Origin of the sequence: Endozoicomonas sp. Mp262 (assembly GCF_025643335.1) — a bacterium.
In the GTDB taxonomy this organism is placed as follows: domain Bacteria; phylum Pseudomonadota; class Gammaproteobacteria; order Pseudomonadales; family Endozoicomonadaceae; genus Endonucleibacter.
Genome location: NZ_CP092489.1, coordinates 3,684,288 through 3,741,958 on the forward strand (window position 1 = coordinate 3,684,288; position 57,671 = coordinate 3,741,958).

The 57,671-nt window shown below is 46.8% G+C and carries 45 protein-coding genes and 1 pseudogene (2 of these 46 cut by a window edge); 24 read left to right on the plus strand and 22 right to left on the minus strand.

The genetic code is table 11. From position 1 onward, the window contains the following. Positions 1-537, minus strand: the 5' portion of a protein-coding gene (locus MJ595_RS16030; protein WP_263078981.1) for a TVP38/TMEM64 family protein. It extends 189 nt beyond the left edge of the window; the window shows 537 of its 726 coding nt (coding positions 1-537); the start codon lies at positions 535-537; its stop codon lies beyond the left edge, outside the window. A 439-nt stretch (positions 538-976) separates the two neighbouring features. Between MJ595_RS16030 and MJ595_RS16035 the strand changes: the two genes are divergently transcribed. Together MJ595_RS16035 and MJ595_RS16040 are read left to right on the plus strand one after the other, a co-directional pair. After that, positions 977-2,044, plus strand: a complete 1,068-nt coding sequence (locus MJ595_RS16035; RefSeq protein ID WP_263078982.1) for a hypothetical protein — start codon at positions 977-979, stop codon at positions 2,042-2,044. Between the two features lie 165 nt (positions 2,045-2,209). Next, complete coding sequence (locus MJ595_RS16040; RefSeq protein ID WP_263078983.1) at positions 2,210-3,325, plus strand: DSD1 family PLP-dependent enzyme; 1,116 nt, start codon at positions 2,210-2,212, stop codon at positions 3,323-3,325. A 243-nt stretch (positions 3,326-3,568) separates the two neighbouring features. Here MJ595_RS16040 and MJ595_RS16045 read toward each other — a convergent pair whose 3' ends face one another. Then, entirely contained in the window at positions 3,569-4,975 is a 1,407-nt protein-coding gene (locus tag MJ595_RS16045) for an L-serine ammonia-lyase (RefSeq protein WP_263078984.1), read from the minus strand. A 100-nt stretch (positions 4,976-5,075) separates the two neighbouring features. After that, positions 5,076-6,356, minus strand: coding sequence for an HAAAP family serine/threonine permease (locus MJ595_RS16050; RefSeq protein WP_263078985.1), 1,281 nt, complete (start codon positions 6,354-6,356; stop codon positions 5,076-5,078). 420 nt (positions 6,357-6,776) lie between these two features. Here MJ595_RS16050 and MJ595_RS16055 point away from each other — a divergent pair, with 420 nt between their 5' ends. After that, positions 6,777-8,525 (plus strand): hypothetical protein, encoded by a 1,749-nt coding sequence (locus MJ595_RS16055; RefSeq protein WP_263078986.1) that lies wholly within the window; start codon positions 6,777-6,779, stop codon positions 8,523-8,525. Between the two features lie 154 nt (positions 8,526-8,679). On the opposite strand, the gene fabB is transcribed toward MJ595_RS16055, so the two are convergent. After that, positions 8,680-9,897: a beta-ketoacyl-ACP synthase I gene (gene fabB, locus MJ595_RS16060; RefSeq protein WP_263078987.1), complete on the minus strand. Its 1,218-nt coding sequence runs from the start codon at positions 9,895-9,897 to the stop codon at positions 8,680-8,682. 30 nt (positions 9,898-9,927) lie between these two features. Beyond that, entirely contained in the window at positions 9,928-10,440 is a 513-nt protein-coding gene (gene fabA / locus MJ595_RS16065; RefSeq protein WP_263078988.1) for a 3-hydroxyacyl-[acyl-carrier-protein] dehydratase FabA, read from the minus strand. Between the two features lie 298 nt (positions 10,441-10,738). On the opposite strand from fabA, the gene MJ595_RS16070 reads away from it, so the two are divergent. From MJ595_RS16070 to MJ595_RS16090, 5 genes are all read left to right on the plus strand, one after another. Continuing rightward, positions 10,739-11,779: an NAD(P)H-dependent glycerol-3-phosphate dehydrogenase gene (locus MJ595_RS16070; RefSeq protein WP_263078990.1), complete on the plus strand. Its 1,041-nt coding sequence runs from the start codon at positions 10,739-10,741 to the stop codon at positions 11,777-11,779. A 100-nt stretch (positions 11,780-11,879) separates the two neighbouring features. Next, complete coding sequence (locus MJ595_RS16075; RefSeq protein WP_263078991.1) at positions 11,880-12,200, plus strand: DUF4389 domain-containing protein; 321 nt, start codon at positions 11,880-11,882, stop codon at positions 12,198-12,200. Then, entirely contained in the window at positions 12,197-12,637 is a 441-nt protein-coding gene (gene sixA, locus MJ595_RS16080) for a phosphohistidine phosphatase SixA (RefSeq protein WP_263078992.1), read from the plus strand. The genes MJ595_RS16075 and sixA overlap by 4 nt, the downstream gene beginning before the upstream one ends. 222 nt (positions 12,638-12,859) lie before the next feature. Beyond that, a complete protein-coding gene (locus MJ595_RS16085; RefSeq protein WP_263078993.1) occupies positions 12,860-14,098 on the plus strand; it encodes an MFS transporter in 1,239 nt (412 codons plus the stop codon). 384 nt (positions 14,099-14,482) lie between these two features. Continuing rightward, positions 14,483-16,378, plus strand: a complete 1,896-nt coding sequence (locus tag MJ595_RS16090; protein WP_263078994.1) for an ATP-binding cassette domain-containing protein — start codon at positions 14,483-14,485, stop codon at positions 16,376-16,378. 83 nt (positions 16,379-16,461) lie between these two features. Here MJ595_RS16090 and MJ595_RS16095 read toward each other — a convergent pair whose 3' ends face one another. Next, positions 16,462-16,902: a universal stress protein gene (locus MJ595_RS16095; RefSeq protein ID WP_263078996.1), complete on the minus strand. Its 441-nt coding sequence runs from the start codon at positions 16,900-16,902 to the stop codon at positions 16,462-16,464. Between the two features lie 247 nt (positions 16,903-17,149). Here MJ595_RS16095 and fadB point away from each other — a divergent pair, with 247 nt between their 5' ends. Both fadB and fadA read left to right on the plus strand, forming a co-directional pair. Next, entirely contained in the window at positions 17,150-19,300 is a 2,151-nt protein-coding gene (gene fadB / locus MJ595_RS16100) for a fatty acid oxidation complex subunit alpha FadB (protein ID WP_263078997.1), read from the plus strand. Positions 19,301-19,372: 72 nt separating this feature from the next. Beyond that, complete coding sequence (gene fadA, locus MJ595_RS16105) at positions 19,373-20,548, plus strand: acetyl-CoA C-acyltransferase FadA (protein WP_263078998.1); 1,176 nt, start codon at positions 19,373-19,375, stop codon at positions 20,546-20,548. A 78-nt stretch (positions 20,549-20,626) separates the two neighbouring features. Here fadA and MJ595_RS16110 read toward each other — a convergent pair whose 3' ends face one another. From MJ595_RS16110 to MJ595_RS16120, 3 genes are all read right to left on the minus strand, one after another. Next, entirely contained in the window at positions 20,627-20,923 is a 297-nt protein-coding gene (locus MJ595_RS16110; RefSeq protein WP_263078999.1) for a type II toxin-antitoxin system RelE/ParE family toxin, read from the minus strand. Next, a complete protein-coding gene (locus MJ595_RS16115; RefSeq protein ID WP_263079000.1) occupies positions 20,916-21,137 on the minus strand; it encodes a ParD-like family protein in 222 nt (73 codons plus the stop codon). Before MJ595_RS16115 ends, MJ595_RS16110 begins: the two co-directional genes overlap by 8 nt. Positions 21,138-21,321: 184 nt before the next feature. Next, entirely contained in the window at positions 21,322-21,456 is a 135-nt protein-coding gene (locus MJ595_RS16120; protein WP_263079001.1) for a hypothetical protein, read from the minus strand. Positions 21,457-21,600: 144 nt separating this feature from the next. Between MJ595_RS16120 and MJ595_RS16125 the strand changes: the two genes are divergently transcribed. Together MJ595_RS16125 and MJ595_RS16130 are read left to right on the plus strand one after the other, a co-directional pair. Next, positions 21,601-22,968 (plus strand): transposase, encoded by a 1,368-nt coding sequence (locus tag MJ595_RS16125; protein WP_263078002.1) that lies wholly within the window; start codon positions 21,601-21,603, stop codon positions 22,966-22,968. A 1,076-nt stretch (positions 22,969-24,044) separates the two neighbouring features. Continuing rightward, the gene (locus tag MJ595_RS16130) at positions 24,045-25,382 is read left to right on the plus strand and encodes an IS1380 family transposase (RefSeq protein ID WP_263078015.1); all 1,338 of its coding nucleotides are present in this window, start codon (positions 24,045-24,047) and stop codon (positions 25,380-25,382) included. Positions 25,383-25,787: 405 nt separating this feature from the next. Here the strand turns inward: MJ595_RS16130 and MJ595_RS16135 are convergent, their stop codons facing one another. The 9 genes from MJ595_RS16135 to MJ595_RS16175 all read right to left on the minus strand — a co-directional run bounded on the left by MJ595_RS16135 (position 25,788) and on the right by MJ595_RS16175 (position 37,122). Further along, positions 25,788-26,804 carry a response regulator gene (locus MJ595_RS16135; protein ID WP_263079002.1) on the minus strand — a complete coding sequence of 339 codons (1,017 nt, stop codon included), beginning with the start codon at positions 26,802-26,804 and terminating at the stop codon, positions 25,788-25,790. 28 nt (positions 26,805-26,832) lie between these two features. Then, on the minus strand, positions 26,833-27,858 hold the full coding sequence (gene cheB / locus MJ595_RS16140) for a chemotaxis-specific protein-glutamate methyltransferase CheB (protein WP_263079003.1): 1,026 nt from the start codon (positions 27,856-27,858) through the stop codon (positions 26,833-26,835). Between the two features lie 23 nt (positions 27,859-27,881). Further along, positions 27,882-30,302 (minus strand): hybrid sensor histidine kinase/response regulator, encoded by a 2,421-nt coding sequence (locus MJ595_RS16145; RefSeq protein ID WP_263079004.1) that lies wholly within the window; start codon positions 30,300-30,302, stop codon positions 27,882-27,884. A 15-nt stretch (positions 30,303-30,317) separates the two neighbouring features. Next, a complete protein-coding gene (locus MJ595_RS16150) occupies positions 30,318-31,853 on the minus strand; it encodes a methyl-accepting chemotaxis protein (RefSeq protein WP_263079005.1) in 1,536 nt (511 codons plus the stop codon). A 30-nt stretch (positions 31,854-31,883) separates the two neighbouring features. After that, positions 31,884-32,501 (minus strand): chemotaxis protein CheW, encoded by a 618-nt coding sequence (locus MJ595_RS16155; RefSeq protein ID WP_263079007.1) that lies wholly within the window; start codon positions 32,499-32,501, stop codon positions 31,884-31,886. A 160-nt stretch (positions 32,502-32,661) separates the two neighbouring features. Further along, entirely contained in the window at positions 32,662-34,068 is a 1,407-nt protein-coding gene (locus MJ595_RS16160; RefSeq protein ID WP_263079008.1) for a hypothetical protein, read from the minus strand. Then, positions 34,058-34,549, minus strand: coding sequence for a chemotaxis protein CheW (locus MJ595_RS16165; protein WP_263079009.1), 492 nt, complete (start codon positions 34,547-34,549; stop codon positions 34,058-34,060). Before MJ595_RS16165 ends, MJ595_RS16160 begins: the two co-directional genes overlap by 11 nt. Before the next feature lie 120 nt (positions 34,550-34,669). Beyond that, a complete protein-coding gene (locus MJ595_RS16170; protein ID WP_263079010.1) occupies positions 34,670-35,665 on the minus strand; it encodes a TIGR01620 family protein in 996 nt (331 codons plus the stop codon). Beyond that, on the minus strand, positions 35,662-37,122 hold the full coding sequence (locus MJ595_RS16175) for a YcjX family protein (RefSeq protein ID WP_263079011.1): 1,461 nt from the start codon (positions 37,120-37,122) through the stop codon (positions 35,662-35,664). Before MJ595_RS16175 ends, MJ595_RS16170 begins: the two co-directional genes overlap by 4 nt. 443 nt (positions 37,123-37,565) lie before the next feature. On the opposite strand from MJ595_RS16175, the gene phrB reads away from it, so the two are divergent. From phrB to MJ595_RS16235, 12 genes are all read left to right on the plus strand, one after another. Next, entirely contained in the window at positions 37,566-38,987 is a 1,422-nt protein-coding gene (gene phrB / locus MJ595_RS16180) for a deoxyribodipyrimidine photo-lyase (RefSeq protein ID WP_263322530.1), read from the plus strand. A gap of 84 nt (positions 38,988-39,071) precedes the next feature. Further along, positions 39,072-40,046, plus strand: a complete 975-nt coding sequence (locus MJ595_RS16185) for a DUF523 and DUF1722 domain-containing protein (RefSeq protein ID WP_263079012.1) — start codon at positions 39,072-39,074, stop codon at positions 40,044-40,046. 210 nt (positions 40,047-40,256) lie between these two features. Further along, positions 40,257-40,523 (plus strand): hypothetical protein, encoded by a 267-nt coding sequence (locus tag MJ595_RS16190; RefSeq protein WP_263079013.1) that lies wholly within the window; start codon positions 40,257-40,259, stop codon positions 40,521-40,523. Positions 40,524-40,607: 84 nt separating this feature from the next. After that, entirely contained in the window at positions 40,608-41,030 is a 423-nt protein-coding gene (locus MJ595_RS16195) for a DUF393 domain-containing protein (RefSeq protein ID WP_263079015.1), read from the plus strand. Positions 41,031-41,073: 43 nt separating this feature from the next. Beyond that, a complete protein-coding gene (locus tag MJ595_RS16200) occupies positions 41,074-41,610 on the plus strand; it encodes a hypothetical protein (RefSeq protein ID WP_263079016.1) in 537 nt (178 codons plus the stop codon). Positions 41,611-42,059: 449 nt separating this feature from the next. After that, positions 42,060-45,170, plus strand: coding sequence for a putative selenate reductase subunit YgfK (gene ygfK, locus MJ595_RS16205; RefSeq protein WP_263079017.1), 3,111 nt, complete (start codon positions 42,060-42,062; stop codon positions 45,168-45,170). 76 nt (positions 45,171-45,246) lie between these two features. Continuing rightward, entirely contained in the window at positions 45,247-46,572 is a 1,326-nt protein-coding gene (gene ssnA, locus MJ595_RS16210; protein ID WP_263079018.1) for a putative aminohydrolase SsnA, read from the plus strand. 59 nt (positions 46,573-46,631) lie between these two features. Continuing rightward, on the plus strand, positions 46,632-47,978 hold the full coding sequence (locus MJ595_RS16215; RefSeq protein WP_263079019.1) for an NCS2 family permease: 1,347 nt from the start codon (positions 46,632-46,634) through the stop codon (positions 47,976-47,978). A gap of 279 nt (positions 47,979-48,257) precedes the next feature. Continuing rightward, on the plus strand, positions 48,258-49,049 hold the full coding sequence (ygfM, locus tag MJ595_RS16220) for a molybdopterin-dependent oxidoreductase FAD-binding subunit (RefSeq protein WP_263079020.1): 792 nt from the start codon (positions 48,258-48,260) through the stop codon (positions 49,047-49,049). A 2-nt stretch (positions 49,050-49,051) separates the two neighbouring features. Beyond that, the gene (locus MJ595_RS16225) at positions 49,052-51,934 is read left to right on the plus strand and encodes a molybdopterin-dependent oxidoreductase Mo/Fe-S-binding subunit (protein ID WP_263079022.1); all 2,883 of its coding nucleotides are present in this window, start codon (positions 49,052-49,054) and stop codon (positions 51,932-51,934) included. Positions 51,935-52,050: 116 nt separating this feature from the next. Beyond that, entirely contained in the window at positions 52,051-53,367 is a 1,317-nt protein-coding gene (guaD, locus tag MJ595_RS16230) for a guanine deaminase (protein ID WP_263079023.1), read from the plus strand. Positions 53,368-53,532: 165 nt separating this feature from the next. After that, positions 53,533-54,960: a hypothetical protein gene (locus tag MJ595_RS16235; protein WP_263079024.1), complete on the plus strand. Its 1,428-nt coding sequence runs from the start codon at positions 53,533-53,535 to the stop codon at positions 54,958-54,960. 89 nt (positions 54,961-55,049) lie between these two features. Here MJ595_RS16235 and MJ595_RS16240 read toward each other — a convergent pair. The 4 genes and pseudogenes from MJ595_RS16240 to MJ595_RS16255 all read right to left on the minus strand — a co-directional run. After that, positions 55,050-55,481: pseudogene (locus MJ595_RS16240) on the minus strand (integrase core domain-containing protein); the annotation flags it as partial. A gap of 75 nt (positions 55,482-55,556) precedes the next feature. Continuing rightward, entirely contained in the window at positions 55,557-55,829 is a 273-nt protein-coding gene (locus MJ595_RS16245; RefSeq protein ID WP_263079025.1) for a hypothetical protein, read from the minus strand. A gap of 266 nt (positions 55,830-56,095) precedes the next feature. Next, positions 56,096-57,244, minus strand: coding sequence for an IS4 family transposase (locus MJ595_RS16250; protein ID WP_263079026.1), 1,149 nt, complete (start codon positions 57,242-57,244; stop codon positions 56,096-56,098). Positions 57,245-57,282: 38 nt separating this feature from the next. Next, positions 57,283-57,671: the 3' portion of a hypothetical protein gene (locus tag MJ595_RS16255; protein ID WP_263079027.1), read on the minus strand. Its footprint extends 586 nt past the window's final position; the window shows 389 of its 975 coding nt (coding positions 587-975); its start codon lies off the right edge, out of view — the gene reads right to left on this strand; the stop codon is at positions 57,283-57,285.

The window sequence follows — 57,671 nt, forward strand, 5'->3', positions numbered from 1 at the left end:
AAGCCAGGATGCAGTAATATATTGGTGGAATCGAATACTGGTAACCCCGAAGGCATAACTTTGCAGCATGTAGGGAAAAGCGGGTATCAGTCGGGTGATGATTAAAATTTTCCATCCGTTTTTTTGGATACCGGCTTCAATAAGGTTAAATTTCCTGTTATTTTTTGCCCAACGTAAAACAAGGCCCCTTGCTGCATATCGAGCGATAAGAAATGCGAGTGAGTCAGCAATGCCTGCTGCAACGATTGTCCAGACGGTACCCATTACTATGCCAAACAGTGCTCCGGCAAAAGCGACAAAAGGGGGGGCGGGGCATAATAAAAGACAGCCCATGACAAATGTCAGGATGTAGGCAATGGGCGCAAGTCCCTGGAGTTGTCTGATGGTGTTAAGAAATTGTTGAATTTCAGCCATACTCAGTTTCTGGTAAAGGCCGGTTCTGTATGCAGAGATAAGCGTAATACTCAAAATGGTAATCACCAGAATGAGCTTGCCATGGCTTTTGATAGGGGCTATTAATCCATTGTTTTTTAGCATCAGTATACCCTTTCCTTAATTCCGGGAGAAATCACCAGCTATGCAAAAAATCCGTAACGGGGCTTGGGGAGTGATAAGGCCTGCAAAAGCTATCAGGTCTTTTGGGGAGAAGGTCTGCATTATTCATGGCTGGCCGGTTCAATAGCGTCCAAACGTTTAAGTAGCCGCCAGACGATAAAACGATCCATAAAAAAATACCACACCGTATATCCATAATAATGATGTAAATCAATTAATGCTCTGATGGTCTATGGGGTCAGATAAACATAAGTAGGGCGTTAATACCTGTTTTTTTATTGCCTGTAATACTTTGGTGGTATCTGTTTTTCTTTAAGATATTGAATTTTAATATTTTTTGCTGATTGCTGCGGAAAAGCAAGGGAACGAATTGCTGTTTTAGTAGTCTTAATTAGAAATAACAAGTTAACAGGGAATTGTAATGAATAAAAAAACACTATTTTTATGTATTTATATTTTGTTTTTGCTGTTGTCAGGTAATTCTTTTGCCAGACCTGTTAATTATTATGAAAGATCACCACTGTTAGATAGTATGTCTGATAGTCATTATAACAGTACTGCTATCGTTTCTTTTGATGTAGATTTCCCTAAGATTGATAATTCAATAACCCTGGCAGAAAATTCTTTAAATTGGGAACCACTATCAGATTACCCTTACGTACTAATGAGTTATTTTTCAGAAATGTATAAATTAGATAGTAGTGATGAAGGAAAGAGAGAGGCTATCTTCAAAAGATTGCATATTTTGAAGAAAAAATATGGTTTTAATCAGATGGTGGTTGATGAGGTTCCAGTATCCATTCGGAATCTTTACAAGGAAAAAAACAAACAAAATCGAATCTATGACCGGGAGAGTGGCCTCAAGGCACGTCTATTCATTAATAAGAAAGAAAATACCATTGTCCTTGCTATTGCAGGTACAGACCTTGGGTTATTATCAATGGAAAGCCTTAATAGTATTGGCTCAGCCGTATATTTAGGGAATGGTGGCGTTTCTGCTCCGGCAGCAAAGGCCCTGCAATTGATCAAGGCACTGGAACGTGATTATCAGGGGTATTCCTTAAAGATGACCGGGGCTTCTCAGGGTGGGGCCATTGCCCAATATGTTGCTATTAATTCCACAGCCGAGGCCTTTGTATTTAATTCCCAGGGATTGCCAGCCTATCTAACGGGGAAACTCTCCCGTGAACAGCTTGGTCGCCTCCACCATACTTATGTTGAAGGGGAAATATTAAATAGTAAAAGTGCTATTCCCAAACTTGCCTCATTCCTTGTTCAGAACCCGGTTCCTGTGGAGGGCTATGCTATTCCTGTTGATGATGTACTGGATATAAGAATGACAGAGGCCTTTTTTAAGAAGGCGAATGCTCTATCCTATTATGTGACATACTATATAACACCTGAATCCTTTATTCGTCACTGGACAGGTTCAATTCTTGAAGCTGTTGAGTATTATGCAGGTTTTGATGAACTGCCAAGCCTTCAGTGAATAGATGATTTCATATGGATAGATGCTTATAGCCCATTGATAGAAAAAATTCTGATTTTGTGTTTATGGTCGCCTGAAAATCATTACTATTAATAAAATCTGCACAATATTGTTGTTGCTCTAAACTGCTATCACTGATCGTTTTAATGAGAAAATGAGAATGCTATGGTAGCCCTTAAGGTCAATAAACAATTAATTGATACGCCAGCCTTAGTCATTGATCGTAGCCAGTTAATAGAAAATATCTGTAATATGCAGGCATATGCCAATGCTGCGGGGGTGGCTGTACGTCCCCATATCAAAACCCATAAATGTGCGAATATTGCCAGATTGCAGAAAGAGCATGGTGCGATTGGTGTTTGTGTCACTAAAGTCAGTGAGGCAGAGCAGTTAGTCAAGTCCGGGGTTGGTGGTATTTTAATTACCTCACCGGTTGTCACTGAACTAAAAATCACAAGGTTACTGAGTCTATTGCCGCAGGCCCATGATTTAATGGTGGTTGTTGATAGTGCTGTTAATGCTGGACAGTTAAACGAGGCTTGCAAGCATTTAGGAATGTCCTTGAACTGCCTGGTGGATATTGATCCCGGAGTTCACCGTACAGGGGTGAGTTACAAAGAGGCTCTAACGCTTGCAAGAGTGATTCATGGACATGATTACCTGAAGCTGGCCGGTATTCAGTGTTATGCGGGAAACCTGCAACACGTTCATCACTTTTCAGACCGTCGACGGGTTTCCCAGGCTGCTATGGAGAAGGCTGCCGGGGTTAAGAAAAAGCTGATTTCAGATGGATTACCATGCCCGATACTGACGGGTACAGGAACGGGAACATTCGATATTGATAGCTCGGTTGAAGGTGTCACTGAAATACAGCCCGGTTCCTATACGGTGATGGATCAGGAATATGCGGCTATTGAGGGGAGCGAAGGAGGAGGGTTCCGGCACTTTCAGCATGCCATGACTCAGTTAACCACGGTAATCAGTGGCAATCACGGCAGTCATATTACCGTTGATGCAGGATTGAAGGCATTGTATACGGATAATACCCGGCCAAGGATTATCAGTCACCCCGGGCTTGAATATGACTGGGCAGGTTTTGGTGATGAGCATGGGCGGGTTACTGCTTTACCTGGTTTTTCCCTTCCAATAGTTGGAGAGGTTCTGGAATTGGTGGTACCTCACTGTGACCCGACGATTAATTTATTCGATTATTTTTATATTGTGGAAAATGGGCAGGTGATTGATAAATGGCCCATTAATTTGCGTGGCTGCTCACAATAACAATAACCGCAGCTGAGTTCTTGTTCACAAAGGGGATGAATATTGAGTCAAGACTGATAAGAGCCTTCTCATGTAATGGTTCGAGCATTTTTTAACGTGATGTTATCCAATCATATTTCGATATTATGAAACATCTGCACCTCCTAACTTATTATATGGCGGGTTGTTTTTAAGCAGCCCCTAATAAAAAGGAAAGAGGTGTTTAAACCTCTTTCCTTTTTTGATTGCTATCTGACTTTTGTCTTAAACCATTTCAGAGACATACTCTTTTGCATAGATTGCCAGTCCACCCAAGGAGGTTTCGCGGTATTTGCTTTGCAGGTCAAGGCCGGTACGGTACATGGTTTCAATACAGCTATCCAGGGATACCACATGATTGCCATCACCGCGCATGGCGAGACGTGAAGCATTGATAGCCTTAATAGCAGCCATGCCGTTACGCTCAATACAGGGTACCTGAACCAGGCCTGCAATGGGGTCGCAGGTCATGCCCAGATGATGTTCCATGCCGATTTCAGCCGCATTTTCCACCTGGTCAATGGAGGCACCCTGAACGGCAGCAAGTCCAGCTGCCGCCATTGCGCAAGCGGAGCCTACTTCTGCCTGGCAGCCAGCTTCAGCACCAGAAATAGATGCATTCATCTTGATCAGGGAGCCGATGGCGGCTGCCGTAGCAATAAAGTTGCGAATGCCCTGGGTATTATTTCTGGAAATAAAGCGTGTATAGTAAGCCAGAACCGCTGGAATTACACCGGCAGCCCCGTTGGTCGGGGCTGTGACAACACGGCCCCCGCAGGCATTTTCTTCATTAACGGCCATGGCAAACAGGGTGACCCAGTCCATGATGGCAAAGTGATCGCTTAACATGGCTTCCGGACTGGACATCAATGTTTGATGCATGCTGGCTGAACGGCGCTTGATACCACTCATGGGTAATTCCCCTTCCATGCGCAGCCCGCGTTCGATACAGCTATGCATAACATCCCAGATAGCATCTATCTTTTTGTATACCAGATCCAGGTCCCCATTATGGCGAGCCTTTTCATTTTCAATCGTCAACTGGGCAATGGTGAGCTGGTGCTTCTTGCACAGTGCAACAAGTTCTTCGGCATTTTTGAAAGGGTAGGGGATAGCTTCCGGCTCTTTCTTGCTTTCACCGGCATTATCTGTGGTGTTAAATTCATCTGCACAGACGACGAAACCCCCACCAATGGAAAGATAGGATTTATAGTAGACGACAATGCCATTAGCATCTGCAGCAAATATCCGCATGCCATTGGGATGTTCTGGCAATGTCTCTCCGTTATGAAAGATGAGCTGGCTGTCATAGTCAAAATCGATGGTATGTTCACCGGCCAGCTTTAATTTTTTTTGTTGCTTGATCTCTTCAAAAATTCGATCGGCATCATCAGGGTCGATGGTATCAGGACGGTGACCGGCAAGACCTAACAGCGTTGCCTTGTCAGTGCCGTGGCCAATGCCTGTCAATGCAAGAGAACCGTATAGACCAACGCGAACCGACTTAATGGTGGATAGAATTCCTTTTTCCCGCAGTTCGTTCAGAAAACGATGACCAGCCCACATTGGACCCACGGTATGGGAACTGGATGGGCCAATGCCCGTTTTGAAGATATCAAAAATGCTAAGCATGAAGAGAGTCGTCTTCTATAAAGTTTGTGATAGTTTGCCAGCTTATGACAGGGATCAGTATTAGAGAAGGGGTGTATAACACCCCCGGATTTCCGAAATATTACAGCAATTGAGAGGCGATAAAGCCGGTAATTGCGATAGCACCCATGATCAGTGTGAAGATATTCGCAGCAGACTGGTATTTCTTCATGGCAGGTACTCTCTTCACTGCGTAAACTGGCATGATAAACAAAATACTGGCGATGACCGGTGCAACCATGGACTCAATCATACCCATAACACTGATATTAAAGTAGGCGGCAGCCCAAACACTCAGTGTGATAAATACCATGGTAATGGAGTTCAGTTTTTTCAGGTTGATTTTGGCGTTAGGGTTCTTGTTTTTGATCTGCTTGATAATCAGGCCATTTAATCCTTCGCTGGTTCCCATATAGTGACCAAAGAAAGAAGAGGTGATGGCAACCAGGGCAACAATTTGGGCCAGCCAGCCAAAGATGGCGTTGTCAGTACGCTCTGCAAATACAGAAAGAATAGGCAGGTTTGCTGCTTTTGCCGCTTGCAGCTCCGCAGGGGACAGGGTTAAAACACAGCTGTAGACAAACAGCATGGTGAAGCCAACCAGGAGCATAGTGGTGCGCTTAAGTGTCCTGCTGGCCTGGGGTTCTGCGTTGTTGCCCAGCTCTTTCCGGTAAGCGGAGGAAAAAGATGAAATCGCCGGAGAGTGGTTGAATGCAAATACCAGTACCGGAATTGTCAGGAAGATAGTGCGAATGAACTCAGGGGCTGTAGGCGCTACATCAAACTGGGCCATATTCCACTGGGGAATCAGGTATAGCGATGTTCCCACCAGTACCGCAATCAGGGGGTAGACAATGGAGCTACAAACTTTTAGCACCACCTGCTGACCACAGACCATGACGCCCACCAGGCCTCCAACCAGCACGAAGCTCAGGAGGGCACGTGAAGGCGCGGCTTCCATGCCCAGCTGGTTAACCAGCAGGCTGCTGACGGTGTTGGTGATGCCAATGCCATAAATCATCAGGATGGGGAAGATGGCCAGAAAGTAGCCCAGGGTAATCAGACTACCCGCTTTGTGACCAAAGTGCTCGGTTACGGTATCGGTAATATCTGCATTGGCATGGGAGGATGACAGGCAGAAGCGGGTCAGGCCCCGGTGTGCCAGAAAAGTCATTGGGCCAATCAGCAGGGTCATGGCGATTAGGGGCCAGATACCACCGAGTCCAGCATTGATAGGAAGGAATAAAACGCCAGCACCCACTGCGGTGCCAAACAGAGTGAGCATCCACTGTGTGTCGCGTTTTTGCCAGGTTGTTTCTGTAGTCCCCCCTTGGGGGATTGCCTGTGCGATATTCTGAGACATAACTGCCGCCTGAAGGTTAAAAAATCGTCAATGGTGCGGAACTTTACAGGTTTTCAGGTTCAAATGTATTGACATAGGGTTATGGTGAATTTTCCAACATTTATGTTAGTATCGCGCACTTTTTTTTTTCTAACACAATCTCCTCAGTATTTTTGACTGCTATCTTGGTTGATGATTCCGTGGCTAGTTCGGCATTTACCCTTGTTTTTGGAAATGGTACTTAAAGGGTTAATTTAAAAGTTATTATTAAGTTGTTTTTAATAGGAAAATATATAAATGCCCCTTAGCCCTGGCGACTAAATTTGGAGAACGGCTCTTTGAAAAGGGAAAGCGGAGGTAGTGAATAACATTATCTAGCCTATAACTGCTACGTGGGAGGTTTGTTTATGAATTACCGTTTACGAAGAAAATATTACGAAGATGCTGGAGTATGAAAGTATGAAAGAGCTTTTTTGTTATTTACTTTTCTTTGCAGTAATTAATATCTTTTTAGTATTAATCCCGCACAATGCTTATGCAAAGCCCTGCTGCGCCAAAAGGGTTTATTATACAAGTGAGGATAACAAAACCAAAATAACAGGTTGCCAAAAAGTCGTTAATTGCCTCTACGCTGGTTTTGATATTGTGTTATCTGCAGAAAACCCGGGATCCAGGTTAAACAATACATCAGGATATTGCCCCTATTGTTGTCCAATTCCGGTGTTTGACAGGGAGGGGCAGCGTATCCCTGATAATTCTGTGTCAATTGGAGGAGAAAGCCACCTGACATTGACTATAGGTATTTTGTATCAACGGATTGAACAAGGTTTACAGGCTGCCAGTCAACAACCTTATCATTTCCATCCTGAGGGCTATCTCGAAAAGTGGTTGATGCCTATGAGGGTTGTTGGCAGCTTTTGCGGTCCTGAAATGTTGATATTTCCCAATGGAGGGCAGTACATTAATTATCTGCTGGACGCAAATCAACAGCTGGTGCCTTTGTCTCAACATGACGCATACCCGATCGTTGACGAAGCAACAGACTCTCGCTATGTAACAGCAGACTCACGTTATTTCGCAGGGGCAGCTTTAACAATCCCCAAAAAAGCGAGTGAGGATAATATTGAAGACTATAACCAGCAAGTAGAAGTGATGGTGGCAGTGCCATCAGGCGCTCAGCCAATAGAAGTTGTCGCTGATGAATCACTGTCAGAAATAGTGAGCATTAAAAACAGAGCTGCAAAGGCGATCGCCCTGACATGTCTGGGGGTGCAGCGAATGTTTTTTAATGCCTGGGGTATGAACATGGATGACCCGAAGGCAGGCTGTCAATATTGTCGGGGAATCGGCAAGGCGCTAATGGCCAGGGTGTATCAGTTTTTGAAACATTATCAAACAAGGAAAGATGATGACCAGAACGCAAAAGTAATCAGGGCGCTTGGAGACGAGCTTTATTCATCTTGTCCACATTTCGTGGAAGAGGGGATAGTTTTATTGGGCGAATGTCAGAATCTAGATTCTATCCTGGGTGGGCATAAAGAAATATTTCCAGACCAAGCTTATGTAGACAGGATTTTTTATGAAAATGCATTGTCGGTAAATAGTAATGAAGATGTTGGGGAAGCAGCGGTTAAAGAGTATGCTGATTCTGAAAAACGGATTTCTTCATTTCAGGGGTTTTCTGATACTCAAGGATGGGGTGGGCATTTACCCAATGCTCAGGACATGGCAGAAGCAGGGCTATTTTATACAGGGGTGGGGGATTTTGCCCGATGCTTTGAGTGTGGTGTTTGTCTGTTTAAATGGAGCCCCAGCGATAATCCAGTGAAAAAACATGCTTGCTATTACCCTGCTTGCTCTTTCCTTAAGACATTCAGTCAAAATTCTGGACAGCAGCGGGATTACGCAGATGGTTTACAGCAGTTTCATGCGTTGCAGAATAAATACTTGAAGATAAAAAGCATAGAGGTGGAGCAGCGGGAATTGAGTAAGCAAATGGAAGATAGGAAGAGAGAGATGGAACGTAAGCAGATGGAGCTAAAGGAGCAGATGGAAGCTGCACAGAGAGAGATGGAACGTAAGCAGATGGAGCTAAAGGAGCAGATGGAAGCTGCACAGAGAGAGATGGAACGTAAGCAGCTGGAGCTAAAGGAGCAGATGGAAGTGGAAGGTAAACAGATGGAACTATAGAGGTATGTGAACGCTTTGCTAAGGGAGTGGAGTCAGAAGATTGAAGCTCTTGAGGCTAAAAAAAAAAGGGGTATCAGAGAACCCTTGATCTTGTAAATTCAGCGAGCTGCGCACTGAGCAGCCCGCTGGATGCGTTTGATGCAAAAGAGGGATGTTAGTCCGTATAACGCTCCAGCACCAGGCAGGCATTGGTACCGCCAAAGCCAAAGCTGTTAGACATTACCCGGTTCAGCTTCTGATCCCGAGCCTCACCCGTCAGAATAGGCATGCCTTCTGCTGCTGGATCAAGGTTTTCAATATGAGCAGATGCAGCAATAAAATCGTGCTTCATCATCAGCAGGCAGTAGATGGTTTCCTGGACACCAGCGGCTCCCAGTGAGTGACCTGAGAGTGACTTGGTAGAGCTGATGGTGGGAATGTTATCGCCAAAGACATCGCGGATGGCTTTCAGCTCGGCAACATCGCCTACAGGGGTGCTGGTACCGTGGGCATTGATATAGTCAACCGGTCCGTCAATGGTTGAGAGGGCAATATTCATGCAGCGGGAGGCACCCTCACCGGATGGTGCAACCATATCGTAACCATCGGAAGTGGCACCGTATCCGGTAATTTCCGCATAAATCTTGGCACCCCGGGCTTTGGCATGCTCCAGTTCTTCCAGAACAATCATGCCGCCACCGCCAGCGATAACAAAACCATCCCGTGTAGCATCATAAGCCCTGGAGGCTGTTTCCGGGGTGTCGTTATACTTGCTGGTCAATGCTCCCATAGCATCGAACAGGCCGGTCTGGGTCCAGTGCTCTTCTTCTCCGCCCCCGGCAAAGACAATATCCTGCTTGCCTAGCTGGATCTGTTCCATTGCGTTACCAATGCAGTGGGCGCTGGTGGCACAGGCAGAGGTGATGGAATAGTTAACGCCCTTGATTTTGAAGGGGGTAGCCAGGCAGGCAGATACCGTACTGCCCATGGTGCGGGGAACCCGGTAAGGGCCTACTCTTTTTACGCCTTTCTCCCGCATGATATCAGCGGCTTCAACAATATTGGCAGAGGATGCGCCACCTGAGGCGGCAATCAGTCCGGTACGTTCGTTGGAAACCAGTTCGGGAGGTAAGCCGGCATCTTCAATGGCCTGCTGCATGGCGATATAGGCGTAGGCAGCGGCATCACCCATGAAGCGAACGGTTTTGCGATCAATGTACTCGCTGAAATCAATGTCAACGGTACCGGATACCTGGCTTCGAAAACTCTGTTCCTGGTAGCTTTCATTAAAACGGATACCAGAACGTCCATGCTTGAGTGCGTCTGTGACGCTATCCTGGGTAATGCCCAGGCAGGATGTAATGCCAATCCCTGTAACTACAACACGTTTCATTTCTTAAAGACCTAAGTTAGACGGAATGAATCAGAAGGAGTCAGTGCTTTGGAATAGCCCGACCCGAAGACCTTCGGCGGTATAAATTTCCCGGCCGTCCACACTGAGTGAACCGTCTGCTATACCAAGGCACAGCTTGCGGGAAATAACACGCTTGATGTTTATGTGATAAGTCACTTTTTTGTGGGTGGGCAGAATCTGACCCGTAAATTTCACATCGCCACTACCCAGGGCACGGCCTCGCCCCGGGTTACCTTTCCAGCCAAGGAAAAAACCAACCAGTTGCCACATGGCATCCAGGCCAAGGCAGCCAGGCATGACCGGGTCACCAGGGAAGTGGCAGGAGAAAAACCAGAGATCCGGATTAATATCCAGCTCTGCGATGATTTCTCCCTTGCCGTATGTTCCACCTTCATCTGATATATGGATGATGCGATCCATCATTAGCATGTTCGGTGCAGGCAGCTGGGCATTGCCAGCGCCAAACAGTTCACCGTGAGCACATCGGAGCAAGTCATCTTTATCGAAGGATTGTTGCTTCATTCGTACGTTATTTCCTAGGAGCCTAAAGCTGAAAGCCCTATTTATCAGGATTTAACCAGCTTTTGCAATTGTTGGTGGGAAATCATTACTGACGTTCCGTGCGGGCACTATACCACTGGTTGTTCTGTGTTATAGAGGCGCTACCTGATTTGTAACAAAAAGACAACATTAAAATACCAGCGAGTAATATTCTCTGGAATGGCTGCTCTCACGGGCAGACTGGGTTATCATTCAGGTCACTTGGGGTATTTACTTATGTGTAAATGATCAATGTGCCGGAATCAATCGACGTGGAAATATGACTATGACGCCCACCACATCTTGCGAAAAGTATACCATAGCTGTGCTCGGTGGAGGCAGTTTTGGCACGGCGTTATCCGATATTTCAGCCACTAATGGCCATGATGTCAGGCTTTGGGTGCGCAGTGCCGAGCAGGCTAAGGGGATTAACCGGGATCATATAAACCACCGTTATCTGCCAGAGCTGGCGGTTAATCCATCGGTAGTGGCTACCACCCGTCTTGAAGAGGCAACCGATAATGCGGATATCGTTTTTATTGCCATTCCCAGTCAGTCATTCAGGGAGGTTGTAAAAAAAGCGACACCCTGGCTTAAAAGTAAAATAATTATTAGTACCACCAAAGGGATTGAGCCACAGACCTTTGATTTGATGAGCCAGATTTTACAGGAAGAGGTGGTATCTCCCAGGGTAGGCGTGTTGAGTGGTCCGAACCTGGCCAAGGAAATTGTTGCCAAGGCTGTGACAGCCACGGTGATCGCCAGTGAAGATGAAAATTTGTGCAAAATTATTCAGCAGGTGCTTCACTGTGATTATTTCAGGGTTTACTCCAACCGTGATGTTTATGGTGTTGAGCTGGCCGGGGCATTAAAAAATATCTATGCCATTGTTTCAGGTATCGGCGTGGCCATGGGGATGGGAGAAAACACCAAGAGTATGCTGATTACCCGGAGTCTCGCCGAGATGAGTCGTTTTGCGGTAAAGATGGGAGCAAACCCTCTGACTTTTCTGGGGCTGGCTGGTGTGGGGGATCTGATTGCAACCTGCACTTCCAGCCTGAGCCGCAATTATCGGGTGGGTTATGCCCTGGGTCAGGGATACACCCTGAAAGAAGCCGAGAGTCAGCTGGGGCAGGTGGCAGAAGGTGTGAATACCCTGAAGCAGGTTCAGCAAAAGGCACAGGAGCTGGAGGTTTATATGCCCCTGGTGAACGGTTTGTACAGTATTATTTTTGAAGGCAAGGACATCCATACACTGGTGAAAGGAATGATGCAGAGAGAGCAGAAAACCGATGTGGAGTTTATGGTTCCGCACCAGTAGACTTGATACACGGTGAATTAAGGTTGCGAATAGAAAATAAAGACGTAGTATGTAAGCCAAAAAATGCACTTGATGGTTCAAGTTTGGGAGGCTAGCAGAGATGGATGATAAAGTAATCGACAACCTAAAGTCTGAGTCCCGCTGGCTCCGGCTTTTATTTATGGTTCTTTTCTACATGGCAGCCTATATAACCGGGTTCTTGATTCTGGTGGTGGTGGCTGTTCAGGTGATACATGATTTTATCAAGGGTCGGCCTAACGAGCGCCTGCTGGAATTTACTGCCAGCCTGAACCGGTATTTCTATCAGGTTATTCAATACATTAGTTTTAATAGTGAAAGTAAACCCTACCCGTTCAGTGATTGGCCAAAAGGCACCACTGGACACGGGGAGCCGTCACAGCAGGTAAAAGACCAGGAATGAAACTGATTATTATGCGCCACGGTCAGGCCGGGTTAAATGCGCCTTCTGATGCTGAAAGGCCGCTGACCGAGCAGGGCAGACAGCAGGCCGCCAGCACGGCAAAAAAATTACAGCACCTCTGTCCTGCTACAAGGGTGCTGGCAAGCCCTTATCTCAGGGCACAGCAGACGGGTTCAATTGTGGCAGAAACCATGAGCCTTCCACTGGAGACACTCGATGCTATTGTCCCCGAAGGAAATCCCTTTGCAGTGATAGAGGTTTTACCTGATAGTGGTGTGATTCTATTGGCCAGCCATATGCCTTTGGTAAGCGCCCTGACAGGGCTGCTATGTGAGGGCTCTGTCAATCATGGCCCCTCTTTTTCAACGGGTTCAGCCGTAGTGTTGGAGATGCCTGCTCCGGGTATTGGCACAGCTACGTTATTGCATAGTATATAGCCACTTACGGATAGTCCCCTGGCTCCGCTGCTGGTATGAGGGGAGGAGTGAGAGCCTTCAGTTAACGCGATTTATTGATGATTTATTGATGAAATTTGCTTGAATTTAAGTGAATTTACTGATTTTTTGTGAATGTCTCTTTTCTTTCTGTTGAACTTTATTTTCTTCAACTAATCTAATGCTTCTGATTCCGTCTCAAACTGTTGTACAGGGAGGTATGAGGTGTCAGAAGTCTCATTTAACTGGCCCAGGGCCGTGCTGGTTTGTGTTACAGCTGCGTTGTTCTGTAGTTACCAGGTTTTAATACAGGGAGCACCTGCCTTGATGGTCTCTCCACTGGCTGACAGCCTGGAGTTGACCATGACGCAGGTGGGCTTGTTGAGTAGCAGTTTCCTTTACGCCTATTTGATTTTCCAGGTTCCTGGCGCTTATCTTGCCGGTCGATGCAACCTTCGTGTGTTACTGGTGATCTGTTATCTGGTCATGGCGGCTGGCTGTTATTGGTTCAGTGTCGCTGAAACCATGTTAAGTGCCTCTATGGCCAGGGTTTTAATGGGGATAGCCACCTCCCCTTCGATTGTTGTCAGCATGACACTGGTGAGTCGCTGGTTTCCTGAAAAGTGGTTTCCTACACTGGCGGGCCTTGTTGAAACGGCGGCATTGGCAGGTGGAGCCCTGGGACCTGTGATCATACCTGATATCATGGCCTTGGGCGGCTGGCGCTATGCTATGCAGTGGTTAGCCGTTGCGGGTGTGGGTCTGTCACTGCTGGCCCTGCTTTTTGTTCGTGATGCTCCGGCTGTTGAACATTCCGGGCGGGGGGTGAGTGAGGAGCGTCAGTACGGTCAGAGTTCTTTTCCACAGTTAATGAAGCAGGGGACTTTCTGGCTTTGCTGTCTCTATGGTTTTGGGATGTTTGCCGTGCTAGCCTGTTTTGCCAGCTTGTGGGGGGTTCCCTTTTTATGCGAACGCTTTCCCGATGATCATAGTTATGTTCCGCATACCATTTTTCTGCTTTTTGCCGGAGCGGCCGTAGGAGCTCCCCTTATTGGTTTCCGGGCTTCGGTATCAGGTCGTTACCGACAGTTGATGGCGCTGTCTGCATTGGCCTGTATGGTATTCACTGGCCTGGCAATCTTTTTGCCTTGTTCTCTGGTGACTATGGGCTGTCTATGCTTTTTTATTGGCTTCTCTTCAGGGGGCTATATGCTGGTGTTTGCTGCCGTGAAAAAAGTGTGCAGCAAAGAGAACCAGGGACTCGGTATCGCAGTGGCTAATGGTTCTCTATTATTAGGCGGCCCTGCTATGCAGCCTTTGGTGGGCGCTATATTAAACAATAGTCTCCAGCATTCCGGTGTGTTAACAGTGACTGATTACCAGTGGGCACTGGTGCCGATGTTTGCTGTTCAGCTGGTGGCTTTTGCTATCACGTTTTTGCTGACCGGTATTAGGGGCTGTTGACGTTTGCTCGTGTGCTCAGCCAAAACCAGCGGTTTCGTGGCTAGACGCAGTAGCGCAGGAATAACCTAAAGGTCACACGTACTCGCGTCTTTCAAGCTACTGCAACGACGGCATGGAATCGCTGGTTTTGGCCCTTCGGGTGGCTCGTAAAGCGGCTTTCCGACTGCGTTGGACTGGCTTGACGTAGAATAACCATGCCTGCACCAGTCCTCCCGGTGTGCCCCATTGGGTATTGCGGAAAACCGCTTTACGAGCCACTGAGCTCACGATCAAACGTCAACAGCCCCTAATGACAAAACAGTATGTCAGTTACCCCATCTATCAAGATAGGGCAGATGGCGCTATGCTAGCCGCCATTTAATTTAAGCAATGGTGTTAGTGACAATGCCGGTAATACGACTGGAAAATATTAGTCTTGCATATGGGGATATGCCGCTGCTGGATGGAGCAGAACTACAGATCCGTCGGGGGGAACGGGTTTGTCTGGTGGGGCGTAACGGTACAGGTAAATCAACCCTGCTAAAAATTGTTTCCGGTCAGATCGATGCAGATGACGGCTCTATCTGGCGCAAGCCCGGACTTAAAATCGGTGTCCTTAACCAGAACCTGCCGCTCCAGGATGATAAAACGGTGTATGAGGTGGTGGCCTCGGGACTGGCTGAAGTGGGGTCGCTTATCCATCGTTATCACCAGCTTTCCCAGACTATTGAGAGTGATGAAGATATCAAGGCTCTGGAGGATGTCCAGCAGCGCCTTGAGGCTGCTGATGGCTGGTCTTTGCAGCAGAAAGTGGATACCGTCATCAAAAAACTGGAGCTGCCTGAAGACAGCCTGATGAAAGAGCTGTCCGGAGGCTGGCGACGACGTGTGGAATTGGCCCAGGCCCTGGTTTCTGAGCCTGATTTGTTACTGCTGGATGAACCCACCAACCATTTGGATATTGTGGCTATAGACTGGCTTGAAAAGCAGCTTCTGGATTTTCGCGGAGCCTTGCTGTTTATTACCCACGACCGTTCTTTCCTTCAGTCCTTGGCCACCCGCATTATTGAACTTGATCGTGGGCAGTTAACCAACTGGGAATGTAATTACCAGACTTACCTGGAGCGCAAGGCTCATGCGCTGGAGGTCGAAGCGGAACAAAATGCCCTGTTTGATAAAAAGCTGGCTCAGGAAGAGGTTTGGATTCGCCAGGGCATCAAAGCCCGTCGGACCCGTAATGAAGGCCGGGTAAGAGCCCTTAAAGCCCTGAGAGAAGAACGAAAGGAGCGCCGTGAGGTTCAGGGGAAGGCAGACTTTGCCATTGAATCGGGCAACTCCTCCGGGAAAATGGTGCTTGAGGCCAAGGGCATCCTTAAAGCTTATGCTGGTAAACCTGTTGTTGATGCCTTCAGTTTTACGGTGCAGCGAGGAGATAAAATTGGTCTGATCGGTGCTAATGGTGCGGGAAAGTCCACCTTGCTCAATATGTTACTGGGGGAACTTGAACCGGATAGTGGCAGTATCAAGCCGGGTAGCAAGCTGGAAGTGGCTTACTTTGACCAGCTGAGAAACCAGCTGGATCTTGAAAAGAGTGTGATTGATAACGTGGCTGAAGGGCGGGAGAGTATTACCATCAATGGTGCCAGCCGCCATGTCATCAGTTACCTGGGGGATTTTTTATTCCCGCCCCATCGTTGTCGGATACCGGTGAAAGCCTTGTCCGGGGGGGAGCGAAATCGCCTGTTACTGGCCCGGTTGTTCAGCAAGCCTGCCAACCTACTGGTACTTGACGAACCCACCAATGACCTGGATGTGGAAACCCTGGAGCTGCTTGAATCCCTGCTGGTGGAATTCAAGGGAACCCTGTTGTTGGTAAGCCACGACCGGGCCTTTTTGGACAATGTGGTATCCAGCACGCTGGTATTTAAGCCCGGGGCAAAGATTGATGAGTTTGTGGGCGGGTTTGAAGACTGGTTACGTCAGGGAGGCAATATCAGCCAGCTGGTTGAGCAGGCTAAAGCAACCCCTGAGAAAAAAACGGTAACAGCAAAACCTGTGGAAACCAAAAGTCCGCAAAAGAAAAAGCTGAGCTATAAGCTTCAGCGTGAGTTAGATGGCCTGCCCGCTGAAATAGAGCAGTTGGAAGAGGAGCAGCGGCAGCTGGAAGAAAAAACCGCAGATCCCGGCTTCTATCAGGGTGATATGGCAGAGGTGAATAAAACCCTGGAGCGAATCACTGAACTGGCTGAATTGATTGAGGCCAGAATGGAGCGTTGGGAAGAACTGGAAAGCATGCAGTAGCGACGGGTGTTTTGTTGCCAGCTACCTAATAGAAAACTGTTAGGTAGCTGATGGTTTTTTGTAGTCTGTTCTCAGTCAGCCTTTTATTGTTTTTTCCCTACCCTCACGGCAAGGACATCACAGCAGGCACCATGAAGGATGCTGGTGGATGTGGAGCCAAGAATCAGGGCCAGGCCGTGACGGCCATGGCTGCCCACCACAACAAGGTCAACGTCGGACTCTTTGGCAATTCGGTGCACCTCCCTTTCCGGCCTTCCATACACTATATGTTGTTCCCCTTTCTCCAGTTGCACGGTGTCTGCCAGCTGGCTGATTCGTTCTCTGGCTTGCTGGGTGATTTCATCCTGGAGAGTGGTGAGATCCAGGGGGATATCGCTGCCATAGGCCACACTAAGCGGCTCAACAACATGAACCATCGTTAGTTTGGCGCTGTTGGTTTCAGCAATAAAACGGGCTTTTTCCAGCACTTCATCAGCTTCGTCGGACAGATCAATGGCGACCAGTATATGTTTGTAGTGGCTCATTGGGACCTCTCTTGGATGAGTTTAGGCGTTAGACGCCATCATAGCTCAACCTGCTCTTGTTATTGTGCAATCTTGTATAATCATGTGGTTATAGCCCATTAAACTCCTTGACATCGATCAATATTTGACAGAAGGTAACAGCAAAAAAATCAAACAGCTGTATGAAAAGTAACGGGATCTTACTTTTCAATAATAATCATAAGGCAGGGCATCGCCATATTTTTCAATCCGTTCGGAGAGAGATCTAATGATTTACGAAGGCAAGGCTTTTAAAGTCATACCGCTTGAAGACGGCATCGCTGAGTTCAGATTTGATTTGGAAGGGGAGTCTGTTAACAAGTTCAGTCAGGCAGCTATAGAGGACTTTGCCCGGGCTGTCGAGGCCGTGAAAGGGGATGATGGTATCAAGGGCCTGGTGCTTTCCAGTGGTAAAGAAGCCTTTATTGTGGGGGCGGATATCACTGAGTTTCTATCCATGTTCAAGCAGGAAGAGCAAGTGCTGCTGGATGGCCTGCTTAAGGTAAATGCCGTGTTCTCTTCCTTTGAAGACTTGCCTTTACCCACTGTTGCCGCCATTAATGGTGTTGCCTTGGGGGGAGGGTTTGAGGTGTGCCTGTGTGCGGATTACCGGATTATGTCCACCGGGGCGAAAGTGGGCCTGCCAGAGGTGAAGCTGGGTATCTATCCGGGGTGGGGAGGGACAGTTCGTCTGCCTCGCCTGGTGGGTGCCGATAATGCCATTGAGTGGATTTGTACCGGCAAGGAGCAAAAGCCGGATGAGGCCTTGCGTATCGGGGCGGCTGATGCGGTGGTAGCACCCGATAAACTACTGGATGCTGCCGTTACGCTGGTAAAAAAATGTATAGACGGTGAGCTGGATTTTAAGGCTCGTAAGGACGAGAAGAAAGCCAAGCTGCAATTGGCCAATATGGAAGCCATGATGGTGTTTGAAACCGCCAAGCCGTTTATTGCCAGTAAAGCGGGACCTCATTATCCGGCCCCCCTGGAGGCCGTAAAGACCATTCAACGTCATGCCTATATGACCCGCGACAAAGCCCTGGAAGTAGAAGCCAAAGGGTTTATTAAGATGGCCAAAACACCGGTGACGGAATCATTGGTGGGCCTGTTCCTCAATGACCAGCAACTTAAGAAAAAGGCGAAACAGTCCGCCCATCTCGCTGTACCCACTAAAAAGGCGGCGGTGCTTGGGGCAGGCATTATGGGAGGTGGCATTGCCTATCAGTCAGCCTATAAAGGCACGCCAGTATTGATGAAGGATATCAATCAGGAAGGGATAGCGCTGGGGCTGAATGAAGCGAAGAAATTATTGGCCAAGCAAGTTGAACGTGGCCGAATCGACAGCAGCCGCATGGGTGACGTGCTGAATCATATTGCCCCCACATTATCCTACGGTGACTTCAAGGATGTGGATGTGGTGGTTGAAGCTGTGGTGGAAAATCTCAAGGTGAAGCAGGCGGTGCTGGCTGAAACTGAAGCTCAACTCAGTGACCATGCCATACTGGCATCCAATACTTCAACCATTTCCATAACAGCTATTGCCAAGGCGTTGAAAACCCCGGAAAAATTCTGTGGCATGCATTTCTTTAACCCGGTTCATCGTATGCCCTTGGTGGAAGTGATCCGTGGCGAGCAAAGCAGTGATGAGGCCGTGGCGACGGTGGTGCAGTATGCCAAAAATATGGGCAAAACTCCTATCGTGGTCAATGACTGTCCAGGCTTCCTGGTTAATCGGGTGCTTTTCCCCTATCTGGCAGGTTTTGCCGCCCTGGTACGTGATGGTGCCGATTTCCAGCAGGTTGATAATGTCATGGAACGGTTTGGCTGGCCCATGGGACCCGCTTATCTGCTGGACGTTGTGGGTATGGATACAGGCCATCATGCAGAGGCGGTTATGGCGGAGGGCTACCCTGACCGGATGGTTAAAGATTTTAAGTCAGCCATTGATGTGATGTTTGAAAACAAGCGGTATGGTCAAAAGACCCAGCTTGGTTTTTACCGCTATGAGGATGATAAAAAAGGCAAGCCCCGCAAGCTGCCTGATAGTACAACCTATGAATTGCTGAAGCCGGTGAGCAGTGATCCAAGGGAGTTTGATGAAGAGGAAATCATAGCTCGCATGATGATCCCTCTCTGCCTCGAAACGGTTCGGGCGTTGGAAGAAGGCATTGTTGAATCTCCGGCAGAGGCGGATATGGGCTTGATTATGGGCATTGGCTTCCCACCGTTCAGGGGGGGTGCGCTCAAGTATATCGACACTATAGGGGTTGCCGGGTTTGTGAAGCTGGCGGATCAATACGCAGAACTGGGACCATTATATCAGGCTACGGACAAGCTTCGTGAAATGGCGCAGCAAGGTGACTCTTTTTATAAGGCCTGAGCCACCCGGGATATTGAGTCAATCGTTGAGATGCACTCAGGTACTCTTCAAGAACATGAGCGAGAATAAATTATGAGCCTGAATCCAAAAGATGCGGTGATCGTTGATTATGGACGTACTCCCATGGGACGTTCCAAGGGTGGTATGTATCGGCATGTGAGGGCTGAAAGCCTTTCTGCGGATCTGATTACCGCCCTGCTGGCCAGGAATCCGGAGGTTAACCCGGCAGAAGTGGAAGATGTCATCTGGGGTTGTGTTAACCAGACCCTGGAGCAGGGCTGGAACATCGCCCGCATGGCGTCACTGATGACACCGATTCCTCATACTGCTGCCGGACAAACCATCAGCCGACTCTGTGGCTCCTCCATGAGTGCCCTCCATATTGCCACCCAGGCCATTCAGACCGGCAATGGTGACGTGTTTGTGGTGGGTGGCGTTGAGCATATGGGACATGTGGGTATGATGCATGGGGTTGATCCAAACCCCAGACTATCAAAACACGGTGCCAAGGCTTCTGGCATGATGGGATTGACGGCTGAACTGTTGGCTAAGATGCACGGCATTGGTCGACAGACCCAGGATGAATTTGGTGCCCGTTCCCACCAAAGAGCCTGGCTGGCCACCCAGGAGGGCAGGTTTAAGAATGAAATTCTCCCTATGCAGGGCCATGATGGTGAAGGCAATCTGTCCCTGTTCACCACGGATGAAACTATCCGGCCAGAAACCACGGTGGAGGCGCTCTCGGAACTGAAGCCTGTCTTTAATCCCAAAGGCGGAACCGTTACGGCGGGAACCTCCTCCCAGGTTACGGATGGGGCATCCTGTATGATTGTTATGTCTGCCCAGCGGGCTAAGGATCTGGGATTGCAACCTATGGCAGTGGTGCGGGCCATGGCGGTGGCAGGGGTTGATCCGGCCATTATGGGATACGGCCCGGTTCCCAGCACCAAGAAAGTACTGAAGCGCGCGGGGCTGACCCTGGATGATATTGATCACTTCGAGCTGAATGAAGCCTTTGCCGCCCAGTCATTGCCGGTGCTGAAGGATCTTAAACTACTGGATAAGATGGATGAAAAGGTGAACCTCAATGGTGGCGCCATTGCCCTTGGTCATCCCTTTGGCTGTTCCGGGGCTCGTATCTCAGGCACCCTGCTTAATGTGATGAAACAGAATAGCGGTACCCTTGGGGTAGCCACCATGTGTATTGGTTTGGGGCAGGGGATCTCAACGGTGTTTGAGCGGGTTTAAGACTTTGAAGTGATTAGGGTCAGCGCCTTCTTTTTGATGGAATTAACTCAAGACTTAGGTGCTGACCTTGATTTTTTCTTATTTCTTTTCTTGACGCTCCAGATTGCGGTAAAAATTCTCATGTGAGCCAAATGATACCAGCTCCAATATCAGGTCGCCTTTATTAAAATAATAAGCAAGCAATGTAAGCTGTTTGACCATTTTAAATTTATACACTTGAAGGTGGCTAAGGCTACCGCTTTTCATGTCTCCGATTGCCGGGTTTTCAGCGATGATTTTGATGGCTTTATCAAGATCTGCTTTCTGGTTTTTCTTGAGTTTTTTTACAGCGCGGTCAAATCGGGCTGTCTGAAGGATCCTAACTGCTTTAGCCAAAATGATACTCCGACGTTAAGCCCTGCTTACGCTCTTCCTCCGCTTCCAGAATATCTTCAATAAAATGGATGGGTAGATCGGGGTTTTCCTTGGCTATTTTGCCTAAAGTTGCCCAGTATTCAATCTGTTTTGCCGCAGAGCGTTTTTTTACTTTTCCGGTTAGACTGGCTGCATCAACCAGTTCCTCATCGAGTCTCAAAGGTTTGCTTGCCATGTTGCTTATCCTTTTGTTGATGCTTACATGCTAATATTGTAGCATATTGCAACATAGTAACAGTTTCTCTCGAGAAAATTTCCGGAAAAATCGTTGTCAGATCACACAGTAATTTGTTTTTACCCCAGTAAAAATCAACGTATCAGTATTTTGCCTTTCTAATAATTCCAAAAACATCTTGCTTTCAAAAGCCGAATACGTTTTTTTCAAAGTCTGAACAATAAAACTCTCCTGGCTCAGCAAATAATCTTTGCATATCAATGGCAATATGCAGTGCGCGAGAACCAATAGAACCAAAGCGTAGTTCATTACTAAACATAGCTATACTCTAAAAGTCCAGCTATTCCCGTGACATCAATTAAATCACTGCAACAGCAAGGCTTACAGTAAATTCCAAATGGAGTGATTTCGCACAAAATAACGTCTACTTTTGATAGGGATACTTTATCAATGGCTGTCTCTCATGGCTTATCCATTCCAAAAAAGTCGTAAGCATCTTTGTGCAAACAGTTTAATTACTACGATTTCTGAAAGTTATGAGCAAATTCCAGATGTCCGACCAAACAAGGATTCCAGAAAAATAACAATACATGATGCCTCCATGTCCGCTTTTGCCATGATGCATCTCAAGTACCCATCGCTCCTCTCGTTTGAGCGTGATAAAACAGAGCAAGAAGTAAGGCATAACCTTGAGCACCTGTATCAGATAAAAAAACGTGCTCCCTGTGATACCAGTATGCGGGAAATCCTGGATCCAATAGATCCCGTAGAGTTCAAAAAGCCTTTTAAGACATTGCTGTCTAACGTCCAAAGGGGCGGATTACTGAAGGCATTCGAATTTCACTGCGGGAACTTGAAAAATCACTACTTGCTCCCGATCGATGGAACTGGGCTATTTTACTCCTGCAATAATAAAAAACCTTGTCAGGAGTGCTGTACTAAAAATAAGGGAAAGGCCAACGAAGCTCACTACCACCAGTTAATGGCAGCATGCATTGCTCACCCGGATCAAAAAACAGTCTTGCCATTGGCACCGGAAGCCATAGTTTGCCAGGACGGTTCGACCAAAAATGACTGTGAAAAAAATGCCATTAAACGGTTGTTTGCCACCATACGAGAGCATCACCCACGTCTAAAGTTCGTTATTCTTCTGGACAGTCTTTATGCTGACAACCCCACTGTCCAACTGATTAAGAGTTATGGCTGGCATTACATCATTGTCGCGAAAGATGGCAACCATGCCTCGCTGGTTGAAGCGATGGATGAGCTGGATAAAGAAGGAAAAGTTCACCGTGCTGAAAAAGTTAATGAAGAGACTGGAATTAAGTGGTGGTTTCGCTATGCCAATGACGTCAGGCTGAACAAGGCAAAATATGCAGAACAGGTTAATGTGCTTGATTTTGTCGAAACCGATAAAAAAGGTAAACAGCATATCTGGTGCTGGGTGACTGATATTCCGCTTAACGAAGAAACCATAGAACCCGTCATGAAAGGAGGGCGCTGCCGATGGCATATTGAGAACCAGACGTTTAACACCCTGAAAAATCAAGGCTACGATCTCGAACATAACTACGGTCACGGTGAGAAGCACTTAGCCACAAATCTGGCCTATCTGACGATGCTTGCTTTTCTCGTAGATCAAATACAGGAACTGTGCTGTCCCCAGTTTCAGGAAGCTTTAAGAACCCGCTCAAAAGGAGTCCGTATAGCATTATGGAAATGGATACAGGGCTATTTTTTGCATTGGCTGATAAAAACGTGGGAGGGGCTTTTTTACACAGTAACTCATGGTATTGAAGAGAAAAGGGTGATTCCATTCGATACATCATAACCGGCCATATCGTAGCTACGTTCAGGGGTGACATTTTTTCTTTAAAGCTCCGCTTTGTTAATTGGCGGCTCAGTTTTGATCGGCTTCATTATTTTTGCTGCCTTATTGTCAATACCAACGATCATCGACGTTCATCATGCGGGAATAGCTGCTAAAAGTCCGATGATAACCCTATTGTATAAGAGGAAAACTGCATTATCGGAGTTTTTTAAGGTGGCTGTCCTATATATCTGATATATTTATTTTTTAGTACATTAAAGTGTTTTACGATCGTCAGAGAAAATACTCAACTAACGGCTAACTGGCTCCATTCAAGTATGAGAAGGAACTTGCCAAGGCAGCGTAAAAAAGTGTCCGGAAAATTCTTGCCAAATCAATCCTGCTGTACTATAAGACTGTTGTCCTGTACAAAGCTTAGATATATGGCGTTGAGCCTATTACTTCAAGAGAAGATGGAAAAGCTGGATATGAAGAATAAGCACTTCACAGTAGTTGCTGATAATGAATATTTAGAACTCGTGTTTCAGGGATGTATTGGGTCAAAAGTACTACATTAGGTTGCCCCTGTGTAGATAACTAATCCGTATTGTTGTGAAGCCTAAGATATGTTGCTCTTTTTCGATTATATTTTCTGTATTGATGTTGGACTTAACTGCTGGCGTTTATTGCATTGACTGCAGGAATGAGCAAGAAGACTGCATCTGTCATTATAGCGCATCCTGTGTAGACTGTGGGAATAATGAAGACTATTGTATTTGCCCCTCTAGAATTTGGGATCTAAGTTCACAAGAAATATTAGATACTCTTAACAAATTCAAAGAAGACCTAATATCTTTGGATGAAGAATTTAACAATCATTTGACTGAAAACACAAGGGAAAAGATATTGTTAGAACTGAAAAAAATTAAATCCCTTATGCTCAAGATAAAAGGTCATCTTGATAGTGAATTTTATGGTATTGGCTATCACCTGAATCCGTGAGTTCACTGTAGCCCAACTCCTCTGGATCAACCACAAAACGTAAGTTCCAAGTTAAAATGCACCCACTCTAATTTTCACCACCTGGGTGCATTTTTGTGAAACTGAAAATTGAACAATCACAGACGGAATTTTATACACCGGTCGCAGGGCTTTATTTCGTTGGTCATGCACTCAACAAAAAGACAGCGTTAAGCAAATCCCTGCGCAAAATAAAAAAAAGGCACCGTATCACTCATATCGACCTGATCAGAGCTTACTGCGGCCAACTGGCTCAGGGTAAAAGTGATTTTGATAATGTTGATAATAACCGGGATAACGACTGGTTCCGGTTGGCAATGGGCATTAAACAAATGCCTTCAGCCAGCCGCTTAAGACAGCGTTTCAATGAAGATGCCGCCCAACTGATTCCTTTCATCGAGGACAGCCTTACCGATGTCCTGGTTAATCTTCAGGTGCCCGTCACACCCCTTCCGAAAAAACTCGATAAGAAGCAGCACATACCACTGGATATCGACGTATTCCCTATGGATAACAGCAATACCAAAAAGGAGGGGGTCGAGTACACGTATAAAAAATTCTTTGGTTATGCCCCTATTGCCGCTTACTTTGGCTGCGAAGGCTGGTGCCTGGGATGTGAATTACGCCCAGGCTCTCAGCACTCCCAGAATGATTTTATTGGCTTTTTACAAGCAGTGCTGCACCGCAGCCGACGTTTGACCCGAGCGCCTATTCTGGTTCGCCTTGATAGTGGCCACGATGCTGAGGAATCGCGCCGGGAAATCGCCGGGTTCAAAGGTGTGAATCACATTATCAAGCTCAACCCAAGAAAGTATCACACCAAGGAACACTGGCTCCCCATTTTTGAAGAAAAGCAAGTCAAATGGGAGGAGTCGCGTCCAGGAAAGAGTTATGCGACACTCTCAACCGTCTATGAAACCAACTATGGTAACCAGCGTCTGATTATTCGCATTATCAAGCGTACCACTGATACTGTAGGGCAGAGATTTCTGACACCCGATTATGAGCTGGAAGGATGGTGGACAACACTCAGCGAAGCTGACTACAGCGATGATCAGATCATTAATCTTTATGAGGATCATGCGACCAGCGAGCAGTTTCACAGTGAGTTGAAGACTGATATGGATTTAGAGCGCCTGCCTTCAGGCAAGTTTGACACCAACGACCTGGTGATGTGTTTGGGTGCACTGGTCTATAACATTCTGCGCTACATGGGGCAGAGTTGCTTGCTCGGGCCAGATGCGCCGGTACGTCATAAAGCCAAACGACGCCGGTTAAAAACCGTGATACAGGAACTCATCTACCTGGCTGCCCGTCTTCTGAAAAAAGGACATCAATACCGGCTACGCTTTGGTCGTTACTGTCCTGGTTTCAGGTCTTTCCATCAATTAATAAGCCAGCATGCACTTTGTTGATTGAATAGCGAGATAGAAAAAAATGCCATAAATGAGAAAGTACTGTATTGATAACGGTAGGGCTTCTTTCAACCTGTCTTCAAGTTTGATGATATTTTGATCAGCATTTATGCTTAAAAACGACATAAAAACACTTCAATCAATAACCCGAGTTATTTTCAAAGGAAAAAATTAATCAGCACATTTTCAAAACTGCCGGGCAAATCAAGAAATCACGGATTCAGGTATCAGCCAGAATAAAGGCATAGCTGTGGTTTATGAGCGTGAGGCATTATGCATTTTTCATAATTTTCTGATTATATACATAGTGCAAGACCTGACCTTTTTCTCTCGAATAAAAACTTGCCCGGGTAGTGTAAGAAAGTACAGTACAGGGTTCGTATAATGTTTGCATAACTGTCTGCTTTATTTCTGAGACAGCATTTGTCCAATAGCTTCGGGTGAAAGACAGTGATCCAGTAAGCTGTTTTGCCTGGCCTGCTTGATACTCTCATCAATCAGGGCTGAGCGTTCATCCTGGCCAATGGTTAGTGCACCAGCGGCTTTCATAGCCTTAACCCCTTCTAAACCATTATTGGTTCCGCTCAGGAGCACGCCTATGGCCTTATGGGGACAACAGGAAGCAATGGACTGAAAGAGGATATCTGCTGAAGGGGATAGCCGGTCATGGGTATCGAAAGCGGTCAATTCACAGACCAGACCTTCTGAACCCTGGGTCAGGGTCATATCATGGCAATCTGGAGTCACATAAACAGTACCGTTTTTAAGGGTCTCTCCATTCTCTGCCAGTTTGAGAGGCAGTTTGATTTTGGGGGTGAGCCAGGTGACCAGACCCTCTAAAAAGCCTGGAGCCAGTTGCTGATTGATAATAATGGGACAATGAGCGGTTTCAAGTTGTGCAAAAATCCGGTTGATAGCATGTAACCCGCCTTCGGCAGAGGCAATGGCAATTACTTCAGCGGCTTTTTTTGTTTCGTTGTTGATTGCAGTTGCATCTGTTTCAGCATGATCCTGACTGACATTGGCACCGGACATTAATCGCACCATACGAAGAAATTCTTTCAGAGGATCATAGTTCGGGTTGGCTCCCCCACCCAGCTGGGGTTGTTCAACCACGGCGACAGCCCCTTCATCGATAGCCTGGAAGGTGTTATGCACTTCTTCAGCATTGACACTGGAACTCACCAGCATAACCGGGGTAGGGCAGCTATCCATAATGGCATGGGTAGCCTCAAAGCCATTCATCTCAGGCATTTGTACGTCCATGGTCACCAGGTCTGGCTTCAGGCTTTGCACCATTTCCAGCGCCTGTTTACCATTTTCCGCCCGGCCTACCACTTCAATATCCGGTTCTTTGCCTAGTACTGCCTTGAGTAACATGGCCACTACATTGGAATCATCAGCGATCAGTACCTTGATCATGGCTACACTCCATTGTCTTATAATTAACCTACTTTGCTAATCTTCGAATATAGTCTGACATTTCCTGAAGATTGGCGACCTTATCTGTGGCTCCTAAAGCAATGGCTTCTGCTGGCATACCAAAGACTGTGGAGCTGGCTTCGTCCTGAGCCAGGGTGAAGCTGCCTGCTTTATGCATAGCCAGAAGTCCATCGGCACCATCATTTCCCATACCGGTTAAAATAATACCGATTGCCTTATCTTTACATACCGTTGCAACGGACTGAAGCGATACAGAAGCAGAGGGGCGAAAGCGGTTGATGGGAGGGGACTGGGTTAACTTGGCCTGGATAATAGCTCCCAGTTTCCGGATCTCAAAATGGTGATCATCGGGTGCAAAGTAAGCAGCACCGGGTTTTAGCTGTTCACCATGAGTAGCAATTTGAACGCTTATTGCTAACTGATTGTCTAGCCATCCAGCCAGGCCATCAATAAAGCCCTGAGAGATATGCTGGCTAATAATAATGGGGGCAGGGAAGTTTTCAGGAAAATCTCTCAGCAGGTTTAACAACGCGGTGGGTCCTCCGGTAGAAACGCCAATGGCCACCAGTTCCACTGATCTGGGTTCAGGCAGAGAAGAAAAGCTTGATCGGGTGGGGGCTGTGGGTGCCCTTGTTATGGCCTTGACATCAACTTTGGACAGTTCTCTTATACTGTTTACCAGGTCCCGGCGAACCGGCTTAAAATCAGCCTGGCCATACCCCTGTGGTTTTTCTATAAGGGTGAGAGCCCCGGCCTTCATGGTTTGAAAATCTTCAGGGGTTACTGTGGCACTGACAATAATTATGGGCGTCGGATTACTGGCCATAATGGCCTTGGTGGCCTCGAAACCATCCATTTCCGGCATCCGGATATCCATGGTTATCAGGTCTGGTTTATGCCGTTCAACCATAGCCAGGGCTTCCTTGCCATTCTTGGCCTGGCCAACCACCATCATATCGGCTTCCTGTTCGATAATAGCCCTGATTAACATGGATATTACCGGTGAATCATCCACCACCAACACTCGAATCATAAACCTGTGGTTCCCTGATGAAGTTAATGGCTTAGTAGCCGTTTGACAGCATCCAGTAGTGCCTTGGTTTCGAACTGACCTTTGACGATATAGGCATCAGCCCCCACTTCCAGCCCCTTTTTCTTATGCTCATCCTGTGCCAGGGAGCTAACCAGAATAACAGGGGTCTCTTTGTAAGCATGGGCTTGTTTAATTTCTGCCGCCAGTTCAAAACCGGTCATAAAGGGCATTTCAATATCCGAGACCACCAGGTCAAAATTATTTTTTTGCACCAGTTCCCAGGCTTGTCGACCATCAACGGCAATGGTCACTTTATAGCCGGCATTTTCCAGTATGGACTGTTCCAGAATACGGGTGGTAATGGAGTCATCCACAACCAGCAGGTGTTTCTGAGCCTCTTCTTCCTCTATTTTTGCCAGTGCCTCTTTAACTTTAAACTGGCTTTGGACGCCCAGTGCCGTATTAACCAGGTCTGTGGGGTTAAGCACCATCACCATATCGCCGTTGCCCATAAAGGCACCACCGCTGATATTTCGTACGGACTCTAAAGGGGTATGGAACGGCTTGATAATCAGTTCCCGCTCACCAATGATTTCGTCCACCAGGAAGGCAACGGTATCCCGCTCATTGGAGACCAGCACCATGGAGATGGATTTGCTATTGGAGGTGTCCAGCTCTCCCAGTTCCAGCACCGCTGACAAATCTCGTAAAGGCAAAGGTTTGCCTTCGTAAACCACTGCGTAGCTGCCTTCCACATGAATCATTTCGTCGTGGGCCACCTCCATTACACGCACTACATAGGTTGTAGGAATGGCAAATTGACTATCGCTAACGGCAACCAGTAGACCGTGGTCGGTGGCCAGTGTCAGGGGAAGCTGTAAAATGAATTCGGTGCCTTTTTCCTCTTCGGTTTCTATGCGAACCTCTCCCTTCAATTCCCTGAGACCTTCTTTAACTACGTCCAGCCCAACCCCCCTGCCGGAAATATCAGTCACCACTTCTTTACTGGAAAAGCCGGGGCGGAAAATCAAGTCAAGAATTTCTGTCTGGTCCATGGTGTCGAGTTCTTGCTGGGTTACCAGCTGTTTGCGGAGAGCGGCTTTGGCAATGGCTTCTGGTTTGATGCCTTCTCCGTCATCCTTGACTGACATAATGATCTGGCTGCCCTGGCTTCGTACTTCTACCAGCAGTTTGCCGGTGCCATCCTTGCCTCGACTGACACGGGTTTCCGGGTCTTCGATGCCATGGTCTATAGCGTTACGAAGAATGTGCATCAGTGGTGCCCGAACCCCATCCAGTACAATTCGATCTAACTCTATATCATCGCCCTGTACTGTTAAGCTGACTTTTTTACCCAGTTCACGGGCAATATCCCGTACTGAACGGGCCATGGGCCTGAGTATATTGGCGGCTGGAACCAATCGCATAAAACGAACGGCATCCTGAAGGGCGTTGGATACGACGCTCATCTGATTACGGCTGGTTCGCAGGTTTTTATACAACTGTATGGTGGTGTTATTCAGGGATGAAAGCATGTCAGGCCCGTCAGAAAACATCTGCAATAATTCCACTGGCATATTGGTTTTATCAATACGGTGCCAGGCGGTTTGAGCCTGGGCCCAGACTGCCATCAGACTCTGAACCTGTGAACGGAATTGTCCGAGGATCTCAAGATGGGTTTCCATGGCAATTTTAGTCACCTGCAACTCTTCAGACAGGGCGTTAACATGGTTCAGCTTATCCAGGGAGACAGGAATAATTTCGTTAGCCGTGTCCGGCTTTTTATCAACGGCAATGGTTGATGATGGTTTTTGCGAAGCAGAATCTTGTTGTTTATCATTCTCTGTTGATGGCTGCCTGGTTTTTTCCTCAGGTTTATCTGTTGTCTGGATTGATTCTTTCCCTGGGCCACTGGTTTGAGCTTGTTGTTTAGGTGTGGCTACAGATATATTCTGATTATCCTTTGCTTCGCTATCTTCTTCGGCAGATGGTGATGCTGAAGAGGGGGGAGTGGCTTGGGGGTTGTCCAGACTCTGCAGGAAGTCTTTTTCAATGACATGAAGCTCTTCTATGAATTCATTAATGCCATTTTCGTCATAAGCTTCTCCTGATGCTGTGGCCTTGGCGATAGATCCCATATAATCAATGGATTTGAAGCAGGCATCGATTATATGTGAGGGAGGGGTGATTGAGTCTTGTTTAAAACGGGTAAACAAGTCTTCCATCACATGGGCAATATCTCCGATATTGCGCAGGTCTACCCCCCGTGCTGCTCCTTTGATGTTATGGGCAGCCCTGAATACAGCATCAATGGTGGCTGCATAATTCGGGTCATCACCGGTTTCCAGTTTAAGCAGGCCATCGGTAATTTGCTGAGACTGGTCATCCAGCTCAATGACAAATGTATCTATGAGTACTTTAAGTAGTTCAGGATCCAGATCCATAACTTAGGCTCGCCCTTATATTTTAAACAGGCTGACATTACTACTTAAACCCTGCGCCAACTTGGCCAGACCATTGGCAATACCCTTGGTTTGGTCTGATGATTCTACAAACTGGGAGGTCACTGAGTTAATCTCGGTGATGGCCGTATTGATTTGATCTATACCGGTCACTTCCTGGCGTACCGCTGTGACTATCTGTCGGCTTGCCGAGCTGGCTTCCTGGATCACATCACTCAGGTTATGCATGGTGAGACCGGTTTTATTAACCAGATCCACCCCGATATCCACCCCTTTACTGCCTTCTTCGGTTGCCATGACTGCCCGGTCTGTGGCATGGCGAATGTCCTCCAGGATTTTCTGGACCTGGGCTGTGGACTGCTGTGACTGCTCAGCAAGCTCTTTAACCTCTGTGGCCACAACGCCAAAGCCCTTGCCTGCTTCCCCAGCTTTAGCCGCTTCAATGGATGCATTAAGAGCCAGCATTTTCAGCTGTTGGGCCAGGCCGTTGACAACATCGGTAATTTCACCTATTTGCTGGGTCTGTTCTGATAGGGACAGAATAGTATGGGCAATACCTTCTACTTTCTCGCGGATCGCTTCCATACCGGTGACCGTGTCTTCAACTGCTTTTTTTCCCTGCTCACTTTCTTCCTGGGTTCTTGCGGCAATTTTTCCCAGATTTTGTGCCATCTCCAGCGTCTGGGCTGAAGTTGCCCTGATTTGAGACATGGTGCTGGTGGTTTCATTCAGTGCTGCCGCTTGTTGGGAAATGCCGTTGGATTGAGAGGTGACAGCACTTTGTACATCACCCACATTAACCTGTAACTGACTACTGGCATCCCGGGTTTGTCCGACCATGGTAGAGAGGTTTTCCACCATGGCATTCAGGCTGCGGCCAAGATTGCCAAGGCTGTCATTTTCATTGATGACATCGATTCTTGATTTTAAGTCACCATCAGCGACTTTTTGGATGAAATCACCATAAGCGTTTACCTTTAACTCCAGCTGTTTATTAGCTTCCAGCTTTCCGGCAAAGTCAGCAATATAGGTGTCCATAACCAGTTGGGTATCGAGATTCAGTATCTTGTAAACCGAATTCAGGGCATCCTGCATTTTGCCAGGAGAAAAACGGTATTTTTTACAAATAATCTTGGTAATCTCGGCGCTGTAAATACTGTAGGCTCCCAGATACCAGCGTGGAGAGAGGCCTATGGCATTGTGTACCTGGCCAATTCGGCAGCGCCCCTTAAAGTATTGATCGTCATAACTACCACTGAACAGGTTGATAAGGTAGCCTTGCATGGATTGCTTTAGTCTGGAAACTGTGGATCCTGCGGTGTCAATAATTCCCATCAGTTCACTGTATTGGCTAATACGGTCGTAAAAAAGTTCAATTAACCTGGGAACCTGAGGTTCAACCAACGGTTTCAGTTGTAGCAAAATTTCCGCATTGCTATCAGTAAATTGAATAAATGCCTTGCGCTCACTGATATCCATTAAGGCCGGGTTCGATGGGGAACCGGCTTGCTCATCCATTTGCAGACTCTTCATATCCATCCCTGTTGGTGTTTCTCTTTCTGGTTATTTTACATATAGACTGTCATCACTTAGCAGTAGAGCCAGATCCAGAATGGCAATTCTGCCCAGATATATACCTTTAATATATTCCAGTTTGGTCACTGATTGTGAGGGAAGTGGTGGAACCAGTAATTCTGGATCATAACAGTCATTCACATCAATTTCGTCTGCCAGTATTCCTGCTGTTACACCTCCATTTTTGACAACAATAATTTTTTCGTCACTGGATTCTTTAGGCTCAGCACTGAAAAAGGGGTGAAGCTTGAGGACGGTAATCAGAGTGCCGCGCCAGTTAGTAACTCCGGCAATATAGGACGGTGTACAGGGAACTTTGAATATTTGTTTAGCTTGTATAATTTCTTCAAGAAAAGGGTAGGGTATACCATACTGTTCGTCTTCCCCTACAAGAAAGCGAATGTACTCAACGGTATTGTTGTCCTGGGTGCCTTCATCTCCAGTATCTGATACGGATAGGGCTTCAGCACGTTTTTGCAGGGTTTCACGGGCCCGCTCACTCTTTGGCAGGTAATCATAGGCTGATTCAATAGCAGTGGACGACTCCACTGTATTATCTGTTAATGGTGCTGGAACCGGCTTTTTCTCTGGTATAGGATCTTCCATATCCTTGGTGCACTCACTTTAAGTCCTGGATTGTTGCGATACATATCCGTATGAAAAACAATACATTGATTGAGCCACACAGGTGGTCATGACAGCCGACTAATTTAATTATCTTACATTATTATTGAGCGTTTCTACTAGTTGTGGCTTTGAAAAAAAATTAGGGGCTTGAGGTTATTTCAATTTTAGTTTTTATCAGGGTTACTAAATCACCATAGGATATTTCGGGCCAGCCCATAACGGCTTCATCTACCGGGAAGACCGTGATTTCATTGAGGATAGCATTCAGGTGTTTGCGAGCTTTTTCGTAGTCGTCTTTTTTTATGAAATACAGGCTTTTCTGAAATCTGGCTTGTAAATCATCCGGGTTAAGAAACAAGGCCCTGCGTAACGCCAGTTCTGCATCCTCCAGCTGGTTTAGTTCCATATAGATCCAGGCATGGAGGCAGTAGTACGATATATTTTCTGGATCTGAGGTAATCAGCTGTGTGCAAAGAGCATCAGCCTGATCAAGATTTCCGGTATTGGCCAGGTGTGAAGCTTCCTTATAAATAGCCTTATGGCAGGTTTTGGGTTTAGGTGTTGGCTCTTTACGCGGTATTTTAGGTGCGGCCTTAGGGCTGGTAGTGGCTTGAATGTCGGGTGAACGCGTTATTTTGAGGGGGGAAGGTGTGTCATGAAGACCAGTGAATGAGGGCAATTCTTTGATGAAACCACGATACTCAGGATTAATGGATTTCATGTCCAAAGGCATAATGTCGTGGGGGTCATTGGCTCCAAGCATTAAAATGCCACCTAGGTTTAAACATTCACTAAACTGGCTGAGAATCTTTTCCCGGGCTTCTTTATGCAAGTAAATAAAAACGTTGCGGCAAAAGATAATATCCAGATTGGTTGTTGCATTGGCCGGGTTGGGGAAGGAATCACTGGTTAAGTTCATCCATTTGAAGTGGGACTGGGATCGCAGTGATTGCTTTAGTTGATAGGGGCGGAGGCGATCCTGGTGATCAAAGTCAAAAAACTGGCTTTTCATTTTTTTATCACAGGTACGAAGCGACCATTCACTGTAGTGAGCGGATTTTGCTATTTCCAGAACCTGGTTGCTGATATCTGTACCCAGAAAATAGAGTTTCCATCGATTAGCATCAGTGAGCTGCTGGTGTAGCAGTATGGCCAGGGTATAAAGCTCCTGCCCTTCGCTACATCCTGCGCTCCATATTTTGAAAGTAAAATCACCTCTTTCTCTTTTGTCTTTTATTAGCTTGGGCAGATATTGCATCTTTATATAATCAAGCTGGTTACTGTCCCTGAAAAAATAGCTTTCATTGATGCTGATGCCGTCGGCAAGGTATTTAAATTCGCTGGAATCTCCCGTGCACTTTTTGAGTGATTGGAGATAGTCTTGGGCATGGGGAAGTTGGTAGCGCTGGCAGGCATCATCTATCAGTTTGGCTAGGCTGGGCAGTTGGTGTTCATGCACTTCAATGCCGGCTTTTTGATAAATGATATCAATGAACTGCTTTTCCAATAGGGAGTCGAGTCGAGTATTGAGTGCTTTACTTTGCATTTCTGTTTTCCTGAAAATCTCCCATGATAATCCTGTTGATACGTTCAATATCCAACAAGTAAGCTAATCCATATTCAGAGTTGACTGTACTAAGGAAAGGCTGGTTAGACTGCTCGAATTTTGACTGCAATTGAAACCGGGCTTCAGGGTAAGAGGCAATACCATCAATTCCACAGGTTAGCAGGCCAATATCGCCATCTTTACCATTGCAAATGATATAGCAGGCATCCAGGCTGTGTTTCTTTCCGGATGAAACATTAAGATGAAAAGCCAGGTCTATAATTGGAACACCATGGCCATTTAAATTTAACAGGCCAACCGTTGATGGGGACTCACTGGGTAAACGCTGAACTGAAGCGATGGGAACAACTCTTTCGATATGCTGGAGATCCATACAGCAATTGAGAGAGGCCTGCCTGAAATGCAATACTGTGCTCATTTGTTCAACATCACAGTCTACATTGTCTTCCAGCAAGTCCATAAACATACCTCCTTGATACAAAACGTCATAAAGTTGACGTAAATCCAATGTAAGACATTGCCTGTTAATACTTTAATTAAAGCCTATTCCTGTCCATAAGAAAGGTTTTTGCTCTTTGGCTCAGGGAGTATGTCTTTTTCTGATGCTCTTGATGATATCAATCCATACTTTTTTTAAGTTTGGCTGAGTATTGTCCTGGAAGGGGACGGGCCGACAGGTTTTCATGGCATAAAAGCCAATACGCATGGAGTAGAGTCCAAGCCCGACACCTGTGGCGGCCTGTTTGCTCAGTGTATTGGCAAGTTTGTTGGAGGTAAAATCCATAAGTTGATCCACCAGAATATCTGCACTTGCTGTCATGGCCATCTGTTCTAACAATTGACGGCCCAGTTTGAACCGGCCTGGCAATGTGGGGGCAATACCATAAATTCGGCTGACCTCATCGATCATTTTGAGCGTTCGCCATAGGGAAAGCACCATGTCAGCGGTGACATAAGGGCTTAGTGAGATAAACACAGCATTATCCCGACTGCATCGTGCGATGGATGCCAATGCCTGATTATCCAGTGGGTTGAGGAAATGCTGGCTGATATGGGTCACTGTTTCGTGGTCGTCACAATAATCAGGAAGTGTCTGCAGCGATTTTGCCAGGAGAGCGTCGTGTTGCTGGTTCGAGTAGAAACAGTGTATTTTTTTCAGGAATGATTGCTTGTGGATGGTGCTATGTGTTTCCAGCATTTGGCCTGCCAGCTGACGTAACTCACAGGCACTATTGAGTTTTTTGATGTTATTTAGGTAGCGCCGGGTACTGTTGGCGCAGAGTCCAGCAATCAGTGTCAATAATCCAAGGTAACATAGGGACAGCAGCCAGTGAATGGACTTGAGGTATTGATAGAGCTGGGAGAGCTCCCAGGCGAATACCAGTAGTATCAGTGCCGTGATTCCGGCTAAAGGCAGTTTCCAGGTGCCTGTAGATAAGGCGTTACTATTGATTGGAAAAGGGTTGTCTGGTTGCTGGTGTTCAGCGTCTTCTCCTGTTACTGACTCCGGTATATCGGGATCATTCCCATCAGGCAGTGGTTTAAAATAGCGGTCGTCAGGTGATCTATCGTTCACTGGCATATGTCTCCGATCAATTGGTTAATTAATATATCCAGTCGAATATGGGGAAGCCTGCCACCTTGGGTCAGTTTTAAATTTTTCGGTGGTAACAGGCTTCGCGGCTGCCATCCAGCCAATCGCTGCCAATCAGCTGCTTCAGGGATTTGGTCGGGAAGCTGGGGGTGCCACATCTCACCGTAATGTCCTTCCAGGGTCGTACCGGTTAACCGTTCCTGTCCGTTTATTGTGAATACCGTGGATGATCGGACGGATGCGATGGCTTCACAGGCCACCTGAATATTACAAAAAGAAGCCTTCTGGTAGGCATCCCTGACCAGAGCTGCCGTTAATTGTCTTACGGCCTCATGTTGTCCGGGCAAAACCTGGTCAACCTTTGTGGCGCCAATAATCAGTTGCTCGATTTTGGGCTTAAACAGGCGGGATAACCAGTTATTTTTGCCATAGCTGAATATTTGCATCACCTGCATCAGGGATTGCCGGATATCCTCCAGGGAGTCAGGCCCATGGCTCAGGCCACTGATTACATCAACCAGCACCAGCTGTTTATCAATATCGGTAAGGCATCGTTTAATAAATGGCTTGATCATGGTTTCTGTATACTGCCGGTATCGCCGCTCCAGCTCAGAGAGCCAGCAATTCTCTGGCAAGGGATTGGCTGGTGAGGTGCTGATGGTTTCTATACCCGGTAAAGGAAAAAACACCGGCGTAGACTTTGGTGGTTGCCCGAAGCACAGCATACCAGGTTGAATCAGTGTCAGACCGGCTTTCTTGCGGCAATCATGTATGAACTGACGATAGCTGTTAAAAATACGCTCAAGCGAAGGCTCGGACCAGGGTTCGAGAGGGTTAATAGCAGTGATTTTTGATAGGAATTCACGGGCCAGCTCTTGCCGCGGAGGTTTATTCAGAAGCTGCCGCCATTGGTGCGACCATTGCCGGAAACTCATACCAGCCATTGGAATATCAATGAGCCATTCACCGGGATAGTCATGGATGGCAATCTGTAATTGTTCAAACGGTTTTCGGGCTATTGGGATTAAGTGGCTTTTGGGCTTAAGCCTCAGTTCAAGCAGGCAGGATGTTTCCTGGCTGGTGGGTGCAGGCCATTGGGGTATTGGGGTAGACAGGGCTTCAATTCCGGAAGAATAGGGGAACAGAATATCGCTATTATTCAGGCTTCCCCACCGGGCTCCGAGCATTTGCCCCTGGATAATAGGGGAAAAGGCGGCAAGGGCTGCATTTTGATGATTCAGCAGTTGATAAAGAAGACTGGTGATCAGTGTGGTTTTACCACTACGGCTAAAACCGGTAATACCTACATTTATTCGATTATTGTTGAAACGCTCAAAGGCATGGTGGATGTGGCTGGATGCCGATTTGGACCGGGTTTTGAGCGTGTTCCAAAGACCTGTTTTTCTATCATGGGTGTCACTGTTCAAGGTATCAAACATCGTAATTTGTCTTATACTCTATTGAATGAGCGGGTCAATTATGGCAAGGGAGTTGCAGTATGACGCTATATAACCTGGGTTCAAAGCCTCCTCAAATACAGTTTCAGACAGGTTTGTCCAGAGAAGGGCACTATATGTGGTTCAGGGGACAGCCATTTGTCGCCTGGAACTGTGACTCTCATTGTAATAAGCGCCTTAGGCGTGAACTGGCGGAGAATAACGGTGAATTCACCTGTGACCAGTGCGGTGCTGTTTATCATATTAGGCTTGATGCTAGGGGAGTTACTGTTATACAAAGCCCGTCACTCCGGAATTAATCAGAGAACCCCCCGCCTTTTCTGGAGTGTTTGCGCCTCTTTCTTTGCTTTTCCTTACTTTAAAACACCCAATCCTTAAATAATAATGGGCGATGTAACCCTTTATACAAGAGTATCGGCATGCCAATAAAAAAACAGCTGGTGTGGTTGAGATCAGATCTTCGTATTCATGATAACAGGGCACTGTATTATGCCAGTCAGTCAGGCCCTGTAATGTGCGTGTTTATTGCCTTTCCCAAGCAATGGCAGATACATCGTGATAGTCATAACAAACTTTGGTTTTTTCAGGAAAATTTAGCGGTTTTGAAAGAGCGCCTGGCCTTGTTGAATATTCCGCTGCTGCAAATAGAAGCAAAGACATTCGATCAGGCATCCGTTGCGTTGACTGATTTGGCCAAGCTCCATCAATGTGAAGGCATCTGGTTTAATGATGAGTACGGGGTTAATGAACTGCAAAGGGATGCTCAGGTTCAGCAGGATTTTGCTGCTATTAACAAGGCTTGTACCCGGTTTACGGATCAGTTGTTATTCAAGCCAGGCTCTATTGTTTCAGGTAAGGGGGAGTATTATAAGGTCTTTACCCCCTTTAAAAAGGCACTGTACCGACAGCTGAATACTTCAGACATAGCACCTGTTCCTGCACCCCCTGGACAGGATTCCGGACTTTTTTCGAGCCTCCGCCATTCTGAGTCAAATACCCGTTATACACCGATAAGTCCGGGGGTGACATCACTGTGGCAACCCGGTGAAGATGCTGCCATGACGAGGTTACAGCAGTTTATCGAGCATCAGGCTGAGGGTTATCAAAAAGATCGGGATTACCCAGCCCTTCCAGGTACCAGCATGCTTTCACCCTGGCTCACTGTGGGAGCAATATCCATACGTCAGTGCTTTCACTCTGCGCTTATGGCTAATGGAGGGGAGCTGGATTCGGGCAGTGAGGGTATTACCTGCTGGTTAAGTGAACTGGTCTGGCGGGAGTTCTACCGCCATATACTGGTTGGGTTTCCAAGGCTTTCAAAAGGAAGGGCCTTTGTGGAGAGTACTGAAAAACTACCCTGGCAGCATGATGATAGACTGTTGAGTGCCTGGAAACAGGGGCTAACCGGTTTTCCATTGGTGGATGCAGCCATGCGTCAGCTGGTGGAAAATGGCTGGATGCATAACCGGTTGCGAATGGTATCGGCCATGTTCCTCAGCAAAAACCTGATGCTTGACTGGCGGCTGGGGGAGCGTTTTTTTATGGAACACCTTATTGACGGTGACCTGGCGGCCAATAATGGCGGATGGCAATGGTCTGCCAGTACCGGAACCGATGCTGCACCTTATTTCAGAATGTTTAACCCGGTCAACCAGTCCAGAAAGTTTGACCCTGAGGGAACATTTATTAGAGAGTGGCTGCCTGAACTGAAGGATTTGGATCATAAGCAGATCCACGAACCCTATGGCAAGATCCCGGGTAGGCAGGATCTGGATTATCCTGAACCCATAGTGGATCATAGTGAATCAAGAAAACGGGTACTTGAGGTATTTAAGAGTCTTTCATAAATTGGAAGATTCAAAGAAGATCGCTTTTTTATTGGGTATTTTTCTTATACATTTAACAGTAAGACGTATAAAAAAGGTGAAGTGATGGGAATAGTCAATATACCAGAGCCGGATAAAGAGATTTCCATCGGCATTAGCGCATGTTTGATGGGCCACAAGGTTCGTTATAACGGTGGTCATAAGCGCTCTTCTTTCTGCATGAATACCCTGGATACTTTTTTCAAGCTGGTGCCTGTTTGCCCGGAAGTGGGCATTGGGCTGGGCACTCCCCGTGAACCCGTCAGGCTGGTGGGCGAAATGGGGAATTATTCGGTCTTGGGGACAGACCATCCGGAGTTGGACGTCACCGAGAAGCTGTTCCAGTATGGTTTGGATAAAGCAAAAGAGCTTGACTCTATCTGCGGATATATTCTGATGCAGAAATCACCCAGCTGTGGGATGGAGCGAGTCAAGATTTATCATCCTAATGGTAATCCCAGTGGTTTTAGTGGCAGTGGTATGTTTGCCAAAGCCTTAATGGAAGCCAATCCATTATTGCCTGTGGAAGAAGAGGGCCGATTACATGACCCCGTTTTGAGGGAAAATTTCTTTACCCGAGTTTATGCCTATTACCGTTGGCAGACAGAGGTGAAAACAGCACCTTCACTAGCCACTGTGGGGGAGTTTCATGCGGCCTATAAATACATCCTGATGGCGCATAATCCACAGGACTACGCTGAGCTGGGTCGTGTGGTTGCCCAGGGTAAAGAACTGGGCGTTGAGCGTTTGATGGAAAGTTACTTCAAAGGGTTTATGTCGACGCTTGCCAGGAAAGCCAATAGAAAAAGCCATACTAATGTGATGCTCCACCTGCTGGGGTATATAAAACATTCCGTTGACAGCGAGGATCGGCAAAAAATTCTCAGATTGGTTGAGGAGTATCGTCAGGGGTTAGTGCCTTTGATTGCCCCTGTAACGATGCTCAGGCATTTTCTGGAGAGTCATGGCACAGATTATGTCAAGAAGCAGGCGTACCTCAGACCTTATCCAGAGCATCTTGGTCTCAGAAACCAGATATAGGCAGCCTATGCCGAATAACCCCTAACACGTAGATTGACAGAAATGGGGAAGAGCAAATTATACCATTCCCCATTCCCCATTCCCCATGAGACACTTTTGATATAACTGCATGGCTAAAACGCTTATGAACTATCCTTTTAATAAGGGCTTTCTGAAAATCTGAATTTATGGATTTTTTAGGCAGGTTGTTGAAATAGAAGGAGTAAATATATGGATATTCATGAGCTTAAACGTGAGATCAAAGCTCAAAATGACCTTGAGGTTGGCTTGGTACCTGATGATATGGGTGGGTTTCTATGCCAGATCCGTGGGCGGGGCCTTCATGATTGGCTGAGTCGCACAGGGTCAGAAATGCCCATGACCTTTTATGATATTGCTGATGCCCAGGATTATCTCGGGGCAAAGCTGGACGGGGTCAAACTGGTTATTCCCGATACCCTTTCTTCAACTTCAGACTATCGACCAGATTGGCTTTAGGCGGTATTTGGTAAACCAAACCATAAAATACTACGTATAAATAGTTGTGTGACCATAGGTGTCAGCTATTTATGGGTGAAAGTAATGACTTTACAGAGGCGTGATATCATATTTCCGGTAACGCTATTTTATGATGGTGATTGCCCTATATGTGTTAAAGAGATTCGATGGCTTCAATCTCTGAATGGACAACATAAACTGATATTTGAAAACATCAAAGCCGAAGACTTTCCGCAAAGACATCCAGAGTTACCTATCGCTAATTTGGATAAATTACTTCATGCCCGTCTGGGCAATGAGAGAATAGTGAAAGGTGTTGATGCAACGCTTGCCGCATGGGAGGCGGTGGGTCAGGGATGGATGTTGTCTCCTTTGCGTTGGCCTCTGTTCTCTACGGCTGCCAATATCGCTTATGAATATTTTGCACGAAATCGACATCGACTGGCCGAAAAAATAGCCCCTTTTATTGGTGAGACTGTCTGTGATGACCGGTGTAAAAATAAATAACGCCACTGAGCACATGCCAACTGCCCCTTGACAGGAAACTGAAATGATGGAGTCAACAGTTGAGCCAATGATTGAGGCCATTGTCTTTAATCTTAAAAAAGTAAAACCCCTATATACTGAACTTGATGCTTCCTTGTTTGCCAGGAATGATATCCCGCCTTATTACAGTAGTATTGGTTCCCACCTACGACATACACTGGATATCTTCTGTTGTGTTCTTCAGGGTATGAAATCAGGGGTTGTGGATTTTACTCTGAGGAAACGGGACAGTGAGGTTGAAACCAGACAGGAATCAGGGTATCAATATTTCACTGACACCTGTCTAGCTTTACAACATATCAGCGTGCATCTTTCTTCAGAACCTTTAATGCTGGTGGATGACCTGGGGCTGGGAGAGCTAACCATTCAGACCAATCTCGGATCGATACTGGCTCAGGCTAACAACCATTCCATCCATCACTTTGCCTATATCGGTTATCTTTTGCACTCACTGGGGGTAAAACATCTGGAACTATCATTTGGCTATAATCCGACAACTCCTCCCTCCCGGTCATTCGTCCCTTTGAATACTGGGCAGTAGTATTTTAAAAGCATTTTAAGGCTACTGTTTTTACAATAAGAGCGGTCAAGACGGGAGATTCCTTCTCAGCTTGATTAATCAGAATGATAAAGGCTCTATCAATATCAAAGTCATAGTTTATCTTTTTGTTTTTAATTGAGAATGAAATTTATTTGCAGTTTTCGAACAACAATAATTGCCATTGATATAATTATCAGATTGATACAAATCATTTGTTTTTATAGTCGTTGAGACTGTATTTAAATAAAAAAACACCCATTATTGTCGTAAATCAAATTTTCACTCCTTATAAAGTCACCTCAGACTAATACCGAAAGAGTTGGCCTGATTCCTGCCATTTCTGATGTATCTGTTTGAAATAAAATAAAAGCGGAAAAACGAAGCCTTACCATAATCGAATAAGAACTTTATTAAGGTGGCCGCCGCTGAAATTTTAAGGAGTAGATACAATGGGTGACATCATGCGCCCCATCCCTTTCCGGGAAATGCTGGATCGTATTCACGGAGAATATAAAACCTGTCAGTCTCTGTTCGGTATCCGCACAGACTTGCTGTTCAGGAAAAAGAATGACCAGAGTATTCGGGTCTGCTCTGAAACAGCGACTACTGCCGTAGGGCCTGCTGCGGGTCCCCATACCCAACTGGCTCAGAATATCATCGCTTCCTGGGCGGCGGGTGGCCGCTTTATTGAACTGAAAACTGTCCAGACCTTAGACACCCTTGAGCTGGAAAAGCCCTGTATTGATTCGGAAGATGAGTGCTACAACACTGAATGGTCTACTGAATTTACGCTACCGAAAGCGCACGATGAATACCTGAAAGCCTGGATTATTCTTCATGTACTGGAAGAAATATTTGATCCGGTCATGGTAAATGAACATCGGGAAAAAAACTTTATTTTCAATATGAGCGTCGGTTATGACCTCAAGGGCATCAAAACGGCTCCTATGCAGACCTTCATTGATAATATGATGGACAGCAGTGGTCATGAGAAATTTGCCCGGTATCAGCAGATAGCCAGAGAGTGGTTGAAACGGGATGATATACAGGAAACCTTTAAGTATGCTGACCGGCTGGATTCACTGCTGGGTAGGGTGAATGACATTTCCGGGAAAATAGCCCGTTCTGTCACGCTGTCAACCATGCACGGCTGTCCCCCCCATGAGATTGAAGCGATCTGCCACTATATGTTGACAGAGAAGCATATTAATACCTATGTAAAACTGAATCCAACCCTGCTGGGCTTCCAGAGAGTGCGAGGTATTCTGGACGACAGAGGTTTTAACTACATCGGTCTGAAGGAAGAGTCGTTCAGCCATGACCTGCAAATGGAAGACGCTATTCCCATGCTCCATCGCCTTCGCAAAGTGGGGGCAGATCTGGGGTGTAGTTTTGGTGTAAAGCTCTCTAATACTCTGGGCTGTATCAATAACCGTGGACGGCTGTCGGGCGACGAGATGTATATGTCTGGTCGCTCTCTCTATCCATTAACCATCAATCTGGCTGCCGAGATTGCCAGAGCATTTGATGGAAAAATACCTATATCCTATTCCGGCGGTGCCTGGAAAGGGAACGTGACTGACATTTTTAATGCCGGTATCCGTCCTATAACCATGGCCACAGAGATGTTGAAACCCGGGGGATATATGCGGCTGCGTGACTGCGCGGTGGCTTTGGAAGAAAGTGATAGCTGGGACAGAGAAACAGTGGATGTTCAAGCCTTGCAGGTACTGGCTGAAAAAGCACTTACCGACGATGAATACACCGAGAAAAGCTGGCATGAGACCCCCAGGCGTCAGCAGGCAACATCTCCGCTTATTGATTGCACCATTGCGCCCTGCAAGCAGGCATGTCCCATTGGCCAGGATGCGCCAGAGTATATTCAGTTAGTGGCCAGGGGCGAATATCACCAGGCTTTGAGCCTGATATACGATAAAAACCCGCTTCCAGGTATTACCGGGCATATTTGCGACCACCAGTGTATGTTCAGCTGTTCCCGTAAAGACTACGAAGGTGCAATTCGTATCCGTGATATGAAACGCATTGCCATGGAAAAGGGCTGGGAGGCGTATAAGGCTGCCTGGCAGAAGCCAGTTCAGGAACAGGCTGCCCGCTGTGCTGTAATTGGTGCGGGTCCTGCCGGTTTGTCCGCTGCTTATTTTATGGCTCGTGCAGGATTTCCGGTAGTGGTGTTTGAGAAAGAAAAAGAGGCTGGCGGTATTATTCATAATGTGCTGCCAAACTTCCGGATTCCGGCAGAAGTAATCCGGCAGGATATTGACTTTGTGAAAGCCCACGGTGTTCAGTTTGAATTTGGCTGTGATCCGAAGCTGGATGTTCTAAGTCTCAAAGCCAGCGGATTTGACTATATTTTCCTTGGGATGGGTGCCGAAAAGGGTAATCCTATGCCCTTGGAAGGTGATCGTAGTCGCCTGATACCATCACTGAAATTCCTGCGTCAGTTTAATAAAGCGCCAGAAACCATCAATCTGGGGCGTCGGGTTGTGGTGGTGGGTGGTGGTAACACGGCCATGGACAGTGCCCGTGCTGCCCTGAAAGTGCCAGGGGTGGAATCTGTTCAGGTCGTCTATCGTCGTACAGAGCAGGAAATGCCCGCAGACCATGAAGAGTATTGTAACGCCCTTGATGATGGTGCCCGGTTCCAGTTTCTCACCAACCCGGAAAGCATGACGAAAGATGGCTTGTTGACCTGTCGCATCATGAAGCTGGGAGAGCCTGATACCAGTGGCCGTCGTCGTCCGGTAGCCACTGAAGATGTTTGCACTATGGCGGTGGATACCATCATTACTGCCATAGGTGAACAGGCAGATTCAGGTCTTTTGAGTCAAATGAATATCCCTATGGGCACTGATGGCTGGGCGGCGGTCAATCCCGATAGCAAAGAGACCGGTGTCGAGAATGTGTTCCTGATTGGTGATGTGCATACCGGGCCATCCACTGTGGTGCGCTGTATAGAGGAAGCAAGAAAAGCCACCGATACGGCTATTACACGACATCAGGCTTCACTGCATAAGAATATGGAAGCGCCCTTGGCAGATGAATCCATGATCGCTGCCCGGCGTGGCTTGATTCCAGTGAGCGCTGTATCAGTAGATGATACGGAAGCCTTTGCCCGCCAGGAAGGAGAGCGCTGCCTTGAGTGCAACCACATTTGCAACAAGTGTGTAGATGTTTGTCCAAACCGGGCGAACGTGGCCATTCCGGTTCCCGGCTTTAAAGAAAAGTATCAGGTGCTGCACCTTGATGCCTACTGCAACGAGTGCGGCAATTGTGGTCAGTTCTGTAACTGGCACAGCAAGCCTTACAAGAGCAAATTCACCGTATTCAGCCTTTTGGAAGATTTTGAAAACAACACCAACAGCGGCTTCCTGATTCAGGATGACAAGGTCTGGCTGCGTCATGATGACAGAGTCCATACCCTGAATATCAATGTTATGGGTGAATTCAGTGAGGTTCCCCGTGGCCTGGAAGACCTGACCAGGATCATCGGTCACGTCCACCGGAATCATGCCTACCTATTGGGTAAGGTTTACCAGTAAATAATCTGCGTCATTACTAAATAATGAAGGTGGCTGTGTCACTCAATGGATATGGTCACCCACAAGGATAAATTGTATGTTGCTGATAAAAAATGCCACTGCCGTTCAATTTAATCCTGCAAAGGTGCAGGAGGGGATGGATATCCTGGTTGATGGTAACAGGATTGTCGAAACAGGCTCAGGAATAGACCCATCAAAAGCAGCCCGGATAATAGATGCAAGCCATTGTCTGGTTATGCCGGGGATGGTTTGCAGTCATAATCACTTTTATTCCGGCCTGTCCCGGGGGGTGATGGCTGATATTAAGCCCTGTCCGGACTTTGTCAGCACCCTGAAAAATCTCTGGTGGCGGCTGGACCGTGCCATTGATGAGGAAGTGTTATATTACAGTGGCCTCATTTGTTCCCTTGAAGCAATTAAATCCGGTTGTACCTCTGTTATTGATCACCACGCTTCTCCTTCCTACATCAAAGGCTCCCTCAGCACACTGCGAAACGCTTTCCTTAAAGCGGGTTTGAGAGGGATGACCTGCTTTGAAACCACGGACCGTAATGGTGGCATTAAAGAACTGGAAGCCGGTGTGCAGGAAAACATTGAATTCGCCCATCTGGTGAGCAGTGCCAGAGAGAAAGGCGATGAGCCTTACCTGGTGGAAGCACACATGGGTGCTCATGCGCCATTTACGGTGTCCAATGATGGGTTGGGCCTGTTATCCGATGCAGTTCGTGAGACCGGCAGAGGCCTTCATATTCATGTGGCGGAAGATAAGTATGATGCTTCCTGGAGTCGCCATCATTATGACCAGGAGTTAATTGAACGACTGGATAGCTTTGATTTAATCAACCATAAAACCCTGATTGGTCACGGCACCTACCTATCGGACTCCGATATCGAACTGCTCAATAGCAAAGACGCTTTTCTGGTACACAACTCCCGTTCGAATATGAATAACCATGTGGGATATAACGAACGTCTAACATCCTATAAAAATGTTGCTATTGGTACTGATGGTATTGGCAGCGACATGTTTGAAGAGCTGAAGTTTGCTTTCTTTAAACACCGGGATGCAGGTGGGTCACTCTGGCCTGACAGCTTTGTGAACTTCCTGGATAACGGTAACCGCCTGCTGGAAAGAAATTTTGGAGGCCACTTTGGCCGCCTGGAAACTGGCTATCAGGCAGACCTGGTGATTTATGACTATAACAGTCCAACCCCACTGCAAGCAGAAAATCTGCCGGGTCATATGACTTTTGGTATGAACAGTGGTGGCGTACGAACCGTTATTATTGATGGTTCTATTGTTTATGAGGACGGTCACTATCCGTTTGATGTCAGTGCAGTTTACGCTGAAGCACGGAAGGTGGCTCGACGGCTGTGGACAGGTATGGATAATCTCAGTTGAAATAATTTATCGCCAACCGGGGGAGTGTCACACTCCTTCAGCCGGATACTGAGGAACTCATGTTAAATACTGATGTTGATCTAAAAACCAGAGAAGCTCGGCAGAACTCTCTGCTTGAGCGAATCTTCCAGTTACAAAGACACGGCACCACCGTGAAAATGGAGGTCATTGCAGGCTGCACCACCTTTGTCACAATGTGTTATGTGATATTTGTTATTCCGGAAATGCTCTCTGCCGCCGGAATGGATAGAGGTGCATTATTTGTTGCCACCTGCATTATATCTGCCATCAGCTGCATGGTTATGGGGCTTTACGCCAACTGGCCTGTAGGCTTGGCTCCCGGCATGGGACTTAATGCCTTCTTTGCCTACGCAGTGGTGCAAGGCATGGGATATGCCTGGGAACAGGCGATGGGTGCCGTATTCTGGGGCGGTATCGGTTTTATGCTACTGAGTATTTTCAGGGTTCGGGAGTGGATTGTTGGCAGTATCCCCCAGGGGCTGCGTATTGGCATTACCGCAGGTATTGGCCTGTTCCTTGCGCTCATTGGCCTGAAGAGCGCCGGTATTGTGGTGGCCAACCCCGATACCATTGTGGGTCTTGGCGACATCACCGGTTTTGCCCAGGTGATGGCGAGCCTGAGCCTGTTCCTGATCCTGGCACTGAGTTACCGCAAGATGAAGTCCGCCGTGCTGGTCTCTATCGCCATTATTACCATTATTGCCCTGGTGACCGGACAGGTGCAGTTTACTGGCGTTGTTTCCATGCCTCCCAGTATCAGTCCTGTCTTCGCCAGGCTAGATATTATGGGCGCACTCACACCCGATATGATTGGCGTCATTGTTGCCTTTATGTTTGTTAACCTGTTTGACACCACCGGTACGCTGATCGCCGTAGGCGATAAGGCAGGCCTGGCTGATGAAAACGGTAAAATGGAGAATATGAGCAAGGCGATGGTGACTGATGGCTGTGCCTCCTGGATAGGTGCTGTCGTTGGTGCACCCACCGTCACTACTTATGTTGAAAGTGCTTCTGGTGTGGCCGTGGGAGGGCGTACGGGTCTTACTGCTGTGGTCATCGGCTTACTCTTTCTGCTTTGCCTTTTCCTTTCCCCGCTGGCGGGTATGGTGCCAGGCTACGCGACGGCAGGCGCTTTACTGTATGTGGCAGTATTAATGGCGGGTAGTTTGGGAACCGTGGACTGGGGCGATCTCACTGAAGCGGGTCCGGTTATGATCACCACCATCATGATGCCCCTCAGCTTTTCTATTGCCAATGGTATCGCCCTGGGATTCATCGCTTATCCAGTGATTAAGTTGCTGGCCGGTCGAGTCAATGAGGTCAGTATCAGTGTCTGGGCGCTGGCTATTATGTTTGTCCTTAAATTTGTAGTTTTCGGCATCTAGAGCCGCTAAGTATTAATATCTATACAAGATAAGCGCCTCGTTCCCAGTGCGCTGAAGGTGTCGCGAAAGTGATTGTTATTAACCACGGAGACACAAAGACATGGAGATTTATAGTTTAAAGATACAAAAAACTTTGTGCCTCCGTGTCTCCGTGGTTAAAAAAAAGATAATCAAACGAGTGTTTTAACTTATTAAATAGCTGTATGGATATTCACGCTCCTCTAACACCAAACACATATTCTAAATACGCTTTTTAGATTAATTATTAGAAGGCAAAATATGATCAGGGAATTTTTGCAGCCAGAGACCTTACAAGAGGCTCTGGACATGAAAGAGCAGTACGGTGATCAGGCTGTATATATGGCCAATGGCGCAAGGCTGAATGCTACTCCAACCAGAACGGATAAGACGGTTGCTATAAGTCTTTTTAACCTCCGGCTTGACAGTATTCAACAGACAGACAAAAGCTGGAAAATCGGTGCCATGATAACCCTTCAGGGCATCATTGATTCTCCGGAACTGCCAGAAGGTCTTCGGGAAGCAGCGGGACTGATTTTCAGCCGTAATCTAAGAAACCAGGCAACTATCGGTGGCGAGATTGCTATTAATAGTCTGGACTGCCAGATCCTACCGGCGTTGCTGGCCATGGGGGCAGAGCTGGAACTCGCTGAAGGGGGGCGGATCTCAGTAGAAGCCTGGCAGCAGCAGCCGCAAGGCCTGATTACCGCCATTTTTATTCCCACAAATATCAGCTATTGCCGGAATAAGAAAATAGCCAAAAGCTGTGCAGGCCTGCCCATTGTCAGCGCAGCACTGGCTGTGACTGAAAAAGCAGGAAAACAATACTTTGGTCTGGCGTTATCCGGTGTGTCAGCAAGGGCTATCCGTCTTCATGATGTTGAAGCCCTGATGAATGAAGACAGTCCTATTGAACGTGCAGTGATTGAAAAAGCTGTTAGCCAGTCAGTTTTTCCTGAAACGAACCATCTGGGCAGTGCGGAATATAAACAACACATCAGCGGTGTTCTGGTTGGCATGCTGATGGAAACGTTTAACGGATGGAGTAACTGATTGTGGAAATCGTCTTTACCCTCAATAGCAAGCAGAAAACGATTCAGGCAGAAGCGGGAGAAAATGTTCAGGCACTGCTAAAGCGTCTGGGGATGAATTCTGTCAGAAACAGTGATGACGGTTTTGGTTTTGCAGGTTCTGATACTATCCTGCTTGATGGGCATACAGTCAATGCTTCTCTGTTAATTGCGGCGCAGCTGCAGGGACGGGAAGTGGTTACCCCGGAATCTTTAAATGAGTACGGAAAACTTCACCCGGTACAATCTGCGCTGATTGATGCCGGTGTTATTCAGTCTGGCTATAATGATCCGGCTCTCGCTCTTCTTATTTCAGATCTGCTGAAGCGTCATCCTGATCCTTCCAGAGCCGAAGTCATCGATACCCTATCGTCTATATTTCTGCGGGAAAGCGCCTATCAGCAGGTATTTGATGCGGTAGATATCGCCCGCCAGCGAATGGCAGACCCGGAATATGTTAGTCATCATGTTCCTTCCTTTGCCGGTGATTACCGGCAGGTGGGCAAGCCCGGTGGCAAGGTGGATGCAGAGCGCTCTATCAAGGCAGAGCCTTGCTTTGTTGAAGATTTTGTGGCCCCTGATGCCTGCGTATTAAAGATGCTTCGCAGTCCCCACGCCCATGCCTTTATCTCAGGTATTGATACCCGAAAAGCTGAAGCCATGCCCGGGGTGGTGGCTGTATTTGACTACCGTAACTGCCCCGATGTTTATTATACGCCGGGAGGCCAGACAGCACCGGAACCATCGCCCCTTGACCGTCGTATGTTTGGGCAGAAGATGCGTCACTATGGTGACCGTGTAGCAGCCGTGGTTGCAGAAACAGAAGGTCAGGCGGAAGCGGCCCTGAAAACCATCAAGGTTGAATATGAGGTACTCAAGCCGGTACTTTCCATCGCTGAAGCTATGGCAGAGGATGCGCCTGTGGTTCATAACGGTGTTATCAGCTATGGCGTGGGTGCTCCGGATAACCTGGAGGAGCAGAATAAATCATCCGATCCCCGTGATGGTCGGATTCATTTTAATTTCCCCTTTGGTGGTGACCCCAAAAAGAATATTGCAGCCCGTGGACATGGTGAAATCGGTGATATTGACAAAGGTTTTGCCGAAGCTGATGTCATTTTAGAAAGATCCTACCAGTCCCGTCAGGCTCAGCAGCTGCCACCGGAACAGCACCTCTGCTACACCTATATGGAAGGTGATCGCATTATTGTTCGCGCAGCGACCCAGGTGCCCTGGCATGTTCGCCGGAAGATCGCCATTGTGCTGGGTATCAGGCAGAACAAGGTTCATGTCATAAAAGAGCGTTTGGGTGGCGGCTTTGGCTCCAAGCAGGATATTCTGGTTGAAGAAGTCTGTGCCTTCGCCACTCACAGCACGGGTCGTCCAGTTTTATTCCGTCACACCCGTGAAGAAGAGTTTATTGCTACGTCTACACGGCATGTGGCGGAAATTGATATCAGGATGGGTGCAAAGAATGATGGCACCATTACCGCTTTTGATGTGAACTATCGCTTTAATACTGGCCCTTACGGCAATCATTCCCTGACGGTTCCCTGTAATGCTCCGGCTATTTCACTGCCTCTTTATCCTTGCCCTAATGTCCGTTTCAAGGTTGATACCTACTATTCCAATATTGTTCCTACCGGAGCCTATCAGGGCTATGGCGGCCCTAAGGGTAATTTTGCCGTGCAGATGATCGTTGCGGAGATGGCTGATGTCCTGGGCATTGATCACCTGGACATGATTGAGAGGAACCGGGTCCATGAAGGACAGCGATTGGATCTGTTGGGTAAAGTAGGTGAAGGTAAGCTGCCCAGTGCTGTTCCTGTGGCGCACAGTTGTGCCCTGGGTCGTATTCTGGAAGAAGGGGCAGCGAATTTTGGCTGGCATGATCCCAAGGAGGACAGCGATAACCTTCATATCAAGGTAGGTCGTGGCATAGCCACCATGCAACAAAAGTCAGGTATTCCTGATATTGATCAGGCCAATGCCTGGGTCAAACTGGCATCAGACGGTACTTTGATCGTTCATTCTGGCGGCGCAGATATCGGTACCGGGCTGGATACGGTGGTGACCAAACTGACGGCAGAAGTACTTTGCACCGAACTTTCCGAGATCCATGTAGTTTCCGGTGATACCGACCACTGTCTGTTTGATAAAGGTGCTTATGCCTCCAGTGGTACCTGCTTCTCAGGCAATGCCGCTAAACAGGCGGCTGAAGATTTGCGTTGCAAGATTCTGGACACCGCAGCGCATCTATTGAAAGAGACTGTTGAAGAGTTAACCGTCGAATACCCTGGCCTGGTGAAAGGCAGTAAAGGCTCTATCAGCTTCGGTGATATTGCGCACTATGCGGAAAGTGGTACCGGTTGTGGTCAGCTTATGGGGCAGGGTAGCTTTATTACCAGTGAGTTTGCCTTCCCCTATGGTGCCAACTTCGCCGAAGTGGCAGTGGATACCCGCACCGGTAAAGTTTCTCTGCGTAAGTTCCATGCGCTACTGGATTGCGGTACGCCTATCAATCCGGAACTGGCTTTGGGACAGATTTATGGTGCCAGTATGCGTGCCATTGGTCATACCCTTCAGGAGGCTATTGAATATGACGATGAAGGTCGTGTGGTGAATGCCAACTTTGCTGACTATGGTGCGCCTATGGTGGGTGACCTTCCTGAGGAATTCCTGGCGACCCTGGTACCCAGCAATGACCCTGTGGGGCCTTTCGGGGCGAAATCCGTATCTGAAATCAGTGTGAATGCGGCAGCACCAGCGATTGCTTCTGCGATTCATGATGCCACAGGTGTCTGGATCAGGGACTGGCATATCACACCGGAAAAGATGTTGAAGGCATTAAAGGAAAGCGTCATGTAGCCCATGACGTTTGTTAACGCAAAAGTTCGCCGCAACAGCACAGGAATACCAACGCTGCATGGTAAAGGCAGTGAATCAAAAGTTTTAAGAAAAATATAAAGGTACAGACCATTATAATGTTTTCAAATACAATTAAAGCGGTCAGGGGCGCTTTGCTGGATGTTCGTCAGGTCGTTCACAGCCCAACAGAATTGGAAGACAATCTTCGCTATATTAGCGACGGATTAATGGTGATTGATCAGGGGAAAGTAGCTTGGCATGGCACCTGGGATAAGGGTAGGGTGTTATTACCGGAAGATATTCGTATTTGCGATTATCGGGGGAAATTAATTGTACCCGGATTTATTGATACCCATATCCATTATCCGCAAATGGAAACCGTCGGTGCTTATGGTGAGCAGCTTATTGAATGGCTCAATACCTATATTTTTCCAACCGAGCAGAAATACGCGAACAAACGCTATGCCAGGGAAATGGCCGGACTATTTGTTTGTGAATTATTGAAAAATGGCACTACCACGGCCATGGTGTTCTGTAGCGTTTATCCTGAATCTGTGGATGCTCTGTTCGAAGAGTGCGATCGTCGCAATATGCGGATAATATCTGGTAAAGTAATGATGGATCGAAATGCGCCGGAAGCATTGCAGGATACACCGGAAAGCAGTTACCTGGATTCAAGGCGATTGTTGCAGAAGTGGCATAAACGCAACCGGTTGCTGTATGCCATTACTCCAAGGTTTGCCCCTACGTCCTCTCCGGAACAACTTGAGAAGGCCATGGCACTTCGGGAAGAGTTCCCTGACGCCTATGTTCAGACCCATCTTTCAGAAAATGAAAACGAAGTGAAGTGGGTTAAAACACTCTATCCGGAGCGTAAAGGGTATCTGGACGTCTATAACCATTATGGCTTAACGGGTGAACGGTCGATTTATGCCCACTGCATTCATCTCAGCGGTGAAGAGTGGCAGACCATGGCTGAAACGGATTCATCCATTGCCTTTTGTCCAACGTCCAATATGTATCTGGGCAGTGGTTTGTTCAACTATCGCAAGGCTATTAATAAGGGTATACGTGTGGGTATGGCGACAGATATTGGTGCTGGTACCTCATTCAGCCTGTTTGAAACCCTGAATGAAGCCTATAAAGTGGTGCAGCTTCAGAAAGAAAAACTGCCCGCACTGGAAGGTTTCTACCGGGCCACTCTGGGTGGTGCCCATACGCTATTTCTGGCCGATCTCATTGGTAACTTTGATATTGGCAAAGAGGCAGACTTTGTTGTGCTTGATCCTGTGGCCACCCAGGTTCAGCAGTTGCGTTGGGATAATTCAAAGACTCTGGATGAAAAACTATTTGTTTTAATGACATTAGGCGATGACAGGAATATATATCGGACTTACGTCGATGGGAGTCTGGTTTATTCTTGTACGAGATAGGTTATCCAGGTTAGATTCTTTTGAGACAGATGCTCCTTCCTTAGGGAGAATGTAATGCACGATAATCGAAGAAGTCCAGGCGCTTATTGGGGGCTTTAACATACTGGGAAGGCTCATTAGCTTTTGCGCCACATTTGCGGAAAAGGACTAAAATTAAAACCATTCATGACCAAAGGTCTTCATGGGGTGTATGGTTTGGTTCGCTTATGGTTATCGGTACAAGCAGTCCTGTTTTTCGGCTCTATGGTTTTTTGTTTCTTTGCTTTAGCACAAAACTTGCCATCAACAGTTGAATTAGTTCAACCTATTGGACAGCAGGTTGAACTGATTAATAAGCGACTTGCTTACGACAGCCCCAAGATCCGGTTTCAAAACACAAAGGATGAAAGTGGCTGTAGATACCTTTATGCTGATGGCATGTTAGTTCTGTCAAAGCCTTTAGAATTTAAAAATGTAGCAGAGCTAAATCGTGTTATGGGTTATTTCAAAGAGTCCACGCCTTTGGGAGAGCGGGTCTGCTTTAGAAAAAATACAATAATGCTGTCAGCAGAGCCAGCATTTCCAGTCCCCTATCTCATTTACATTCGTGATGATTTTGGCATAAAAAACCTTATGGAAGGTATCGGTGTGATACTACAACTTGATATTTCTAACCTCCCACCTACCTCTCAGGGATTTTATCTATGTGGTATTGTTGCGGGTGAAGAAATGCAGGATTTAGCCAGTTATGGTTTTCATGGAGAAAACTGTGAATTGAAACGAAAGTTAAGAATTACTGGTATGCAGAAGCCACAGAAAGTGCATATCACTAGCTTTAAAGGAACTCGCCAATGTACAGGAGGAAGGAAGGCTGGCAATCAAACTTATAGCGCTCAATCAGGAAAATCACAAAAAAGAGGAACTAACAGTTCTTATGATTACCAATGCTTATGGCAGGCTTGTGGAGGAGGAGCTTGTGGAGGAGGGGATGATAGAGAGCCGGATAGGGGCAGATATAACCACACATATCAAACAGGGGATAACTACAATAAACTAACCTCTAGCCAAATCAAAAAGTTAAAGGGTGAATTAACAGCATTTAATAAAGAACATGATTCAGGTGATGATTTATCAGGCAGAAGGGGAAAAATAGAAAAATGGCTAAATTTTGCAAGTGACTCCCAGCTTGCAGAGATAAGGAAATGGGATGAATATTTTTCATACTTTGTTAATGTGAAATATGATGAACAGAAGCAGGAAGCTGACTCTTGGTCTTTTTCTGATTTTATAGTTAATCTCTATGAATTAGAGAAAGAGTTGGCAAAGGGGCATGAGTATTGTGAAAAAGTAAAATACCAGAGAGAAGTTCAAGCTGATTTTAATAAACTTGTTGACCATGCTGCCATGGAGCATAAATTGAAGCATCATAAAGAGTGTATTTCAAAGCATTATAGACTTACCTGGAAACAAGCGGTAACGTTAAAATTTATAGAAGACTTTCTGGTTGATTATGATGATAAAGAAATAGCGGTAAATGTTCTCGTTTTAACCTCTGGACGGGTTAAGCAATATATTCAACCAGAGTATTTAAGAGTGGTAAATCCCACACTTTAAAAGAAGAAAGGGATATTCATTAATATGTAGTAGTCACAATCTGACCTGACACTTACCCGACTCAAGTCGTTTGTACCGTCAGGTTAGATTCAGGCTATCTGTTTTTCCTTACAGATCGTTTTGCCTTCTTCCAAAGTCTGCATAGGTGTTCGACCACAACACATTTTACCCTGGTGGGTTCGTTTGTTGTTGTACTCATCTATCCAGACATCCAAATCCTTCTGAAGTTCCGTTAAATCAGTGTAAACCTTCTTCCTGAAGGTGATCTGATAAAATTCATTAAGAATGGTTTTGTGGAAGCGCTCACAGATACCGTTAGTCTGTGGGTGCCTCGCCTTGGTTTTGGTATGTTCTATATCGCAGGCTGCCAGGTAAAGCTCATAGTCGTGATTATCCAGCTTGCCACAGTACTCTGTACCCCTGTCAGTTAGCACTCTTAACAGCGGAATCTCCTGCTCTGCAAAAAAGGGCAGCACCCGGTCATTCAGCAAATCAGCTGCGGTAATCGGCGTCTTTGTGGTAGTAGTTTTTTAGGACAGCCATAAATTTTACATTACAAACCAATAGACTGGGTGAAAGTCTCATATTGACCACAACTAAACACTGCCACCTTTCTCTGGGAATGGTATGACATTGCTTGTAGCAGCCTTGGTGACTTTCCCGCAATAAGTTGCAGCAAATAACTTCCAGCCATTTTCAAACCAGTGGCTCTGAACTAATGACCGAAGCGTCAATACGCCCTGACCACCCGGATTTCGCCAGCGCATACCTGAGCACTTCATCCGCTGGGTAACCAAGGTTTTACAGGCTGCCTCTACCACACCAGAGCCGATCGGAAGGTTATTCGACAAGTGTTCAGCATAGCGCATACGCTGGCGATTTTTTCTGAAATACTCCAGCTCGGTCTTTAATTTTGAGCGGCGCGGATGCTTTTTATGCTGATAAGCCAGGGCTTTAATAATGCGCTCAACCCCATCGAGTTCCTCTTTTAGGACGTGTCGGTAAGTGACAAACTTTTCTTTGGACTTGATGCTGTTTTCTCCATAAGCCTGGTCAAATGCTTTCTTCAGGTGATCGGCTGCGTGGTAGTAATCAATAACCTCAACACCCGCTGCTCTGTAGGGGACAATTATCCCTAACTCTTACTGTCGCAATGAGTGGCTGGCCTTACAGGCTGGCCAAACATCTCAATATGAAACATTAATTCTGTACTGGATGAAGTACGGTCAAACAGAAGGCTTGCCAGCCACTCCAGTCCATATCGAAAAATACTATTGGCAAGGCGTCCATGTTTTAGCCTTTTGATGGGCTTAATTTCAGCACGCCATTCTCCTGTGCAGTAAGCCCAACAATAGGCAAGGGTTACAATTCCCAGCAGGCGCTCAATACGCTCTCTGTCTGACAGGTGTGTACTCTCCAGATCGAAACCTCTACCCTTTAAAGCTTGGAATAGTGTCTCAATTTCCCATCGCCTCATGTAGTCACCCAGCGCCTCCTGACCTGCTTCATTGCTGATAATGATGACGCGTTCCTGCTCTGAGCGATAACAGGAAAGAAATACACGAACACCCCAGAGTTCCCGTGCATGATTCAGATGCATGCTTTCTCCCACTTTCAGACTGAAAAATCGATACGCTTTCAATTTTTCCGTTCGATGGCGGTTCATTGTGCGGGTGTCGTTTGGAATGCGGATACGGAAAGGAATTTTCTGCGCTATCAGCCACTTTAACCATTTTTCACCCCGAAACTCACGGTCTGCGGTTAAATACTGTATACGCTCTGTACCCAGTAAGTTGATAAAACGCTTCAGCAGCGTGATTCGTTCCTCCATGCTGGACATGCCCTTTTTGGGAAGGAGCGTCCAGACAATAGGAATGGCAGTGCCTTTATAAGCAATTGCCACCATCATGATATTGATTTTGAACTTTCCAAACTGCCAGTTGGAGCGATCCAGGCACACAATCCAGTTGCCTTCAGGCACCATCCAGTCAACAACCATTCGTGCCACACAATCCAGCTCGAAGCCTTTCCACATCAGGAAACGTTTGAGGCGCTTACGTCTGGAGTCTATTTCAGTGTGGTGCCCCATCGTTTGAGCTATACGGGACAAACTGACCGTGCCAACCTGTATAAGGCCAAAGATGGCGAGAGCCATAAGGTTAATACGGGATTGATGCCAGTTAAAAGAAGCTTTAAGCTGTTTTTCCAGAGAATGAGTATGCTGCACAAAAAGTAAACTGCTTGAGGTAAAGGACTTGCAGAATACTGATTGAAAGCAGCTCATTCTCCCTCATAGATCAACGTTTACCTCAGAATTGTCCCCTACAGAGCACCCGCTGGTAGTTCCTGGGAAAGGTATGACCAGTTGTCCTTGGCGCCATCAGCGACTTTGACCAGTGACAGCTGTGGCTTTTGTCGCAACGCTTCTTGCAATAGTGCTGACAAAGACTGCTTGAGTGTGAGTTTTTTAGTTTCTGGCATTCGTCCTATGCGGACTGTTGATAAACGCTCCCCCTGTTGATCGTAAAACGACAAAGTTCCGCAACTGGCCTCCTTGCAACCTGTCGGCCCTTGAGTCCGTTTGCCTTCAGAAGCGCTCCTGGCTCGCTTTTCTACTCGTTTGCCATCTTTCATGGGCAGCATAACGCCATCCAGGGAGGCGGCTACTGTGGCCGCATTGGTGGGCACGTTAAGTTTCTCAATAAGCATCT

Bases quoted from the DNA above. Each gene is read 5' to 3' on its own strand.
- MJ595_RS16135 (WP_263079002.1), bottom strand. From the start codon at position 26,804: ATGATCAAGGTACTGATCGCTGATGATTCCAATGTAGTGGCCATGTTA.
- MJ595_RS16250 (WP_263079026.1), bottom strand. From the start codon at position 57,244: ATGAGCTGCTTTCAATCAGTATTCTGCAAGTCCTTTACCTCAAGCAGT.
- MJ595_RS16175 (WP_263079011.1), bottom strand. From the start codon at position 37,122: ATGTTTGATACCTTGAACAGTGACACCCATGATAGAAAAACAGGTCTT.
- MJ595_RS16035 (WP_263078982.1), top strand. From the start codon at position 977: ATGAATAAAAAAACACTATTTTTATGTATTTATATTTTGTTTTTGCTG.
- MJ595_RS16160 (WP_263079008.1), bottom strand. From the start codon at position 34,068: ATGCAAAGTAAAGCACTCAATACTCGACTCGACTCCCTATTGGAAAAG.
- sixA (WP_263078992.1), top strand. From the start codon at position 12,197: ATGAAACTGATTATTATGCGCCACGGTCAGGCCGGGTTAAATGCGCCT.
- MJ595_RS16195 (WP_263079015.1), top strand. From the start codon at position 40,608: ATGACTTTACAGAGGCGTGATATCATATTTCCGGTAACGCTATTTTAT.
- MJ595_RS16090 (WP_263078994.1), top strand. From the start codon at position 14,483: ATGCCGGTAATACGACTGGAAAATATTAGTCTTGCATATGGGGATATG.
- cheB (WP_263079003.1), bottom strand. From the start codon at position 27,858: ATGATTCGAGTGTTGGTGGTGGATGATTCACCGGTAATATCCATGTTA.
- MJ595_RS16045 (WP_263078984.1), bottom strand. From the start codon at position 4,975: ATGCTTAGCATTTTTGATATCTTCAAAACGGGCATTGGCCCATCCAGT.
- MJ595_RS16245 (WP_263079025.1), bottom strand. From the start codon at position 55,829: ATGCGCTATGCTGAACACTTGTCGAATAACCTTCCGATCGGCTCTGGT.
- ygfM (WP_263079020.1), top strand. From the start codon at position 48,258: ATGATCAGGGAATTTTTGCAGCCAGAGACCTTACAAGAGGCTCTGGAC.
- ssnA (WP_263079018.1), top strand. From the start codon at position 45,247: ATGTTGCTGATAAAAAATGCCACTGCCGTTCAATTTAATCCTGCAAAG.
- MJ595_RS16125 (WP_263078002.1), top strand. From the start codon at position 21,601: ATGGCTTATCCATTCCAAAAAAGTCGTAAGCATCTTTGTGCAAACAGT.
- MJ595_RS16150 (WP_263079005.1), bottom strand. From the start codon at position 31,853: ATGAAGAGTCTGCAAATGGATGAGCAAGCCGGTTCCCCATCGAACCCG.
- MJ595_RS16145 (WP_263079004.1), bottom strand. From the start codon at position 30,302: ATGGATCTGGATCCTGAACTACTTAAAGTACTCATAGATACATTTGTC.
- fadB (WP_263078997.1), top strand. From the start codon at position 17,150: ATGATTTACGAAGGCAAGGCTTTTAAAGTCATACCGCTTGAAGACGGC.
- MJ595_RS16070 (WP_263078990.1), top strand. From the start codon at position 10,739: ATGACTATGACGCCCACCACATCTTGCGAAAAGTATACCATAGCTGTG.
- MJ595_RS16095 (WP_263078996.1), bottom strand. From the start codon at position 16,902: ATGAGCCACTACAAACATATACTGGTCGCCATTGATCTGTCCGACGAA.
- MJ595_RS16050 (WP_263078985.1), bottom strand. From the start codon at position 6,356: ATGTCTCAGAATATCGCACAGGCAATCCCCCAAGGGGGGACTACAGAA.
- fabA (WP_263078988.1), bottom strand. From the start codon at position 10,440: ATGAAGCAACAATCCTTCGATAAAGATGACTTGCTCCGATGTGCTCAC.
- MJ595_RS16190 (WP_263079013.1), top strand. From the start codon at position 40,257: ATGGATATTCATGAGCTTAAACGTGAGATCAAAGCTCAAAATGACCTT.
- MJ595_RS16215 (WP_263079019.1), top strand. From the start codon at position 46,632: ATGTTAAATACTGATGTTGATCTAAAAACCAGAGAAGCTCGGCAGAAC.
- MJ595_RS16055 (WP_263078986.1), top strand. From the start codon at position 6,777: ATGCTGGAGTATGAAAGTATGAAAGAGCTTTTTTGTTATTTACTTTTC.
- ygfK (WP_263079017.1), top strand. From the start codon at position 42,060: ATGGGTGACATCATGCGCCCCATCCCTTTCCGGGAAATGCTGGATCGT.
- MJ595_RS16115 (WP_263079000.1), bottom strand. From the start codon at position 21,137: ATGGCAAGCAAACCTTTGAGACTCGATGAGGAACTGGTTGATGCAGCC.
- MJ595_RS16185 (WP_263079012.1), top strand. From the start codon at position 39,072: ATGGGAATAGTCAATATACCAGAGCCGGATAAAGAGATTTCCATCGGC.
- MJ595_RS16075 (WP_263078991.1), top strand. From the start codon at position 11,880: ATGGATGATAAAGTAATCGACAACCTAAAGTCTGAGTCCCGCTGGCTC.
- fadA (WP_263078998.1), top strand. From the start codon at position 19,373: ATGAGCCTGAATCCAAAAGATGCGGTGATCGTTGATTATGGACGTACT.
- guaD (WP_263079023.1), top strand. From the start codon at position 52,051: ATGTTTTCAAATACAATTAAAGCGGTCAGGGGCGCTTTGCTGGATGTT.
- MJ595_RS16120 (WP_263079001.1), bottom strand. From the start codon at position 21,456: ATGTTTAGTAATGAACTACGCTTTGGTTCTATTGGTTCTCGCGCACTG.
- MJ595_RS16040 (WP_263078983.1), top strand. From the start codon at position 2,210: ATGGTAGCCCTTAAGGTCAATAAACAATTAATTGATACGCCAGCCTTA.
- MJ595_RS16155 (WP_263079007.1), bottom strand. From the start codon at position 32,501: ATGGAAGATCCTATACCAGAGAAAAAGCCGGTTCCAGCACCATTAACA.
- fabB (WP_263078987.1), bottom strand. From the start codon at position 9,897: ATGAAACGTGTTGTAGTTACAGGGATTGGCATTACATCCTGCCTGGGC.
- MJ595_RS16165 (WP_263079009.1), bottom strand. From the start codon at position 34,549: ATGGACTTGCTGGAAGACAATGTAGACTGTGATGTTGAACAAATGAGC.
- MJ595_RS16235 (WP_263079024.1), top strand. From the start codon at position 53,533: ATGACCAAAGGTCTTCATGGGGTGTATGGTTTGGTTCGCTTATGGTTA.
- MJ595_RS16200 (WP_263079016.1), top strand. From the start codon at position 41,074: ATGATGGAGTCAACAGTTGAGCCAATGATTGAGGCCATTGTCTTTAAT.